Source organism: Mycobacterium gastri (assembly GCF_002102175.1).
Lineage (GTDB): Bacteria > Actinomycetota > Actinomycetes > Mycobacteriales > Mycobacteriaceae > Mycobacterium > Mycobacterium gastri.
Genome location: NZ_LQOX01000096.1, coordinates 57,121 through 101,339 on the forward strand (window position 1 = coordinate 57,121; position 44,219 = coordinate 101,339).

Sequence of the window (44,219 nt, forward strand, 5' to 3'; positions counted from 1 at the left end):
ATTTTCCACCGTGGACGAACACCCACCCGTGACGGCAACCGGAGCAGCCGTGACACGAGCACACTGGTGTGACCCGTTGTGTTAAGGAACAGCAAAATTCTCAGAACCAACGACGAGTTCTTAGACGATCGTTATCTCGACCATGACGAAAACTTGATGTGTCAGCGATTCAGCTTGCCGTCCCGCACACCGGTCAATGCCTCGTCCAGCGTCGGGTACAGCGGGAAGGTCTTGTCCAGACCGGTCAGGTGAATCGGCCGTCTGGTCGCCGGGCCACGCGCGACCACCCCGAACTCGGCCGCGCCGCCGAGTTTCTCGTAGGTCGCCGCGAGGATCTTGAGCCCCACCGAGCCGAGGAACTCCACCCCGGAAAGATCGATGATCAAAGCCGTGGGGTTGTCGGCGACCACGCCGCCGATGGCTTCTTCGAGGGCCGGAGCGGTGACCAGGTCGATTTCGCCACCGATACTGAGCACGGCGACCCCGTCGTGGTCGGTGACCTCGGCGGTGATCGAATCAGGAGCTGACAATGGCGGTCCTTTGTCCAAAGCCGTGGGGGTACTGCAAGCCTAACCCGCCTCCCGAACTTGCGAGAAGAATAAGACCTCGACGCGTTGCGCGGCGCGCCCCAGGCTAGTCTCCCCATATGAGCTGCGCCCTTCGGGGCGCGACAAGGGCACTTGGGGGCACTTGGGGAGGCCAGATGTCAGACTTGCCGATCGAGTTCGCCACTACTTCGAATACTGCGAATACTTCGAATACTTCGAACACCACCGCCGTCCCGCAGACGGTCTCCAGCGATGGTTTGCTGCCGCAGCTGGTCCAGCATCTGCGGCAGAACCGGACCGGGTTGCGCGAGGAGTGGGCGCGCCGGATCACCGCGGCCGAGCTGCTCACCGCGATGACGCCCGAGGAGATCTTCTCCGAGGCCACCGCCGTCTACGACAACTACGTCGAGGTGCTCGAGACCGGCAGCGTGGAAGCGCTGCAGGATTATGCTCGCGACCTGTCGGAACGCATCATTCCCCGGGGCGTGGAGACCGACGAGGTCGTCGGCATCGTGCTGCTGCTGCGCGACGTGCTGGCCCGGTCGCTGTTCGAGAAGTACCAGACCGACTTCGAGATGCTCAACCAAGTGCTCGACGCCTACGAGCCGGCGGCCAACCGGATCGCCAACACCGTGGCGGTCAGCTTCGTGCAGGAACGCGAGCGCATCATCCGCCAGCAGCAGGAGGCCATCCGGGAGCTGTCGACGCCGGTGCTGCAGGTGCGCGAGCAGCTGCTGATTCTGCCGATCATCGGCGTGCTCGACAGCCAGCGCGCCCGCCAGGTCACCGAGCAGCTGCTGCGCGCCATCCGGGCCAACCGCGCCAAGGTCGTGGTCATCGACATCACCGGTGTGCCGACCATCGATTCGACGGTGGCCAACCACCTGGTGCAAACGGTGGACGCCTCCGGCTTGATGGGCGCCAGCGTGATCATCACCGGCCTGTCCTCCGAAATCGCTTTGACCCTGGTCACAATCGGGCTGGACCTGTCGAAAATGAACGCCGTCGGCGACCTGCAGGGCGGCATCGAGGAAGCCGAGCGGTTGCTGGGCTACGAAGTCACCCGTACTGGCGACTAGACCGGGTAGGCACTCATCAACAGGCAGCCCGTGCCAGTACCGATTCTCAAACTGGGGCCGATTCTCATCGCGACGGTGCGCTCCGCGCTCACCGACTCCGAGACCGATCTCTTCCGGCAGCGTCTGATGGACCGCGTCACCGAATTCCGCGCCCAGGGCATCATCGTCGACGTCACCGCCGTGGAGGTGCTGGATTCGTTTGCCGCGCGGTCCCTGCAGACGATCGCACGGATGATCCGGCTGCGGGGCGCCGAGACGGTGATCGTGGGCCTGCGGCCGGAGGTGGCCTTCGCGATGGTGCAGCTGGGGCTGGCCTTCGACGATATGCACACCGCCCTCGACTTAGAGGAAGGCCTGGCGCTGCTGAACCGCAAGCTGGGCCTGGAAAAGCCGATGATCGGGCCCGACGGTGAGGGATGACGGCGGTGACGGATGACATCGTCGTCGAGGTGGACCACCCCGACGACATCGTCGCTGCCCGCCACGCCGGGCACCAGCTCGCCAGCGAGCTGGGCTTCTCGCTGACCGACGTCACCATGATCGCCACCGCGATCTCCGAAATCGCCCGCAACATCACCAGCTACGCCGGCCGGGGCGAGGTCCGGGTCGCGGTGGCCGACCGCGAGGGCCGCAAGGCGCTGGTGGTGCGCGCCGAAGACGACGGGCCGGGCATCGCCGATGTCGATCGCGCGATGGAGGACGGCTACTCCACCGGCCGCGGGCTGGGCATGGGCTTGCCGGGCGCGCGGCGCATGATGGACCGGCTGATCGTGGAGTCGGCGGTGGGCCGCGGAACGACCGTCGAAATGTGGAAATGGGTTCCGCCCCGTGCGCGATAACGGCCGGTTCGGGCCGATCGAGTGGGCGGTCGCGGGCCGGCCGCGGCCGGGCGAGCACACGTGCGGCGACCTGCCGATCGCGGTCCAGATCGGCGGCGACGCCGCGCTCTTCGGTGTCCTGGACGGACTCGGACACGGCCCGGAGGCCGCCCGTGCCGCACACATCGCGGTCGACGTGCTCAACGACGCCCGCGACGAGCGTCTCGAGGTGCTGATCCAGCTCTGCCACCGCATGCTGTCCGGCACCCGGGGGGTCGCGATGACCCTGGCCAGGATCGACTTCCCCACCGGCGGGCTGTGCTGGACGGGAGTGGGAAACGTGGCCGCCAACCTGGTCACCAAGGCGATCAGCGGTGTCCGGATGAGTTGCGGCGTGCGGCTGACCGCCGGCATCGTCGGCTACCGGGTACCGGAGGTCACTCCGGCCAAGGTGGTGCCGATCCGCGCCGGTGACCTACTGGTCATCGCCAGCGACGGCATCGCCGACGATCACCTGGACCACATCGACTTCGCCGCTTCCGCCACTGCCATCGCCGAGCAGATACTGATCAAGCACGCCAAGGACACTGACGACGCGATGGTGCTCGCCGCGCGTCATCGGGGCATCTCGACATGACCTACACCGACGACTTCCGCGCCCGCTATTTCGCCGCGCTGCGCACCTACCTGGACAAGCGCGACGAGGACAGCCTGGCTGTCGGCCATGAGCTGGGACGCCGGGCCCTGCTGGAACGCGTCAGCATGCTCGACATCATCGAGAACCACTTCCGGTTCCTCGACGAGCTCTCCGGAGACGCTGCGTCGGGCCGGCCGATCGCGCTGGAGTTCCTGCTGCAGACCCTGGCCGCCCTCGACATCGCCACCCGCGGATTCCTGGACGGCACCAGGCGTTACGAGCAACAGCGGGCCCGGGCCGAGGATCTCGCCCACCGCGACACCTTCCGCAACGCGCTGGTGAACTCGTTGCAGGAAGGATTCTTCGTCGCCGACCACGACGGCGCCGTGATCGAGATGAACAGCGCGTTCGCCGAGATCACCGGCTATCCCCCGGAAGGCTTGCCGTACCGCTGGCCGCATCCGTGGCTGCTCGACAAGAAAAGCGCGGCCCAGCAACAGCAGCGGGTTCGGCGGGACGGGTTTGCCGAGTACGAGACGCCGATCCGGCACCGCGACGGCCATCTGGTCTGGGTGACGGTGAGTATCAACGCCGTTCGCGGCGCGGTCGCGGACCGGGACGTGTACGTGGGCACGGTTCGCGACATCACCGCCGAACGAGCTTTTGCCGCCAGGGAAAGCGCGGTGCTGCGGCTGGCCACATCGGTCGGTGTGGCCAAGAGCATGGCCGAGGTGCTGTCCATCACGCTCGACGAATGCCGGACAGCGGTCGACGTGCAACGCGTGGTTGCGGTCATGTGGCCGCCCGGCGACGGTGAGCCGACCGTCCAGGTCGCCGGGGAACCGTCCGAAAAGTCTTGGCGCAGGATGGATCCGCTGCTGCGCCAGACGTTTGAGGAGGCACGTCACCAACTGCCGCTGACGGCCAGGACGATCGAGTGGCCGGACTCTCCGGGCAAGGCAAGGGGACTGGTCGCGGTGCTGTCGGGCGCCGCCGACGTCGCGTTGTGGCTGGAGCTGCGGGTGCCGCGCTGGGTGACCGCCGAGGATCGGCTGCTGGTCACGGTGCTCATCGGTCACCTGAGCCTGGCCATCGGCCATGTCCGGCAATTCGAGAGCGCGCGTGAGACATCGCTGACCCTGCAGCGTGCCATGTTGCCACCGATAACGCCGCCGCCGGGCTTCGCCGTCCGCTATGAACCCGCGGTGCCGCCCTTGGAGATCGGCGGCGACTGGTACGACGTGCTGGCCCTCGACGACCACCGCATCGGCATTGTCGTCGGCGACTGCGTGGGCCGCGGGTTGCCGGCCGCCGCGATCATGGGGCAGCTGCGCAGCTCGGCACGCGCACTGTTACTCACCGGCGCGCAACCCGCGCTGTTGCTCGAACAGCTCGACGCGGCCGCGTCGCTCATTCCGGATGCCTACTGCACCACGGTGTTTCTGGCGATCCTGGACACCAAATCCGGGATCCTCGACTACAGCAACGCCGGGCACATGCCCGCGGTGCTTGCCGAGCCCGGCCGCGGGACCACGTTGCTGACCGATGCCCGGTCGGTGCCGCTGGCCGTCCGGCGAACGCAGCCGCGCCCGGAGGCCTCCCAGGATTTGCTGCCCGGCTCGACGCTGATGCTGTTCACCGACGGCCTGGTCGAGCGCAAGTACGAGTCGATCGACGAAGGACTGGGACGTGTCGCCGACGTTTTGGCGGCGTCGATGATGTTGCCGATCGATGCCGTTGCCGATGCCGTACTGGGCGGGTTGGCGCCGGCGGCGGGATACGACGACGATGTCGCGATGGTGGCCTACCGGCACCCACACGGGCCGCTTCGCATCGAAACCAGCGCCACCCCAGATCAATTGGCCGGCATCCGGCACCAGCTGGCGTGGTGGCTGCGCGCCGCCGACGTCTCCGACCAACGAGCCGGCGACATCGTGCTCGTGATCAGCGAGGCGTGTACCAATTGCATCGAGCACGCATACCGCGGGCATCCCGTCGGGACCATGCTGGTCGACGTGAGAGCCGTCGACGAAGCAGTCCATGCGCGGGTCGTGGACTCCGGGTCGTGGAAGACGCCGGCGGCCGATCCGGGCAACGGCGGGCGCGGCCTGACGCTGATCAAGGCCATCAGCGACGCCGTGGAGATCGACAACAGCCCGGGCGGGACCGCCATCGAGTTGACTTTTCGGCTGTCTCGTTAGCCGGTAGCCGTTAGCCGTTAGCCGAAGAAGACGTTGCGGCGGCGGATCAATTGGCTGTACAGCATCTGCTGGATCGTCTCCCGCACGTGGTCGGTCAATTCGAACGTGATGGTGGGATCGTCGGCGTCGGCGCGATCGTAGTCGGCGGTGCCGATCGGCCGGCCGAACGCGATGTGCCACTTCGACGGCAGCGGTATCAGCCCGGCCGGGCCGGCCCAGGGGAACAGCGGGGTGACCGGGAAATACGGCAGGCCCAGCAGCCTCGCCAGCGGCTTGACGTCGCCGAGCATCGGATAGATCTCCTCCGAACCCACCACCGCGCACGGGATGATCGGCGCTTTGGCGAGCACCGCGGCCGACACAAAGCCGCCGCGACCGAACCGCCGCAGTTTGTAGCGGTCCTTGAAGCACTTGCCCAAGCCCTTGTATCCCTCGGGAAACACCGCCGTGAGCTCGCCGGCCGCCAGCAAGCGATGGGCATCGGGCTGGCAGGCCAGGGTGTGACCGGCCTTGCGGGCCACCTCGCTGATGATCGGCAGGTCGAAACACAAATCGGCGGCCAAGGCCCGCAGGTTGCGGTGCGCGGGATGGTGGTCGTGCACCGCTGTCGAGATCATCAGCGCATCGATCGGTAGCACGCCGCCGTGGTTGGAAACCACCAGGGCGGCTCCCTTGTCGGGCAGGTTTTCGATCCCGCTGACCTCGACGCGGAACCAGGACCGCGACAAGAACCGCAGCAACGGCCGTACCAGTGCGTCGGTGAAATGCGGGTCGAAGCCGAACTCGTCGACGCGGTAGTCCCCGGTCAGTCGCTTCCGCAGGAATCCGGCAACCGCGGCCACCCGTTCGGCAAGCTCGTTGGCCGGCGCCTGGGCCGCCGGAACCCTGGCGCCGAAAGCGCGCCTCTGATCGAGATCTCGGATGACGGCGGCGGAGCGCCGCTCGGTGGCCTTGGAATTGAACGGCGCCGACGTGGGCCGCAGTGCCGGTTGTGGATTGGTTTGTCGGCCGGCGTGGTTCCGTGCCGCTAAACGTTGTCGATTCGGTTGCAATGCAATGACATTCGTCCTCGCAGGCATAGGCAAACCCCCCAGCACTCTGAGTGTCTGGAATGGATTGAAATGGGCCTTGTGTTAGACCCCGGCCGCGCCGCCCCCGCAGCGCATGCAAGGAGTTTAGTCCTCGGATATGGCCAATAAAAGATCCATTCGCCACGAATACCGTCCGCTATGGTGACGTTTGTCTGAACGCGTCGACCAACGGCTCCCATCGGCCGGGCGGTTGAGCCGCGGGATTCGGGGTATTCACGGGCGTGACTCGCACAACTGTCCCCTGGAGCTGGGACACCCGGCTGCCATCTCGCTGCCGGGCTGGCCGGCTGGGTACGGACCACTGTCGATCGCGGTACGCCGCGCCTTGACCGGACCGGCACCGCGCGAGCTGTTCACCCGTATCGGCGGCTCGGTGGGCGACGTCGATCCCTACGGCCTCGATCTTCAGCTGGCTTTGTACATGTGTTACGAACTGCGTTACCGCGGTTTTTCCGGGGTGGATTCGACTTGGGAGTGGAATCCCGCGCTACTGCACCTACGCGCCGAACTCGAGCGGGCTTTCCTGACGGGTGTGCGCCGTGATGTCGGCCCTATCGAGCCGCACGACACGTCGGTAGATCGCTATATCACCTCAAAGAGGGTGATCCGCATGTCTGGGCAATTCCGCGCCTGACCGGTCAGGCCAAGGCGGCATTCGTCGTTCTACCGCGAACACGTGGAAGCGGACGCGGTACACGAACAAGTGGTCCGCATCGACGTGGTCGGCGATCTCATCGCGCGAGAACCGCACCTCGACCATGACATCGTGTTCGGGATGCGAGCCCACGCGTTCCTCGAAAACCGTTTGGCGGACTGCCTTATGCAGGCATGGCAGGCCGGCCAGACGTCGCTGCTACGGCCGTTGGGTGAGTAATCGACCATCGCGACGCTGGAAGAGTGCGGTTTCGTCGTCGGCGGGGGTGGCGCGGGCCCGAATGAAGGCCCGTTCCACGCGATCCCGGCGATACGATCCCGACGACGAGCACGACATCCCGGGGCGCCGCTTCTTGAAGCGAGAACCAGGAGGAAATCGCCGTCAGGCATCCTCCAACTGGCTCGCGTGCGGGATGGCCTGCGCGCGCACCAGGGCGCCGTTTCCGGGGACAAATACGGCGGCTTTGCGTTTGACTTTTTCATCGCGAGGATCGACGGCGCTGAGCTCTACGGTCCGCAGGATGGTCTTCAGTATGAGGGTGGACTCAAAGACCGCGAGCCGGTCCCCCAGACACCGATGCGACCCGCCGCCGAACGGAATGAGGCTGTATACGCCCGGTGGGGTGTCGAGGAAGCGTTCCGGCATGAACCTGTCCGGATCGTCGTAGAGCTCGGGTTTGCGGTGAATGGATCGGATCAAGGGTGCGATCAGCACATTGGCGGGGAAGTCGTACCCGCCCAGTGTTATCGGCTGGCGCGTAACCCGTCCCAGCCCCGTTATCGGGGGTCGCAGACGCAGAGTTTCGTGGACCACGGCCTCCATGTAGGTGGTTGCGTCTGTGCTGCGAGCCTCCGCGGTAGCTTTCTTCATGGCCGACGGACTCCGCAGCAGCCGTTCGATCGCCCAGCCCACCGTGATCGCCGTTGTCTCTTGGCCGGCAAGCATGATCGTAAAGATCTGATCACGAATTTCGTTGTCGCTCAGTGGAACACCGTCGGCGCGTAGCATCAGATCCAACAAATCTGCCGTCCCGCAGTTCGGCGTCGCGCGGCGCCGAGCGATCTCCGCGAAAACCAACTCGTTGCATCGGGCCAGGGCGCGTCGAAATCGCCGCCAGCGCCGCACGCCGCCCAGCCGACGCAGGGCGTACCGTATCGCCATTTCCTCCGATCCCCAGGTTTCACCCAGTTCGTGCCACGCCGCCTTCCAGGTCGGTAGCGTCTCGTCGCTGATCCCGAGGGTGATCGCGAGAATCGCCTCCAGCGACACATTGAGCATCCGGTGATGCACCCGCACGGACTCCTCTGCAAGCCAGCTGCGCGCCTCGCGTTCGGCGCTGCGTACGATCACATCGGCCCACTGCTGCAGTGCCTCTCCGCGGAGGCGAGATAACAGCAGCCTGCGCAGCCGGCGATGCTCGGAACCCTCCATCAGTAACAACGATCGGTCGCCGTGGAGTATCCCGAGGACCCGGTTCGGCGTCGCCGAGTCGATCACCTCGTCGGGGGCAGTAAAGAGCGGTTTGATCAGTGCGGGATCACGCACGAAGGCGACCTCCGAGACGCCGGGAAAGATCTCGAAGAATTTCGGCACCCGCAACCACAGGACATCGCCATAGCGATCGAACATCCGGTCAAAGGCCGCGTCGCCATTGCGCAAGATGTCCCCGAGGTGCATCACGAAACCGCGCAGCCCAGGCTCGCGGGAGCGGCGGACTTTCGCGCTGTCTGCCGTGGGGTTGAATCCGATCATGTCCGGCTGTGAGTCCATAAACCACATGCGCCTCTCCTCCCCGATGGGGCCAGAGTGGAAACCTCCTTGTGGACGACCGCATCGCTGACAGGGGCCCATCGACGTCGCGCGAACCCTGGCACAGCCCGCGGCGAAGGGGCCGCAACTGGACGTGATTCACGATCTGTCATGCCGGGACCTCAGCGCTTGAGCCGAATCCGGCGCCACACGACCCCGGAATAGACCGCCGACAACACGCCGAGCATGGCCATATCGAGTAACCATGCGCCCGTCGTGTGGCGCCAGTGGCTGTCCCTAGGAGTGAATGGACTGGGTTGCACGCCGTTCAGGTCGACGGTCGACGCCGACGCCGCGAAACCCCACCGCGCCGGTGTCGTCCAGGACAGCTGGTCGAGTACCGCCCGGTTCGTCACTATGACCAGGCCGCCAGAGAACACCAGCTGTGCCATGATAGCCACCACCAGCAGCGGCAGGATCTGCTCGGTGGAGCGGACCAGCCCCGACAGCGCCAGGCCGAGGATTGCCGAGACGACGCAGGTCGCGGCGACAGTAACGAACAGTTCGAGGGCGGGATTGCCCAACAGCACGGCGCCACGGGTCGGCGCGCCCTTGCCGACCACCGTGATGGTCGTGGCGATCGCCGACTGCACGATCGCGAACAGGCAGAACACGGCGAGCTTGGCCAGCAGGTAGGCCCGGGTGGACAGGCCGAACGCCTGTTCCCGCAGGAAGATGGGGCGCTCGCCGATCAGGTCACGGATTGTCAACGCGGTGCCCATGAACACGGCGCCGACATTGAGCAGGACCAGTATCTGCGCGGGTTCGGCCGGTGTCTTACCCGCCGGGTCGGCAAAGCCGAATCCCGTCTTACCCGGAACGGTCAATGCGAGCAGGGCCAGAATGAACGGCAACGCCGCCAGGAAGACCGTGTACCACTGGTCGGAGACCACCAGCCGAACTTGGCGGCGCGCGATCGTGGAGAACTGACGCCACATATCGATGCGCACCGGCTCGCCCAAGTCCCTCGGCTTTGCGGCCGCCGGCAGCTTTGGCTCCGGCCGTTGCTGAGCCAGGAAGCGTCGCTTGGCTTCGTCGGGGTCGGCGCCCACCTTGATGAAGATCTGGGCCCAGTTGGTGGTTCCCATCACCGAGCCGATCTGGTCGGGCCGGCCGCAGAAAGCCGTCTTGCCGCCGGGTGCTATCAACAGCAGCTGATCGCAGAGGTCGAGATAGGACACCGAGTGCGTCACGACCAATACCGTGCGGCCGGCGTCGGCCAGTTGCCGCAACATCATCATGACTTGAGAGTCCAGCGCCGGGTCCAGACCGGTGGTCGGCTCATCGAGGATCAGCAGCGACGTGCCGGTGAGCAGTTCTAGCGCCACCGAGGCGCGTTTGCGCTGCCCACCCGACAGCCTGTCCACCCGGACGTCGGCCTGCTCGGTCAGATCAAGCTCCGTGAGCACCCGGGCAACCACTTGGGCGCGGTCTTCTGCGCTGGTGTCGGGCGGTAGCCGCAGCTCGGCCGCATAACCTAGAGCCTGGTTGACCGTGAGCTGGCGGTGCACGATGTCGTCCTGCGGCACTATCCCGATCCTGCTGCGCATGGTCGCGTACTCGCGGTGGATGTCATGGCCCTCGAAGGTGACCGAGCCGGAACTGGGACGGGTGTAGCCGGCGATCAGCCTGGCCAGCGTGGTCTTGCCCGCGCCCGATCCCCCGATGATCGCAGTGAGTGTGCCGGGTCGCGCGGTCAGGGAGATGTTGTCGAGCAGTTCTTTCCCGTCGACCTTGAAGCGGACCGAGTTGACCTCCAGACCGTCGTTGCGCGTCTCGGCTTGCGTGCGCGGGACCAGGGTGCCGGCGGTAAAGACAAGGTCTCCGTTGCCAATGGTGACCACGTCGCCCTCACTGAGGACCGCGGACCCGATCCGGACTCCGTTGACGAACGTGCCATTGACGCTGTGAGCGTCGCGGATCTCGGTGCCGAGCGGCGTCTGAACCAGGAACGCGTGATGCCGCGACGCCAAGACATCCGGAAGGATGATGTCGTTGTCGGTGGCGCGACCGATCGTCGCGCAACCGGCGGGCGTCGCGGGTACCCCGCTGCCAGCCCGGAAAGCCTTGATCACTCTCGTCGCCAGGTTCGACGTGTCCGGCGGCTTGGCGGCAACAGGGTCCATCCGGGCGGATCCTCGGAACGCGGCCGGCGGCGGCGAATTTCGCCCGTGTGCCTGGGTGTGCGGCTGCCAGTTCGGCAGCGGTGTCGACCGCATGGCGCTGGGCGGGTAGCCGGGCGGTGCCTGGCCGAGGGACCGGTGCATTGGCTGGAGTGGCGCCGGCACGGCATGCGCGCGAGCGGCGCTACTCGGCGACCGGCACGCCCCGCCCGTCTGGGCTGCTGGCTGTGGATCCCTCGGCGCTGCGGCTCCTGGGGGTTGAACGGCGCAAATCGGTGTTGTTCGCGGTGACCCGCCCGCCGGCACCTCGGGCTGTTCGACCTCGAAAGTCAAGCACGGCCCGTCACGGTCGCCGAGGTTGATGCGCTGGCCGTCGTGGATGTCTACCATTTCTACCCGTCGAGCGTTGACAAATGTGCCGTTGTGAGAGTGGTTGTCGATCGCAACCCAGCGGCCCTGATCGAAGCGCAGCAACAGATGGACACGCGACGCCACCGGGTTCGCGATGCGTATATCAGCATGCAGGTCATGTCCGACGACCACGTCGCGTCCTGCCGCGAACCTACGTTGCGACCCGTTGTAGCGAACGCTCAGCACCGGTGGCGCCACGGTGTTCATAAGAGAAATCTGTAGCCCGTAGCGACGGTTTCGAAACCCCGTCAGGGCTAAGTCGCCTGAAGTGGTGGGCTTCGGGACTGAGGCGGACGGCCGGGTTCTGCGCCCGGGCGTGTCTTGCCGGTGGTGGGGTGGGGCATCGCGTAGTGGTCAGTGAGTTACCGACAAAAGTGACTCACGAAAGGACCATCCGCGCGGACCCAGAACCATTCCGCCTTGCTCGGCCAGCTGGACTGGCTGAAGTCCGCTGATGCCGGTGCGGTGTTCGCCGAGCTGATCCGGGGCCGGGCTACAAGCGCTGATCGAGGCCGAAGCCACCGAAGCGATCGGTGCGGGCCGGTACCAACGCACGGACGGTCGCGGAACATCGAAGGTGGCCTTTTTACGAATCGGAGCACGGCCGGCCCCGCGACCACCATGGTGGCGCCCGATGGTAGCTCCCACCGATCCGTTGCGCCGAGGCACCGAGGAGGTCCGAGGCGGGCACTTCATGCATCGGGAGCATCCAGAGATGTTCGCCGGGCGGCTGTTGACTCATCTGCGATAGAGGCGGGCAGCCGCGGCTGCACAGTGGTCAGCCAGGGTTGCCGGAAGTGCCGTCGGTCCCGTCGAAGTCGGGGGTGCTGACGCCGCCGCTGCCGGCGAGGCCGTTACGGGACCCGGTAGACCCCAGACCCAAGCCGGCGTCACCCCCGCTACCCGCGCCGCCCCGGGCGCCGCCCTCACCGCCGCCGCCGCCGTCGCCGCCGCCGCCGACCGCGCCCTGCTTGCCGAGCAATCCGCCGCGTCCGCCGGCGCCGCCTTGTCCGCCGTCACCCCCGTTGCCGCCATCGCCACCGTGGCCGGCGTTGCCACCGTTGCCGCCGTTACCGCCGATAGCCTGACCAGAAGGGGCACCGGCATTGCCGCCTGCGGCGCCGTCACCGGCGTTGCCGCCGTGCCCACCGCCGCCACCGGCACCGCCAGCGCCGCCGTGGCCTCCCATGCCACCATTGCCGGCCAGCAATCCGCCGGCACCGCCATTGCCGCCGGCGCCGCCCGCAGCGCCGAGACCACCGTTCCCGCCGGTGCCGCCATTACCGCCCGATCCACCGGAACCGCCCTGGGCGTTGGAGCTTGAGCTGTAGGCGCTGTTCGTGGTGGTCGGGATGGGGCCGAGACCACCGCCGTCACCGCCGGTGCCGCCGCTGGAACCGGTGCCGCCAAGGCCACCGTCACCGCCGTAGCCGCCATTACCGCCGTTGCCGACCAGCAGCCCGCCGCGACCCCCGTTGCCGCCAGCACCACCGGCGCTGCCATCCTGACCGTTCAGGCCGGCGCCCCCGGCACCGCCTTGACCGCCCGAACCCCCGGTAGCCACGTTGGCCTGCGAGCGGGCGTAGCCGCCCTGACCTCCGTCGCCGCCGCTGGCGCCGCCGGCACCGCCGGTGCCGCCGTCGCCGCCGCTACCGGCGGTGGCGCTGGATCCGGCATTACCCGCGACAGTGGTATCGGCGTTGCCGCCATTACCGCCGGTGCCGCCATCGACGCCGGCGGGGCCGGGTTGGCCGTCAAAGCCGTTCCCGCCGGTGACATTGCCGGATTTGCCGACTTGATTGCTGGAGCCCGGTCCACCATTGAGGCTCGGGTCGGTGCTGGATGTTGGGTTGACGCCGTCCGCCCCGGGCATGCCGGCGCCGCCGTTGCCGCCGTGACCGCCGGCGCCCCACAGCCCGGCGTTGCCGCCGGTGCCCCCGCTGCCGCCGGCCATGCTCGTCGCCGTCGCGTTCCCGCCGTTCCCGCCGTTCCCGCCGTTACCGTACAGCCAGCCGCCGCGTCCACCGGCCCCGCCGCTCGCGCCCGCGCCGCCGAGCCCGCCGCCGCCACCATTGCCGATGAGCCCAGCCTCGCCGCCGGCACCGCCCGCCTGGCCGGCCGGGCCCGACCCGCCGTTGCCGCCGTTACCTAACAAGATCCCGCCGGCGCCGCCGTTCTGGCCGGTTCCCGGCGTCCCGTCGGCGCCGTTGCCGATCAGCGGGCGACCCAGCAACGCTTCGGTGGGTGCGTTGATCACGTTGAGCACCTGCTGAAGCGGTGAAGCGTTGGCCGCCTCGGCGGCCGTATACGCGCTCGCACCCGAGGTGAGGGTCTGCACGAACTGGTCGTGAAACGCCGCCATCTGAGCGCTCAGGCCTTGATAGGCCCGGGCGTGCGCGGAAAACAGTGATGCCACCGCCGCCGACACCTCGTCGGCACCCGCAGCCAAAAGCGCCGTCGTCGGCGCAGCGGCCGCCGTATTTGCCTCGCTCAGCGCCGAACCGATACCCGCCACATCAGCCGCTGCCGCCGCCAGCGCTTCCGGGGTAGCCAATACGAACGACATCGCCATCGATACCCTTTGTTCGAGTGGATTTCATCACCGAGCGGATTTTCGGCTCACCAACCACTGTCGCCTCATTATGGCAACTGGGCCCTCGGGCAAATGGTGGATTCAGGGGATGAAGTTTTCTCCCCCTACTGGGGGAGGATGTTTATTGGGGGTTTCTCGGCTCCCCGCCGCGCAGACTTTTGCGCAATAGAAAAGTCTCCGGGAAACCGGGGGAGGTCCAACCCCGCTGTACGGGCTGATCGTCGGCACGCAATCCATGGAAGGCGCGAAGATATTCATTGACGACAGCCAGACCGTTAGCCACCGTTCGCAGCGATATCACTGAACTCCTTTGCCAGTAGCGAGTTTTCGTACCTACGGCCGAGCAATCCGCACGCATCACACGCGCCTGCGACCATCCAGCCCCGCCGGCGTCGGCAGAACGCTCCAACCTGCTTTCCCAACGCGTTCTAGCCCTTCCCGCGTACCACAATCGTGTGCTCTTCGCGGGGCACCAGCTCGCCGATGACGGGTGCACCCGGGATCTCGCCGGCGATCAGCAGTCCGCCGGAGGTCTGCGCGTCGGCCAGCAGGAGCGCCTCCTGCTCGCTCACCGCCGCCAGGTCGACGTGCGGGGCCACCCACTCGAGGTTGCGCCGGGTGCCGCCGCTGACATAGCCGGCGGCCAGCGCTTCGCGTGCGCCGTCCAGATACGGCACCGCGGCCGAGTCGATCACCGCCGTCACACCGCTGGCCCTGGCCAGCTTGTGCAAGTGCCCCAGCAACCCGAAACCGGTTATGTCCGTGGCACATTCGATTCCGGCCGCCAGCGTTGCCGCCGCCGCTTCGGCGTTGAGCGTGGTCATCACCTCGACGGCGTCCGCGAACCGCTCGCCGGTGGCCTTGTGCCGGCTGTTCAGCACCCCGATGCCCAGCGGCTTGGTCAGCGACAGCGGGGTGCCCGGCTTACCCGAATCGTTGCGCAGCAACCGGTTTGGGTCGGCGATTCCGGTGACCGCGAGCCCGTATTTGGGTTCGGGGTCGTCGACGCTGTGCCCACCGCCCAGATGACAGCCCGCGAGCGAGCACACGTCCAGCCCGCCGCGCAACGTCTCGGCGGCAAGTTCCAACGGCAGCACATCGCGCGGCCACCCCAGCAGATTGACCGCGACCACCGGCCGCCCGCCCATTGCGTATACGTCGGACAGCGCGTTGGCGGCGGCGATTCGGCCCCAGTCGTAGGGGTCGTCGACCACCGGGGTGAAAAAGTCGGTTGTCGCGATCAGTGCCATGCCGCCCTCGATCAGCACCGCGGCGCCGTCGTCACCGTTGTCCAGCCCGACCAGCAGCTCACCGGCAGGATGAGCCGGGACGCCGGCGCGCAATCCGCGCACCACATCCTCCAGCTCGCCCGGCGGAATCTTGCACGCACAGCCGCCGCCGTGCGCGTACTGAGTCAGTCGGTAGGCCATGGCGTCCATAATTGTCGCCATGGCCCAGGGAGGCGTCTCCGGTCTGGTGACCGGCGCGGTCCTCAAAACCGTCGAGCGACAGATGCTGCCGCTGGCGGGTTCGATTCCCGTCCGCCTCCGCCACCTCCCTGGGTCCGGACATGACTGACCCCAGACGACGGGTTCCGCGCACCGACGCGCTGCTCGCCGATCCCCGCCTCGCCGAGGCGCAACAGCTGCTGGGCCGCGCCCTGGTGAAATACGTGATAACGCAGGCCCAGCAGCGGGCCCGGGCCGGCGAGATCGAGCCGGAGCAGGTGGCCGAGCATGCCGTCGCGTCGCTGCCGGCCGGCGCGGCGAGCCTGCGGCCCGTCATCAACGCCACCGGCGTCGTCGTGCACACCAACCTGGGCCGGGCGCCGTTGTCGCAGGCCGCGGTGGACGCGGTGGTCACCGCCAGCGGCGCCACCGACGTCGAATTCGACCTGGCAACCGGCCACCGCGCTCGCCGTGGCCGGGGAGCGCTGGCCGCGCTCGCTGCGGCGGTGCCCGGCGCCGGCGGGGTGCACGTGGTGAACAACAACGCCGCCGCGCTGCTGCTGACCGCGCTCACACTCGCTCCGAGTAAAGAGATCGTGCTCAGCCGCGGTGAGCTGGTCGAGATCGGCGACGGATTCCGCATTCCCGAGCTGCTGGCGTCCACGGGTGCGCGGCTACGCGAGGTCGGCACCACCAACCGCGCCCACCTGCGCGACTACGCCGACGCGATCGGGCCGGACACCGGGTTTGTGCTCAAGGTGCATCCGTCCAACTTCTGCGTCACCGGGTTCACCTCGGCGGTCAGCGTGGCGGAATTGGCGCAGCTCGACACGCCGCTCGTTGTCGACATCGGCTCCGGACTACTGGAGCCGCATCCGATGCTGCCCGACGAGCCGGATGCGACAACCGCCCTGCGCGACGGCGCCAATCTGGTCACCGCCAGCGGCGACAAACTGCTCGGCGGCCCGCAGGCCGGCCTGCTCTTCGGCGACGCCGGCCTGATCGAGCGGCTGCGCCGGCACCCCGCGGCCCGCGCGCTGCGGGTGGACAAGCTCACCCTCGCCGCGCTGGAAGCGACCGTGGTAGGGCCGCCGCCACCGGTCGCTCAGGCGCTGGCCGCCGACGTGACGCGGCTGCGCGTCCGCGCCGAAAGGCTCGCCGCGCAGCTGCCCGGCGGGCACGCGGTGGACTGTGTGGCGGCCGTCGGCGGCGGCGGGGCCCCGGGCGTGCAGCTGCCCAGTGCCGGGCTGAGCCTGCCCGAGTCCTACGCCGCCAAGCTGCGCGCCGGCAGCCCGCCGGTCGTCGGGCGGGTGGAGAGCGGCCGGTGCCTGCTGGATCTGCGCACGGTGGCACCGGAGGACGATGACCTGGTGCTGGCGGCGGTGCTGGCGTGTTCGTCATAGCCACCGCGGGCCACGTCGACCACGGCAAATCGACGCTGGTCCATCGGCTCACCGGCATGTGGCCGGACCGGCTGGCCGAGGAGCGGCGCCGGGGCCTGACCATCGACCTGGGCTTCGCCTGGACCGAGATCGACGGGCACCGGTTGGCGTTCGTCGACGTGCCGGGTCATGAACGGTTCGTTCCCACCATGCTGGCCGGCGTGGGCCCGGTTCCGGCCGTCATGTTCGTGGTCGCCGCCACCGAGGGCTGGATGCCGCAGTCCGACGAGCATCTCGCCGCCCTGGACGCGCTGCGGGTTAGGCATGTGCTGGTCGTCATCAGCAAGGCAGACCTTGCCGATCCGGCGCCGGCGATCGAGCAGGTGCGGGCGCGGTTGGCCCACGCGCCGGTCGCGCTGGGCACCGACCTGGACCAGGTGCGCGCGCAACTGCGGGCACTGACGAGGCGGCTGCCGCAGCCGGACCGCGACGGCGATGTGCGGTTGTGGGTCGACCGCTGCTTCACCGTGCGCGGTGCGGGCACCGTCGTCACCGGGACGCTGAGCGCCGGCACGATCCGGGTGGGCGACGAACTCGAACACGCCGGACGGCGCGTCACCGTCCGCGGCCTGCAGTCGCTGGGCCGTGACGTCGACGAGGCCGGTGCGGTGGCGCGGGTGGCGGTGAACCTGCGCGGCGTGGACCGCCGGCACATCGCTCGCGGCGACACCGTTCGCACGCCGGACGCCTGGCTGGATACCGCGGAGATCGACGTGGCCCTGCGGTCGGCGGACGCCCTGCACCGCCAGCTGGTGCTGCACCTCGGGTCCGCGGCGGTGCCGGTGCGGGTGCGCCCGCTGGGGACGGCCGGGGCGCGGCTGCGGCTGGCCAGGCCGTTGCCGTTGCGGGTCGGCGACGTCGGGTTGCTGCGCGATCCCGGGGAGCACCGGATCGCGGCCGGCATCGAGGTGCTCGACGTGCGACCTCCCGGGCTGCGCCGCCGCGGCGCGGCCCGGGCCCGGGGCGCGGAGCTGGCGACCGGCCGGGTGCGCCCGCCTGAGTGCGCACCCGCGACGCAATTGCGCGCGACGGGTCTGCCGGCCACCGGCCACCGGGTGGGCGAGTGGGTGGTAGATCCGCAGTGGTGGGCCGGGCGACGCGAGCTTGCGGTCACGACGGTGCAGCGCTGGGCGATCGAGCACGACATCGCGGCGGGCATGCCGCTGGAGGCGCTGCGGCAGCGGGTGGGCCTCCCGGCCGCGGAACTGGTGTCCGAACTGCTCGACGGCACCGGCCTGGAGGTGGCCGACGGCCTGGTGCGCCCGCCCGGGGCGGTCCTGCCGGCGCGCGTCGACAAGGCGGTGCGCACGGTGGCGGAGTGGCTGGCCGCCGAACCGTTCCGGGCACCGGAGGCCGACGAACTGGCCGAACTGAAGCTGGGCAGCCGCGAGTTGGCCGCCGCGGTGCGGGCCGGACGGCTGACCCGCGTTGCCGACGGCGTCGTGCTGGGGCCCGATGCGTTCACGCGGGCGGCCGCCATCCTGGCGACGCTGCCGCAGCCGTTCACGGTGAGCGACGCCCGGCGCGCCCTGGGCACCACGCGCCGGGTCGCGGTGCCGTTGCTCGAACGGCTTGACGCACTGAGGATTACCCGCCGCGATGCGGACGGCGCCAGGATGACGCTTTGAGGCTGCCGGTTGCTCCCCAGGTACGCCGCAGGGTTTGATCAAGCAATGCACCCGGAAAGCAAGTTTGCGAAGTTGATCCAATCGTGGCCGCTCTACCGCCAGCTCACCGGGGCCGACCCGCTGGGCCGCGGCAAAGCCGCACAGTCGGCTCGCTCGGCAACGCTGACGCCGCGCACCGCCGAGGCCGACCACGTCGCGCACTCGGTGTGTCCGTTCTGTGCGGTGGGCTGCGCGCAGAAGGTGTACGTCAAAGACGAGAAGGTCATCCAGATCGAGGGCAACCCGGACAGCCCCATTTCCCGAGGACGCTTGTGCCCCAAGGGATCTGCCAGCACCCAGCTGGTCACCGGGCCGCAGCGGGAAACCGTCGTGCGCTACCGCGCCCCCTACGCCACCGAGTGGCAGGAACTCGACCTGGACACCGCGATGGACATGGTCGCCGACCGGGTGCTCGACGCCCGTCGCAAGGGCTGGCAGGACTTCGACGCCGACCGCAACACGCTGCGCCGCACCATGGGCATCGCCAGCCTCGGCGGCGCCACCCTGGACAACGAAGAGAACTACCTGATCAAGAAGCTGTTCACCGCCCTGGGCGCGTTGCAGATCGAGAACCAAGCCCGTATTTGACACAGCGCCACGGTTCCCGGTCTGGGAGCCTCCTTCGGTCGCGGCGGAGCGACGGACTACCAGCAAGACCTGGTCAACTCCGACTTCATCGTCATCATGGGTTCGAACATGGCCGAGGCCCATCCGGTCGGGTTCCAGTGGGTGATCGAGGCCAAGGCGCGCGGCACCGAGGTCGTCCACATCGACCCGCGGTTCACCCGCACCAGCGCGCTGGCCGACCGGCACGTGGCGCTGCGCGCCGGCAGCGACATCGCGTTCCTCGGCGGGGTGATCAACTACATCCTGTCCAACGAGCTGGACTTCCGCGAGTACGTCACCGCCTACACCAACGCCGCGTTCCTGGTCGACGAAAATTACCGGGACGCCGAGGATCTCGACGGCCTGTTCAGCGGCTACGACCCCGACACCGCCTCCTATGACCCGGCGACCTGGCATTACGAGTCGACGGGTGCTGCCGGCCAGATCCCGGCCGACCCGACGCTGCGGCACCCGCGCTGCGTCTACCAGATCCTCAAGCGGCACTACGCCCGCTATACCCCGGAGATGGTGGAGCGGGTGTGCGGCGTGCCGGCCGAAACCTTCCTGCGGGTCGCGCGGGCGTGGACGGAAAATTCCGGCCGCGAGCGCACCACGGCGCTGGTATACAGCGTGGGCTGGACCCAGCACACGATGGGCGCGCAGTTCATCCGTGCCGGCTCGATCATCCAGCTGCTGCTGGGCAATGTCGGCCGGCCCGGCGGCGGGGTGTTCGCACTGCGCGGGCATGCCAGCATCCAGGGCTCCACGGACGTGCCGACGCTGTTCAACCTGCTGCCCGGTTACCTGGCCATGCCGCACGCCGGCCAGGCCACCCTGGCCGACTACCTGGACCGGATCAAGAGCCAGAACCAGAAGGGTTTCTGGCACAACGCCGACGCCTATATGGTGTCGCTGCTCAAGGAGTACTGGGGCGAGCACGCCACCGCCGACAACGACTATTGCTTCGACTACCTGCCACGGATCAACGGCGACCACGGAACGTACCGCACCGTCATGGACATGGTCGACGGCAAGGTGTTCGGCTACTTCCTGCTCGGCCAGAACCCGGCCGTCGGGTCGGCCCACGGACGGCTGCAGCGGCTCGGCATGGCCAACCTGGACTGGCTGGTGGTCCGCGACCTGGTGATGATCGAAAGCGCCACCTTCTGGAAAGACGCCCCCGAGGTCGAGACCGGCGAGATCACCCCGCAGACCTGCCGCACCGAGGTGTTCTTCTTCCCGGCGGCCTCGCACGTGGAGAAGGCCGGCACGTTCACCCAGACCCAGCGGATGCTGCAGTGGCGGGAGAAAGCCGTCGACCCGCCCGGTGACGCCCGCTCGGAGTTGTGGTTCTTCTACCACCTGGGCCGGCGGCTGCGGGACAAGCTGGCCGGCTCGACCGACGAGCGCGACCGGCCGCTGCTGGAGCTGTTCTGGGACTACGCGATGGAGGGTAACGAGCCCTCGGGCGAGGACGTGTTGCGCCGCATCAACGGCATCGACCTGAGCACCGGTCGGGCGGTTAACGGCTACACCGAGTTGAAGGCCGACGGCAGCACCGCTTGCGGCTGCTGGATCTACAGCGGCGTGTATGCCGACGACGTGAACCAGGCGGACCGGCGGGACGCCTCGCAGTGGGGCTGGACCTGGCCGCTGAACCGGCGGGTGCTCTACAACCGGGCGTCGGCCGACCCGGCGGGCCGGCCGTGGAGCGAGCGCAAGAAGCTCATCTGGTGGGATCCGGACCGGGGCGAGTGGACCGGCCACGACATTCCCGACTTCGAGAAGCACAAACCGCCGGACTACCGCCCGCCCGAAGGCGCGGTGGGTGTCGAGGCGTTGCGCGGCGACGACGCGTTCGTCATGCAGGCCGACGGCAAGGCCTGGCTGTTCGCACCCAGCGGTTTGGCCGACGGTCCGCTGCCCACCCATTACGAGCCGCACGAGTCCCCGGTGCGCAACGCCCTCTACAAGCAGCAGGGCAACCCGGCTCGAATCGTCTACGGCCGCAACGACAATCCGTCGAACCCGGCGCCGCCGGAGGCCCACGGTGAGGTGTTCCCGTTCGTCTTCACCGCGGCGCGGCTGACCGAGCACCACACGGCGGGCGGGATGAGCCGGCAGCTGCCCTACCTGTCGGAGCTGCAGCCCGCGTTGTTCGTCGAGGTATCACCGGAATTGGCGCGCATCCGGGGTCTGACACACATGGACTGGGCGCACGTGATCACCAGCCGCACCGCGGTGGACGCGCGGGTGCTGGTGACCGAGCGGATGAAGCCGCTTCGCATCGAAGACCGTGTGGTGCAACAACTTTGGATGCCCTACCACTGGGGCTATGCCGGCCTGGTCGACGGCGACGTGGTCAACGACCTGCTCGGGGTGGTGCTGGATCCCAACGTCTTCATCCAGGAGAGCAAGGTCTGCACCTGTGACGTGCAACCGGGACGACGGCCCCGCGGACCGGCGCTGCTGGCCTACATCGCCGAATACCGCCGCCGGGCCGGCGTCACCGCGGCGACCGGCACCCGCCTGGACACCCATAGCGAGGAAACACCTTGAACCGCAACAGTTTATATGGCCCGCTGAGCGATCCGGCCGGTGATGCCGGGCATGTGGAGCACCCACCGCGAGTCGGGTTCTTCACCGACACCTCGGTGTGCATCGGCTGCAAGGCCTGCGAGGTGGCCTGCAAGGAATGGAACCGGGTACCCGACGACGGCTTCAACCTGCTGGGGATGTCGTTCGACAACACCGGCATGCTCAGCGCCAACACCTGGCGGCACGTGGCGTTCATCGAGCAGCCGGCTACCGACCTCGGCATCCCGAAATTCGAGCGCCCCGGCGCGTCGGCCGGCCCGGAGTCCCGCACCGACTTTCGCTGGCTGATGAGCTCCGACGTATGCAAGCACTGCACGCATGCCGGGTGTCTGGACGTGTGCCCGACGGGCGCGCTGTTCCGCACCGAGTTCGGCACTGTCGTTGTGCAGCAAGACATTTGCAACGGCTGCGGGTACTGCGTGTCCGGTTGTCCGTACGGGGTGATCGACCGCCGCGAAGGTGACGGCCGGGCGTGGAAGTGCACCCTGTGCTACGACCGGCTGCATGACGGGCTGGAACCGGCGTGCGCCAAGGCCTGCCCCACCGACTCCATCCAGTTCGGGCCGCTCGACGAACTGCGGGAGCGCGCCGCCCGCCGGGTCGAGCAGCTGCATGAGCGCGGCGTGCCCGAGGCGCGGTTGTACGGTCACGATCCCGACGACGGCGTGGGCGGTGACGGCGCGTTCTTCCTGCTCCTGGACGAGCCCGAGGTCTACGGATTGCCGCCGGATCCGGTGGTGCCCACCCGGGACCTGCCGGCCATGTGGCGCTACGCCGGGATGGCCGCGTCGGCGCTGGTGGCCGCCGCGGTGTCGGCATTCGTCGGGAGCCGGCAATGACCGCCGGCGGCCGGGAACAGCTTGCCGTGCCCCGAGCGGAGTTCCGGTCCTATTACGGGCGTCCGGTGCTCAAACCACCGGTGTGGGATTGGAAGATCGCGGCGTACCTGTTCTCCGGTGGCCTGTCGGCGGGGTCTGCGCTACTGGCCGCCGGCGCCGATCTGACCGGGCGCCCGGCGCTGCGCCGGGTGAGCCGCGTCGGGGCTCTGGCCAGCATCGTGGCCAGCATGTACTTCCTCGTCGCCGACCTGGGCCGCCCCGAGCGGTTCCACCACATGCTGCGGGTGGCCAAGCCGAGTTCGCCGATGAGCGTGGGCACCTGGATTCTGACCGCTTACGGGCCGGGCGCCGGGCTGGCCGGGGCCGCCGAGCTCATGCCGGGGTGGCTGCGACGGTCGTGGGCCGGGAGGCTGCTGGGCTGGCTGGCACGTCCGGCGGGGTTGTCGGCGGCGGCCGTCGCACCCGGGGTCGCCTCCTACACCGCGGTGCTGCTGTCGCAGACCGCCGTCCCCGCCTGGCACGAGGCGCACCCGTATCTGCCCTTCGTCTTCACCGGCTCGGCCGCAGCCAGCGGCGGCGGCTGGGGCATGGTGCTGGCGCCCGTGGCCGAGGCCGGTCCGGCGCGGCGACTGGCGGTCGTGGGCGCCGGGCTGGAGGTCGCGGCGTCGCGGCTGCTGGAGCAACGGCTGGGGCTGGCCGCCGAGGCGTACACCACCGGCAAAGCTCACCGGCTGCGCAAGTGGGCGGAGTACCTGACGGTCAGTGGGGCGCTGGGCACGGCGGCGGCAGGCCGGAGCCGGTTCGCGGCGGCGCTGTGCGGGCTGGCGCTGCTCACCGGCAGTGCGCTGCAGCGGTTCGGGGTGTTCGAGGCCGGTGTGGAATCCACCCGGGATCCGAAATACGTGGTGGTGCCGCAGCGCCAGCGGCTTGATGCCGGCACCTGAGCATGGCCGCGATGAGCGCGCTCAGGGCTGGGGTGTTCCCGGATGCTAGACCCGACTGGGCTCACGATCCCCGAGTTCGGGCGGTGGCACATCGCTGAACTGCGCGTTTGCGGCGGGGCCGGTCGAAAAGTGGTACTAAGACTAAACCCAAGGCCAAGGCCAAGGCCAAGGCCAAGAGCGCACTATCGACGGTCGCGCGCGTTGATCGCCGTCACCGGGATTTCGCCGAACGTGTTCTGAGGGCGAGAATTTGGCCGTTTTTTCGTCGCCATGTCACGCTCGGCGCAGCAAGCCGTCGATAAACCGCTTCCTCCGTGACTACAGCCGTTCTTTGACCGCCGCCGACAAGCGGGCCCCGTCGGCTTTGCCCTCGGCGATCTCGGTGGCGAACTTCATAACCAGGCCCATCTGCTTCATGGTGGGCCGATGCCCGAGCTGTTCGGCCACTTGGGCGATGGCAGTGTCAGCGACGTCGGCCACTTCTGCCTCGGTGAGCGGCGTGGGCAGATACTCGTCGATGATCCGGGCTTCTGCGTGCTCGTTGGCGGCCAGCTCACCACGCCCGTTCTGGGTATAGATCTCCGCCGCCTCGCCACGCTTGCGGGATTCCCTGGCCAGTACCTTGAGCACCTCGTCGTCGGAGAGCTCTTTGGCCTGCTTGCCGGATACTTCCTCGGTCTGGATTGCGGCCAGCACCATGCGTAGGGTCGCGGTTCGCAACTTATCCTGCGTTTTCATCGCTTTGGTCAGGTCGGCCCGAAGCCGCGATTTGAGTTCCGCCATGGCAGAGACGCTACGCGCGTTCTTTTCGGAGGCTGCCGAACCCGAACACCAAGACCGGAAGTCATACCTACATTGAGAAATGCGCCGACCGCCGACAGGATGGAGCCCATGACCAACGACGACAGCCGCCACATCCGGTGAGTACGCTGCCGCCGAGTTATCCGGTTGACCCGCCGGCCGAGACCCCCGGGTACGTACCGGCCTGGTACCCACCATTGGGGGCCGGCTATCCCCCGCCGCCATCGCCGACGCCGGGCTATGGCGCCCCACCGCCCGGATACGGCCCGCCGCCCGGTTACGGTGTGCCACCTGGCTACGGCATGCCACCGGGGTACGGTGCCCCGCCGCCGGGTTACGGTGCGCCGCCTGGTTACGGTGCCCCGCCGGGCTACGGTGCGCCACCACCCGGGTACGGTTCGCCGCTGGTTCCCGGGGCGGTCAAGCCCGGCATCATCCCACTGCGACCGTTGACCTTGAGCGACATCTACAACGGCGCGGTCGGCTACATCCGCACCAACCCGAAGGCGACGCTGGGCCTGACCGCCATCGTCGTGGTCATCATGCAGGTCATCACGCTGATCGCCACGATCGGGCCGTTGACGGCCCTCAATCAGCTGAAAACCCAGCCGTCGACCGAGCTGAGCGTGGGCGTCTTCGGTGCGTGGATGGGTTCGGTGGCGGCCAGTGGTCTGGTTACCTGGCTGGGCGGCATGCTGCTGAGCGGAATCCTCACCGTCGTCGTCGGGCGCGCGGTATTCGGGTCTCCCATCACCATCGGCGAAGCCTGGGCCAGGGTCCGCGGGCGCGTGCTGGCGCTGATCGGGCTGGCACTGCTGGAAGCCGCCGGGATGGTGGCGCTCGCCGGGTTGGTGGTGGTGATTCTGGTCGGGGTCGCGGCCGTGGCCAACGGCGCGGTGGCGGTCCTGCTCGGCATCCCGCTCCTGCTGCTGGTCGGGTTGCTGCTGGGTTATCTGTACACCATGCTGATGTTCGCGCCGGTGCTGATCGTGCTGGAGCGACTGCCGCTGGTGGACGCGGTCACCAGGTCGTTCCGGCTGGTCCGCGGCGGTTTCTGGCGAGTCCTGGGTATCCGGTTGCTGACGGCCCTGGTGGTGGGCCTGGTCGGCGGTGCGGTCGCGGCGCCCTTCAGCATCGCGAGCCAGATCTTGTTGGGCGTTACCGCGTCGGGCGGATCCATCACTATGCTGCTCGTCGGCACGACGCTGTCGGCCGTCGGCTCAGCGATCAGCCAGATCATCACCGCACCGTTCACCGCCGGAGTTGTCGTGCTGCTCTACACCGATCGCCGCATGCGCGCCGAAGCCTTCGATCTGGTCCTGCAGACCGGTGCCGCCGGTGGGCCCGCCGCGGTGGAGTCCACCGACAACCTGTGGCTCACGCGGCCTTACTAAGCGACTGGTAAGGACTGACTGACGATGCCTTCCATCGACATCGACCGCGACGCCGCCCACCAGGCGGCGCAGCATGAGCTCGACAAACCGATCTACCCCAAGCCGTCCCTGTCGACGGCTTTCAGCGACTGGCTCAACGAGCAATTGTACCGGCTGCTGGAGAAGGGCGCTTCGGTATCCGGTGGCTGGTTCACCCTGACGGTGCTGTTCATCCTGGCGGTGATCGCGGTGATCGTCGCCGTCCACATCGCCCGCCGCACCATGCGCACCAACCGCGGCGGTGATCACCAGCTGTTCGAAGCCGGCCAACTCACCGCCGCCCAGCATAGAGCCACGGCTGAAGCGTTTGCGGCCCAAGGCAATTGGGCCGCAGCCATCCGGCATCGGCTGCGCGCGGTCGCGCGCGAGCTGGAAGAGACCGGCGTGCTGAACCCGGCTCCCGGGCGCACCGCCAACGAGCTGGCCACCGACGCGGGCGGGGCCCTGCCGCACCTGGCAGGCGAATTGGCCAGGGCCGCAACGGCTTTCAACGACGTCACCTATGGCGAGCGGCCCGGAACTCAAGATGCCTACCGGCTGGTCGCGGACCTCGACGACCACTTGCGCTCACGTGCTCATGCCTCGCCGGCGATGGAACGCCCCGCCGCACCCGATTCCTGGGCGCAGGTCCGGTGAAGCCGGCACCGGGTATCACCCGACGACGGCGCCCGTGGCGCGCCATGGTGCTCGCGCTGGCCGCGATCATCCTCGTCGCCGCCGTCGGCACCTACCTGACCGCGCCGCGGCCCGGCGGCACAATGGATCCCGCGGCCACCAGCCCTTCCGGCGCCCATGCGCTGGTGACGTTGCTGCGCGACGGCGGCGTCGAGGTCGTCGTCGCCAACACCGTCGCCGACGTCGAACGCTCGGCCCGCGCCGACTCGTTGCTGCTGGTGGCGCAGACCCACTACCTGACCGACAGCTCATTGCTGCAGCGGCTGGCCCAAGCCCCCGGTGACCTGCTCTTGGTCGAACCCACGGCGCGAGCCCGCAGAGCGCTCACCCCGAAGCTGCGCATCACCGCCGCCGAGCAATTCGCGTCCCAACCGAAATGCCCGCTGCGCGAAGCTAATCGGGCCGGGAAAGTACATTTTGGGCCCAGCGATGCCTACCAGCCCAGAGACGATCTGGAGGTGGTCAGCTGTTACGGCGGGGCATTGGTCCGCTATCGCGATGCCGGGCGAACCGTCACGGTGGTCGGCAGTAGCGACTTCATGACCAACGGTGGCCTGCTCAAAGAGGGCAACGCCGCGCTGGCGATGAACCTCGCGGGTGATCGGCCACGGGTGGTCTGGTATGCGCCGCACCGGGTCGAGGGACAGACGTCGGAGCCCGGTTCGCTGTCCGACCTGATCCCGACGAACGTGACGTGGATCGTCTGGCAGCTGTGGCTGGTGGTACTGCTGGTGGCGCTCTGGAAGGGCCGCCGGCTGGGCCCGCTGGTGGCCGAAGAGATACCCGTGGTGGTCCGCGCCTCGGAGACGGTCGAGGGCCGCGGCCGGCTGTACCGGTCCCGGCGAGCCCGCGATCGCGCCGCCGAGGCGCTGCGCACCGCCACGCTGCAGCGGCTGCTGCCGCGGTTGGGTATCGGCCCCGGCACCGACCCGCCGGCGGTGGTGACGACGGTGGCCCGGCGCAGCGGGGCCGACCCGGAGTTCGTTCGATACCACCTGTACGGTCCGCCACCGGCCACCGACCAGGATCTACTACACCTCGCCCGCGCGCTCGACGACATCGAAAGGCAGGTCACCCACTCGTGACACAACCCGCTCCCACCCAATCCGCGCCCGCGGACTCGGCACGCGAAGCGTTGCTGGGGCTACGTGCCGAGATCGGCAAGGCCGTCGTCGGACAGGACGGTGTGATCAGCGGCCTGGTGATCGCGCTGCTGTGCCGCGGCCACGTGCTGCTGGAAGGCGTTCCGGGAGTGGCGAAGACGCTGATGGTCCGGGCCATGGCCGCCGCGCTGCAGCTGGAGTTCAAGCGGGTGCAGTTCACCCCCGACCTGATGCCCGGCGATGTCACCGGTTCGCTGGTCTACGACTCGCACAGCGCCGAGTTCACCTTCCGCCGGGGCCCGGTGTTCACCAACCTGCTGCTCGCCGACGAGATCAACCGCACGCCGCCCAAAACGCAGGCCGCGCTGCTGGAGGCCATGGAAGAGCGTCAGGTCAGCGTGGAAGGCCGGGCCAAACTGCTGCCGGACCCGTTCATCGTCGCGGCCACGCAGAACCCGATCGAATACGAGGGCACCTATCAGCTGCCCGAGGCCCAGCTCGACCGTTTCCTGATGAAACTCAACGTCACGCTGCCGGCCCGCGACTCCGAGATCGCGATCCTGGGCCGGCACGCGCACGGTTTCGACCCGCGCGATCTGTCCGCGATCAGGCCGGTGGCCGGGGCGGCTGAGCTGGCCGCCGGACGCGAGGCGGTTCGTCAGGTGCTGATCGCCGACGAGGTCCTGGGCTACATCGTCGACATCGCGGGGGCCACCCGCTCCTCCCCCGCACTGCAATTGGGGGTGTCGCCGCGCGGGGCGACGGCGCTGCTCGGCACCGCCCGGTCGTGGGCGTGGTTGTCGGGGCGCAACTATGTCACTCCCGACGACGTCAAGGCCATGGCCAGGCCTACGCTGCGGCACCGGATCATGTTGCGTCCGGAAGCCGAGCTGGAAGGGGCCACGCCCGACGGCGTGCTGGACGGGATACTGGCCTCGGTTCCGGTGCCCCGCTAGTGATCCTGACCGGACGTACCGGACTGCTGGCGCTGATCTGCGTCCTGCCGATCGCGTTGGCCCCTTGGCCGGCAAGGGCTTTCGTGATCCTGCTGGCACTGCTGTTGACGGCCGTGGTCGTCGACATCGTGGCGGCGGCCAGCACCCGCAAGTTGCGCTTCACCCGTTCCCCGGACAGCTCGATCCGGCTGGGCCAGCCCGCGGACGCGGGCCTGTCGATCCACAACCAGGGCCGACGCCGGTTCCGCGGCCAGATCCGCGACGCCTGGCCGCCCAGCGCCCGCGGCGAACCACGCAGCCACCGGGTCAACGTCGGCGGCAGTGAGCGCCAGCAGCTAACGACCCAGCTGCGGCCGGTTCGCCGCGGCGACCAGCGCGCGGCCGCTGTCACCGCGAGATCGCTCGGGCCGCTGGGCTTGGCGGGTAGACAGAGTTCGCAGCCGGTGCCCGGCAAGGTCCGGGTGCTGCCGCCGTTTCTGTCGCGTAAGCACCTGCCGTCGCGGCTGGCCAAACTGCGTGAGATCGACGGCTTGTTGCCGACGCTGATCCGCGGGCAAGGCACTGAATTCGATTCGCTGCGCGAATACGTCGTCGGCGACGACGTCCGCTCGATCGACTGGCGCGCGACGGCACGTCGCTCCGACGTTATGGTGCGCACCTGGCGGCCCGAGCGGGACCGGCGGGTGGTGGTGGTGCTCGACACCGGGCGGATGGCGGCAGGGCGGGTCGGGGTCGACCCGACGGCCGCCGATCCCGCCGGATGGCCCCGGCTGGACTGGTCGATGGATGCCGCGCTGCTGTTGGCGGCGCTGGCGTCGCGGGCCGGCGACCATGTCGACTTCCTGGCCCACGACCGGGTCAGCCGGGCGGCCGTGTTCGGGGCGTCGCGCACCGAACTGCTGGCCCAACTGGTCGACGCGATGGCCCCGCTGCAACCGGCCCTTATCGAGTCAGATTGGCGGGCAATGATTTCCACCATTCTACGGCGGACCCGGCGCCGGTCGCTGGTGGTGCTGCTGACCGACCTCAACGCCACCGCCCTGGACGAGGGCCTGCTGCCGGTATTGCCGCAGCTGTCGGCCAAACACCATGTGGTGGTGGCCGCCGTCGCCGACCCGCGCGTCGACCAACTGGCCATCGGGCGTTCCGACGCCGCCGCGGTGTACGACGCGGCGGCCGCCGAACGCGCCCGCAACGACCGGCGGGCGATCGCGTCGCGACTGCGCCACGGCGGAGTGGACGTTGTCGACGCGCCGCCCACCGAGATTGCGCCGGCCCTGGCGGATCGTTATCTGGCGATGAAAGCGACCGGCCGGCTTTAGTTTTCGGCGGCCCGCGCTCAGCCGGTGGGCACCACGTCGGGAGCGTCCTCGATGTCGCCGGTTTCCCCGGCCTCGGCGGCGCGACGGCCGAAGTAGACGATGTAGAACACGAACGCGGCCTCGGCGAGGAGGCCGATGGCGATCCGGACGAAGGTCGGCAACGGTGACGGCGTCACCATCGCTTCGATCAGCCCGGACACCAGCAGCACCCCCACCAGACCCACGGCCACCGACACCACGCCGCGGCCCTGCTCGGCCAGCACTTGTCCGCGCGGCCGGTCACCGGGCGCGATCACCGACCACCCCAGCCGCATCCCGGTTGCCGCGGCCAGGAACACCGCCGTCAGCTCGAGCAGCCCGTGCGGAATCAGCAGGCCCAGCAGCAGGCCACCCCGGCCGGCCTGGAACATCAAGCCGGCGATCACTCCGACGTTGGCCGCGTTCTGGAAAAGCACCAGCGGTATCGGCAGGCCCAGCACGACCGACATCGCGATGCACTTGGCCGCCACCCAGGAATTGTTCACCCAGACCTGCAGCGCGAACGACGTTGCCGGGTGCTCGCTGTAATACGACTCGACATCGTGGTTGACCAATTCGTTGATCTCGGTGGGAGTTCCGATGACCGACTGCACTTCCGGACTGCCGGCCACCCAGAACGCGATGAGCACCGCGACGGCGAAGAACGCCACCGCCGTCGCCAACCACCAGCGCCCGGCGCGGTAGGCGACGACCGGGAAGGACACCGTCCAGAACCGGACGAAGGTACTAGTCAGCGGCGCGTGCGCGCCGGTGACCGCGGCCCGCGCGCGGGCGACCAGACTCGATAACCGGCCGATCAGCAGCGAATCCGACGACACCGACCGCAGCATCGACAGGTGCGTGGATACGCGCTGGTAGAGCTCGACGAGCTCGTCGACCTCGGCACCGGTCAGTGAGCGACGCTTTTTGACCAACTGGTCGAGGCGATCCCAGGTGCCGCGGTGGGTCAGCAAGAACGCGTCGACGTCCACCTGCGCAGCGTACCCAACCGAGTGCGGCAGGCAGCCGTCCGCAAACCTGTAGCGTTCCGGGGTATGTCGGAGGTGGTGACCGGGGACGCCGTGGTGCTCGATGTGCAGATCGCCCAGCTGCCGGTGCGTGCGGTGAGCGCGATCATCGACATGACGGTGATCTTCATCGGCTACCTACTCGGGCTGATGCTGTGGGCGGCCGCGTTGAGTCAGTTGGACGAGGCGCTGACCATTGCGTTCCTGATCATGTTCACGGTGCTGGCGTTCGTCGGCTACCCGGTGGCCATCGAGACCGCGACGCGGGGCCGGTCGGTGGGCAAGATCGTGATGGGCCTGCGGGTGGTATCCGACGACGGTGGCCCGGAGCGCTTCCGCCAGGCGCTGTTTCGGGCGCTGGCCTCGGTGGTAGAGATCTGGATGCTGATGGGCAGCCCGGCAGTGATCTGCAGCATGGTGTCGCCGAAAGGCAAGCGCGTGGGCGACATGTTCGCCGGCACCATCGTCGTCAGCGAGCGCGCGCCGCGCCTGGGGCCGCCGCCGGCCATGCCGCCGTCGCTGGCCTGGTGGGCGTCGTCGCTGCAGCTGTCCGGGCTCACCGCCGGCCAGGCCGAAGTCGCGCGCCAATTCCTTTCCCGGGCAACGCAATTGGATCCGCGGTTGCGTGAGCAGATGGCGTACCGGATTGCCGCCGAGGTGTTCTCCCGGGTCGCCCCGCCGCCCCCGCCGGGCGTTCCGCCGCGGCTGGCGCTGGCCGCGGTGCTTGCCGAGCGGCACCGCCGCGAGTTGGCACGGCTGCGTCCGGCTATGGGCCCGGCTATGGGACCGCAGGGTGGTCCGTACGCTGCGGCGCCGTGGCCCGCCCAGCCACCGATGTACCCGCCGCCGCAGGCGATTCCGTGGCCGGAGCCCGACGTGCCGCCGCAAACCCCGCCGCCCGGCGGCTTCTCGCCGCCGAGCTAGCTACTGCGCGACCGTCGCAGCCAGGATGGCGACGTCGGCAACCAATAGCGCCACGCCGAGCAGCGGAACCGCGATGCCGAACCGGAGCTTGGCGGTGAACACCGAGACGACGATGACCAACAGGGCCACCACCGGCGCGCCGTAGAACAAGACACCGAAGTCGATCCCGGCGCCCAGGTTGGGGCAGCGGCTTTCACTACAGGCATCGGTGCTCATCACCGCGCCCAGAGCGAACAACATCACGATCGCGGCACCCGGCACCGTCAGCAGCGCGAGCACCCAGGTGACCCATAAGCGGGCCTGGCCGCTGCCCTGCATCGCATCGGCTACGCCACTGGGACGCGTCTCCGTCAGGCGATTTCTGCCGTTCATGACCTCAGTGGCTACCCAGGCAATGCCAACCGCAAACCCGAAGTTCATCGTTGCATCGCGTTCTGTCACGATATATCGTTATTGTATCAGCGCAGCTTTCAGCGCCGCTTTCGACAGACAGATAGGCAACAGACATGGACAACCTCTTCACTGCGCCCGGCGGGCCATTCGGCGCTCGGCCCGGATTCGGCTTCGGCCCCGGCCCCGCTCTGGGGCTGCCGCCCGCACAACGGCGCGCGCTGCACAGCGCCAGGCGGCAGGCCCGACGGGAATTCTTCGCAAACCTGCGCGACCACGCCGGCGAACACGACGGACCGCTGGGCTTCGGCCCCGGTTTCGGCCCCGGGTTCGGTTTCGGCTTCGGCCCCGGCGGCTGGCGTAGCGGCGGACGCGGCCGCGGCCGTGGCCGCCGCGGTGACATCCGGGCGGCCATCCTGGTGCTGCTGAGCGAGCGGCCGATGCACGGCTACGAGATGATCCAGCAGATCGCCGAGCGCAGCAATGACCTGTGGCGTCCCAGCCCCGGCTCGGTGTACCCGACGCTGCAGCTACTCGACGACGAGGGCCTGATCACCGCCGGCGCGTCCGACGGCAGCAAGAAGCTCTTCGAGCTGACCGACGAGGGCCGGGCGGCCGCCGAGAAGATCGACACCCCGCCGTGGGAGGAGATCGCCGACGGCGTCGCACCCGGACACCTCGAATTACGCCGGGCCATGGGCCAGCTGCTCGGCGCGGTCATGCAAGCAGCGCATGCCGCCGGCGCCGAGCAGCAGCAACGCATCGTCGACATCCTCAACAACGCACGCCGCGAGATCTACGGAATTCTCGGCGAGGACTGACCGGTCTTGGTGGTTGGCGAGTCGGCGTCGGCGCCATCGCCGAGGCTGGTTTCGTCCTACCGACGTGGTCCCCAACCGTTGAGCCGCCGTGTCGCCCGGTCCGCCATGGTGCTGTTCCAAATCCGATAGCACATGCGCTAGCGCAATCGGAGACCACATATGACCAACGCCGTGGTGCTGGTGCGGCTGGGGTGGCGCGAGAAGTGTGCGAAGTCCGGCCGAAAGCTAACGCCGAATCGCCGGACACACCACAACGACCACCACCACCGGACAGAGTTACGACACGTCGACCCAATCCAGGGTCCGCTGCACCGCCTTGCGCCAGCCCGCATATCCGGCGGCGCGCTGCTCGTCGGTCCACTGCGGCGTCCAGCGCTTGTCCTCCTGCCAATTGGCCCGCAGGTCCGACGGGTCCGCCCAGAACCCCACCGCCAAACCCGCCGCATAGGCCGCGCCCAACGCGGTGGTTTCGGCGACGACCGGACGCACCACGTCCACGCCGAGCACGTCGGCCTGGATCTGCATGCACAAGTCGTTGCTGGTGATGCCGCCGTCGACCTTCAAAACCTCAAGGCGCACACCGGAATCGGCTTCCATGGCGTCGACCACGTCACGGCTCTGGTAGCAGATGGCCTCCAGCGTCGCGCGGGCCAGATGCGCGTTGGTGTTGAATCGCGACAGCCCCACGATCGCGCCGCGGGCATCGGATCGCCAATACGGAGCGAACAATCCGGAGAAGGCCGGCACGAAATACACCCCGCCATTGTCGGGAACCTGACGAGCCAGCGACTCGCTTTGTGCCGCACCGCTGATGATGCCGAGCTGATCGCGCAGCCACTGCACCGCCGAACCGGTGACCGCGATCGAACCCTCAAGCGCGTAAACGGGTTTGGCGTCGCCGAACTGGTAGCACACCGTGGTCAGCAGGCCGTTCTGCGATCGCACGATAGTCTCGCCGGTGTTGAGCAGCAGGAAATTGCCGGTGCCGTAGGTGTTTTTGGCCTCTCCCACGTCCAGGCACACCTGACCGACCATGGCCGCATGCTGGTCGCCGAGCACACCGGTGATCGGCACCTCACCGCCCACCGGCCCGGTGTCCAGCGTGACGCCGTACGGCTGCAGCGGTGACGACGGCTCGATGGCCGGCAGCATCGCGCGCGGGATGTTGAAGAACGACAGCAGTTCGTCGTCCCAGTCCAGCGTCTCCAAGTTCATCAGCATGGTCCGGCTGGCGTTGGTCACGTCGGTGACGTGCACCCCGCCGCGCGGACCGCCGGTCAGATTCCACAACACCCAGCTGTCCGGGGTGCCGAACAACGCGTCGCCGCGTTCGGCGGCGTCGCGCACCCCGTCGACGTTGTCCAGGATCCACTGCAGCTTCCCGCCGGAGAAGTAGGTCGCCGGCGGCAACCCCGCCTTGCGGCGGATCACCTCACCGCGGCCGTCGCGCTCCAGTGCCGCCGCGATGCGGTCGGTGCGGGTGTCCTGCCAGACGATCGCGTTGTAGTAGGGCCGGCCGGTGTGCTTGTTCCACACCAGAGTGGTCTCTCGTTGATTGGTAATACCCAGTGCCGCAATGTCTTTGGACGACAGATCAGCCGCGTTGAGCACCGACATCAGCACCGAGGCGGTGCGCTCCCAGATCTCCACCGGATTGTGCTCGACCCACCCGGCGCGGGGCAGGATCTGCTCGTGCTCGAGCTGGTGCCGGGCCACCTCGGCGCCCCGATGATCGAAGATCATGCAGCGGGTGCTGGTGGTGCCCTGATCGATGGCAGCTACGAACTCTGAGGACTCGGCCAACTGCACTCCTAAACGTGACGTCGCACACTGGGGTTAATCGTCCATGATGGGTACCGATCCGCGGCTACCCGGGTCGCACTTGCGCGGCGGGCGCTAAACCGGTTGCATCGGCGTTGTGGGCGAAGAGGTCAAGCGCACCACGTATGACCGCACACACCGGCGGGAATACCGGCGCAAGGTGCAAATCTGTCTGGACGTCTTCGAGACGATGCTTTCCCAGTACAGCTTCGATTCCGACCTGCCGCTCACCGGGATGGAAATCGAATGCAACCTTGTCGACGGCGACTACCAGCCCGCCATGACGAATCGTTCGGTGCTGGACGCGATCGGCGATCCGGCCTACCAGACCGAATTGGGCGCCTACAACATCGAATTCAATGTGCCGCCGCGACTGCTGTCCGGGCGTACCGGCCTGGACCTGGAACGGGACGTGCGGGCCAGCCTCAATGACGCCGAGCGGAAGGCCGGTTCCGACGGCGCCCACATCGTGATGATCGGCATCCTGCCCACGCTGATGCCCGAGCATCTGACCGAGGGCTGGATGAGCGAATCCACCCGCTACGTCGCGCTGAACGAATCGATCTTCGACGCCCGCGGTGAGGACATCCCCATCAATATCTCCGGCCCGGAGCCGTTGAGCTGGCAGGCCGCCTCGATCGCCCCCGAATCAGCTTGCACCAGTGTGCAATTGCATCTGCAGCTGGCTCCTGCCGATTTCGCCGCCCACTGGAACGCGGCCCAGGTGCTGGCCGGCCCACAGCTTGCGCTGGGCGCGAACTCCCCCTACTTCTTCGGCCACCGGCTGTGGGCCGAAACCCGCATCGAACTGTTCGCCCAATCCACCGACACCCGGCCGGAGGAACTGAAGACCCAGGGCGTGCGACCGCGGGTGTGGTTCGGCGAGCGGTGGATCGGCTCCATCCTGGACCTGTTCAAGGAGAACGTCCGCTACTTCCCGTCGCTGCTGCCGGAGGTGTCCGACGAGGATCCGGTCGCCGAGCTCGCGGCCGGACGGGTCCCGCAGCTCGCCGAATTGCGCTTGCACAACGGCACGGTGTACCGGTGGAACCGGCCGGTGTATGACGTGGTGGACGGACGGCCGCATCTGCGGCTGGAGAATCGGGTGTTACCGGCCGGGCCGACCGTCCTGGACATGCTGGCCAATTCGGCGTTCTATTACGGCGCGCTGCGCAGCCTGGCCGAAGCCGAGCAGCCGCCCTGGACCCAGATGAGTTTCGCTGACGCACAAGCGAATTTCTTCGCGGCAGCCCGCCACGGCATCGATGCCCGGATGCATTGGCCGGGCCTGGGCGAGGTGACGACGCGGGAGTTGGTGTTGACCACGTTGCTGCCGATGGCTCACGAGGGACTGCGGCGCTGGGGTGTCGACGCCGAGGTGCGTGACCGGTTCCTGGGGGTCATCGAGGGCCGGGCCGGCGTCGGCCGCAACGGCGCCACCTGGCAGGTTTCCACCGTGCGCGCTCTGCAGGAGGACGGCCTGGACCGGCGCGCGGCATTGGCGCAGATGCTGCGCCGCTACTGCGAGCACATGCACGCCAACGAGCCGGTCCACACCTGGGGTGAGTAGGTTGGAAGCCATGACTTCTGAGGTAATGGACTGGGATGGCGCATACCGGGAGCAGGGCGTATTCGAGGGCCCGCCGCCGTGGAATATCGGTGAACCGCAGCCGGAATTCGCGGCGTTGATCGCCGCCGGGAAAGTCCGCAGCGATGTGCTCGACGCCGGATGCGGGTTCGCCGAATTGTCGCTGGCATTGGCCGCCGAGGGCTACACCGCGGTGGGCATCGACATCACCCCGACCGCCGTCGCGGCAGCCACCCAGGCCGCCCAAGAGCGGGGGCTGAGCACGGCCAGCTTCGTGCAGGCCGACATCACCGACTTCGCCGGCTATCCGGCCGGCTCCGAGGGCCGGTTTGCCACGGTGCTGGACTCCACGCTGTTTCATTCGCTGCCGGTGGAGGGTCGCGACGGCTACCTGCGCTCGGTGCATCGCGCGGCGGCGCCGGGCGCCGGTTACTACGTGCTGGTGTTCGCCAAGGGGGCGTTTCCGGCCGAATTCGAAGCCAGACCCAACGAGGTCGACGAGGACGAGTTGCGGGACGCGGTGAGCAAGTACTGGGAGATCGACGAGATCCGGCCCGCGTTTATCCATGTCAATGTGCCGCAGGTTCCCGGAGCGCCGTTTGAAATGCCGCCGCACCCGCGCGACGAGAAGGGCCGGATGATGCTGCCGGCCTATTTGCTGAGTGCGCGCAAGGCCGGCTGATCCGGCACGCCTTACACCGAAGTTGCCGCGGTGGCGGCGATCAGCGCCTCGGCAAAGGCCTCCAGGTCGTCGGCGGTGGTGTCCACATGCGGTGAGATCCGCAGCACCGGCGCCGTCAGCTCCTGCGGCGCTCGCCCCACATCGGCGCAGGTCGTCACGATTCCCCGCTCCGTGAGCAGCCAGGCTCGCACCGCCGCCGGATCGGGGCCGTCGACCGCGGCCAGCGTGGTGATGGCGCTGGGTTCGTCGACCGGTTCGACCACCACCCAGCCGTCCAGGTCTGCCAGCAGGGTCCGGGCGATGCCGCCGAGTTCGGCCAGGCGCGCCCTGATCAATTCCGGCCCGTAGCTCAGGTGCTCGCCGACCGCCACCGAAAAACCCACGCGCGCGGCAACATTGGCCTCACCAAGCTGCAGGCGCTGCGCCACCGACAGTGCCGGCGCCCACTCCGGAAGCGGCAGCCGCGGAGTCAGCCGTTCCATCAATTCCGGGCGCACCGCCAGCACACCGACACCCCGCGGCCCGGCGAACCATTTACGTGACGACGAATAAGTGACGTCGGCGCCCACCGCGCAGTCCATCTGACCCAGCGCCTGAGCGGCGTCGACGACCACGGGCAGCCCCAATTCGCGGCAGAGCCTGACCATCATCGCCAGCGGTTGCACGGTGCCGCGATGGCTGCCCACCGGGGTCAGATGCACCAGATCGGGCGGATCCTCCTCCAGGTCGAACGCCGCATCGTCCAGCGCCAGCCGGCCGTCCTCGAGTGTCGGCAGGAACCGGACGTCAAACCCGTGGGCGGCCATCAGAGCCAGGTTGGGGCCGTATTCTCCGGGCAGGCAGGCCAGCGTCCCGCCTGGTGCGGGCCAGCTGCCCAGCAACAGGTCCAGCGCGTGCAGCGAGCCGGTGGTGAACACCACCTCCGCGTCCGGCACGCCGCACAGCGTCGCCACGGCGGCCCGCCCCGCGTCGAGCACGGCCGTGGCGGCATCGGCGGCGACATACCCGCCGACCTCCGCCTCGTGCAGCGCATGCCGGGCGGTGGCGTTCAACACCGCAAAACTTTGCCGCGAGCAGGCGGCGCTGTCCAGGTGCAGGCCCGCGACCGGCGGGCGAGCCGCCCGCCAGCGCTTGGCCAGGGTGCTCACTTCACGGCCAGCGACAAGCCGAAATCGCCGGCGTCGTCGGTCCACCACCGGGTGCCACGCAGCCCCGCCGCGACCAGCTCGGCCGCGACGCCGTCCGGCCGGAACTTGCACGACACCTCGGTCAGCATCTCCTCACCGGGCGCGAAGTCGACGGTCAGCTCGAGTGCGCCCACCCGCACCCGTTGCCGGCGATCGGTCCGAAGCCACATCTCGATCCGCTCCTCGGCGGTGTTCCAGCGGGCCACGTGCCGGTAGGCGTCGAGGTCGAAATCGGCGTCCAGTTCGCGGTTGATCACCGCCAGGACGTTGCGGTTGAACCGGGCGGTCAGGCCGGCCGCGTCGTCGTAGGCCCGGACCAGCCGCTCGGTGTCCTTGACCAGGTCGGTGCCCAGCAGCAGGCTGTCGCCGGGCCGCATCACGCCGGCCAAGGTCGCCAGGAATTCCGCCCGCGGGCCTGGTGTCAGGTTGCCGATCGTCGAGCCAAGGAACACGAACAACCGTCGGCCGCCGTCGGGAATCTCGGCCAGGTGCTCCTCGAAATCGCCACACACCGCCCGTATTTCGATGCCCTGGTACTCGCTCTTGATAGCGTTCGCGGCCGCGGACAGCACGCCGGCATCGACGTCGAACGGCACGAATCTGCGCAGCGAACGGCGATCACGCAACGCGTTCAACAACATCCGGGTTTTCTCCGAGGTGCCGCTGCCGAGTTCGACCAGGGTGTCGGCCCCGCTGGCGGCGGCGATGTCGGCGGAGTGGGCTCGCAGGATCGCAGCCTCGGCGCGGGTCGGATAGTACTCCGGCAACCGGGTGATCTGGTCGAACAGATCGCTGCCCACCGAATCATAGAACCACTTGGGCGGCAACGACTTCGGTGTCATCTGCAGCCCGTCGAACACGTCGCGGCACAAGGCGAGGTAGGCCGAGTCCTCGGACAGGTGGTTGGACAGCGACAGCGTCATCAAGGTCCTTTCGTGGCGTCCAAGGCGGTCAACGTGACCCCGTCCGCGGTGACCTCCACCAGGTGGCGGTCCGGCACGTCGGCCCACTCGGCGTCGTCGTCGTAGGGTTCGCTGGCCAGCACCACCCCGTCGGGGCGGCGCAGCATGGACAGCGTCTCGTTCCAGGTGGTGGCCAGCAACCGAGATCCATTGGCGGCCACTATGTTCAGCCGGGCGAGCGGGTCGGCGGCACCGATCTCAGCGATGGTTCCGGCCAGTGCGTCCAGGCCGCGCTCGAAGATCAGGTCCGCCAATATCGCGCTGTCACAGACGGATTCGGCCGCCGAGATCGGCGGCAGCACAGCCCGGTCGACGACGCCGTTGTGCGACAGCAGCCACTCTCCGTCGGTAAACGGCGCGGTGGCGCTGATCTCGATCGGCATCCCGACGGTCGCCGAGCGGACCGCGGCCACCACGCAGTGACTGCGCAACGCCGGCGCGACCGACGCGAACGAGGTGTCGCCCCACAACGGCGAAGCGCTGCGCCACCGCCGCGGCACCCCGCCGTCGAAAAAGCCGACGCCCCAACCGTCGGCGTTCATCAGGCCATGCTTTTGCCGGCGCGGCGCATAGGACTGCACCAGCAGGCTCTGCGGCGGCTCCAGCACCAGTGCGGACAGGGTCACCTCGGTGCCCAGCCACCCCAGATGACGGCACATCAGGCCGGGTCCTCGACATCCCAGGCCAGCCGGACGCCGGAGAAGATCTGCCGGCGGTACGGGTGATCCCAGTTGCGGAAGCTGGGCCGCAGGATGGCCGGCTCGACGGCCCAGGATCCGCCGCGCAGCACCCGGTAGTCGCCGTCGAAGAACGGTTGGGAGTACCGGTCGTAGATCATCGGGACGAATCCGGGCCACGGTCGCAGCGGCGAGCTAGTCCACTCCCACACATCACCGAGCAGCTGCTCGGCCCCGTACGCCGAGGCCCCGGCCGGGTAGGCGCCGACGGGCGCCGGGCGCAGCGCCGCGGCACCGAGGTTGGCATGGCTGGCCGACGGCTCCTGCGTGCCCCACGGGTAGCGGCGCCGCGATTCGGTCACCGGATCCCAGGCACACGCCTTTTCCCACTCCACCTCGGTGGGCAGCCGGGCGCCGGCCCAGGCCGCGTAGGCCTGCGCTTCGAAATAGGTGACATGCTGCACCGGCTCGTCGGCGGGAAGGTCTTCGTGGTAGCCGAACCGGGTGCGGGCTCGCCCGTCGGAGCTCCAGAACTGCGGGACAGTCAGGCCAGCGCCCAGGCGGTATTGCCAGCCGCGATCGGACCACCACCGCGATTGGCTGTAGCCGCCGTCGTCGACAAACTGTCGCCATTCGCCGTTGGTGACCGGAACCCGCCCAATCCGGAAGGCCGGCACGTCGACGACGTGGGCGGGACGTTCGTTGTCCAGCGAGTACGGCTCAGTCTCGGCGTCCACGCCCAGCACGAACGGCCCGCCGGGCACCAGCACCGAGGTTCCGGCCACGCCCGGCCGGCCGGCGGGCAGCACGGAAGTCTCGCGCAGCAGCGGCGCGCCGGGGCGCAGATTCAGTGCCTGCAGCATGGTCTCGGTGTGCTGGTATTCGTGGCTGGCCACCATGCCGAAGGCGAACCCGGCTTCGTCGGGCCAGCCGTCTGGCGCGTCGGGCAGGGCGTCCAGCGCGTCCAGGGCCGCGGAGCGCACGCTGCGGCAGAAGGCTCGAGCCTGGTCCGGCGACAGCAACGGCAGCTCGACCCGGCTGGCGCGGGAGTGCTGGAATGCGTCGTAGAGGCCCTCGACCGCCGGCGGCAGCATCCCTGGGCGATCCGGGTTGCCGCCGCGCAGCAGCCACAACTCCTCCTGCTGACCGATGTGCGCCAAGTCCCACACCAGCGGGCTCATCAGCGGGTCGTATTGGCGGCACAGCTCCGCGTCGTCGAAATCGACAAGCCGCGACGTCAGCGTCCGGGCCCGCTCCAGATCCCGGGCCAGCCCGTCCCGCGTGGTCACGCTTCCCCTCGAGCCAGCCGCGCTACCGTCGGCGCGATCCCGGATTCGACGACCCGGTCGGCGAAGTCGTCACCGCAGCAGCGGCCCCGCTCGACGTTGGCGATCAACACCTGCATGGCGTCGGTGAGCTGCGTCGGCGCGCGCTCCGCGGCGACGGCCACGCACCGGTTGGCCGCCGCGTAGAGCCGCCGGTCTTCCAGGCCGACGCGGGCAGCGGTGTCCCAGGCGGTGGCGACCGGTTCGACGGCTTCGGCGGCCAGCCCGGCCGCGGCCGGGTCGTCGAGCAGAGTCACGACCGTGAAGGCCAGGGCGGGCCAAAACGCGTCGGGCACGCTGTCCAGGTAGCGGATCTCCAGCCATTGCCGGGGACGCACCGGCGGGAACAGCGTGGTCAGGTGATAGTCCAGGTCGGCGGTGGTCGGGCGGCGGTCACCCAGCAGCACTCGGCCGTCGGCCCAATCGGCGAAGGGCACGTAGTGGGTCACCGCGACGGCATCCGGGTTGTGCACCAGCATCACCGGCGCCTTCAGGGCGTAACACGCCCAGTCGGTGGCGGGGTCGTCCCCGCTAGCGCCCAGGATCGGCCCGCACCGCGCCGCGTCCATCTGGCCCCACACCCGCTGCCGGGTCGACCGCCAACCCGAGAACTCGCCACCCAGCATCGGGGAATTGGCGGCGATCGCGATCATCGTCGGCCCCAGGGCGTGGGCCAGCCGCACCCGCGCTGCCCAGTCGGCTTGCGGCCCGGCATCGACATTGACCTGGATGGAGGCGGTCGCCGTCATCATCGCCGCGCCGGCCGCCCCGGAGTCGCTGACGGCGAAGAACTGTTCCATGGCCCGATAGCGCGGGCCCGGGTTGATCCGCTTCGTCGGCCGCAGCGGGTCGGCACCGAGGAATACCAGGCCCAGACCGGCCTCGCCGAAGGCTGGGCGCAGCACGGCCTGGTCGCGATTCATCGCGTCGATGGCCGCCAGCACGCCGTCACAAGGCGGACCCGACAGCTCCACCGCGCCGCCGGGTTCGACGCTGACCGCGCTGCCGCCGGGCAGCGGGCTCACCCAGTCCAGAACGTCGCTGATCTCGTCCCAGCCTGGCCGGCGAAACGGATCCGCGGGGTCATAGCAGTGCGCTTCCAGCTCCAGCCCCACCCGCCCGAGCGGGCCGTCGACCAGGCAGCTGTCAGCGACGTACTCCCCCGCGGCTTCCAACGAGGCGATCTCACCGGCGCTGTCACCGGCGCTGTCATCGGCGCTGTCCAGCTGCGCTGCCGCGGCAGTGCTGGGGGCAAACGTCATATCACGGTTCCTCCGGGGCCTGCGCAGCTATCGAGAACGATAGCCGCCACCATCTCATCTTCCAGAGCGCCCCGACATATTCCCGCCCGCTTTTCGAGGCACGGGTCAGACGTATACCCGTTTGCCCGGCTGGTTACTGACCGAGCAGGTTCTGCATTGCCCCGGCCAGGACGTTGACCGCCGGCCCGCCGTTGCCCGACTGGCAGACCTTGGCCTGCAGCAACACATTTTCGCGCAGCCTGGTTTGATCGAAGCACCGCCGGTCGGTGCCGGCTTCCTGTTTGGTCCACGCCGCGTCGGTGGCGGTCGTAGGACCGCCGTCGAACGCCCAGACCTGCGTGGTGCCGTTGTCCAGGTGCATCGCGGTGGTCTGCCCCGAGCAGCCCACGGTTCGGTCGACCACCCGGTGAAACGCCCGGCCGGCGGCGTCGTAGGTGGCGAACACCCCGACTGCCTGCTTGACGTAGTGGGTTTGGTCGGTGGCAGAGGTCTGGGTGATCGCCCCATTGAACGACGCGAGGTCGGGGTCGTCGTACACCTCGGGCAGCCCGATGTCGGCCCAGTTGTTGCATACCGGGAGATCGACCGCATAGGCCTGGAACGGCTGGGTGAACACCGACTCCCAGCCCATCGGCGCGCCGACGACATTGCCGACCGATCCCCTGCCCAGGACCGCGTAGTTCACCACCCCCGGCTCTGACGGGTGAGCCAGCGCAATCGGAGCCATGGGAGCTGCTACCCAGCCCGCTGCCCAGCCCGCGAGGATGAGGCCCAGCACCGCGACTCGCATCCGCTCAGGCCTCGCCATGAAGCCGTGCCCGCACGCCTTCCCGGCCGCCGGCCACCTGTGTCTCGGTTTTGGCGCCGGGCTGGAACACCGCGGCCCTGGTGTGCCCGCTGACGTCGCTGGTCACCTCGAAGTGGCCGAACGCGCCGCCGCCCTTGGCGTGCGGCTGACGTTCCGGGATGCGTTCCCGGTTGAACATGGCCATCTGCTCGATCAGATAGTGGTCCTGCAGCAGGATGGGACCGTCGGGGCCGACGGTCAGCGACTGGTCGTCGCTGGGAGCTGGACTGCCCGCGTCGGTGGTGGTGTAGCGCTCCGTCATTTCGGTGTCTCCTCGTCGACTGGGCAGGTTCAACGAAACTTATTGGGCTGCGCGGTAATACGTCTTGGCGACGCCACCCAGTCGGATCATGCTGGGCGCGAAGGACTTTCGACTTGCTACAGCACGGCCCGGCATCCCGCGACGGGACGCCGGGCCGGTTGCCGCTCCACGTTGGCAACCTGACCCGGTTTGCGCCTCTTCGCTGAACCAGTTATGGCCGCGACGGCGCCGTGGTGGGAGTGGGGCTGCTGGGCGTCTGCGGAGCCCCGGGACCCATCTGGCCGGCACCCGGACCACCCGGGAACCCGGGACCCATACCGGGACCCATGCCGGGGGGCATGCCGGGACCCATGCCGGGACCCATGCCGGGGGGCGGGGGTCCCGGGAATCCGAACTGCCATCCCGGCCCGGGACCCGGACCGGCCGGCATGAACATGCCGTGATGGTGGTGGCGGTAGTGATAACACTTGCCGGATCCGAAAACCAGGGCGCCGGCGAGGAATAGCGACCATGCGATGAAGATGGCGCCGGCAACGATCACCACCCACGCCGCGGCCTGGTAGAGCCTCGGCGGCTTTTCCCTCGGCGGGGGCGGCGGTGCAGCGGCGGCCACGGCAGGCGGGATG

At 68.7% G+C, this 44,219-nt stretch carries 35 protein-coding genes, 1 tRNA gene and 4 pseudogenes; 22 read left to right on the top strand and 18 right to left on the bottom strand.

From position 1 onward, the window contains the following. Positions 1 to 161 precede the first annotated feature (161 nt). Entirely contained in the window at positions 162 to 530 is a 369-nt protein-coding gene (locus tag AWC07_RS09945) for an STAS domain-containing protein (RefSeq protein ID WP_036405928.1), read from the bottom strand. 173 nt (positions 531 to 703) lie between these two features. Here AWC07_RS09945 and AWC07_RS09950 point away from each other — a divergent pair, with 173 nt between their 5' ends. From AWC07_RS09950 to AWC07_RS09970, 5 genes are read left to right on the top strand one after another with little or no spacing between them, the layout of a single operon-like run. Next, positions 704 to 1,627 (top strand): STAS domain-containing protein, encoded by a 924-nt coding sequence (locus AWC07_RS09950; RefSeq protein ID WP_036410833.1) that lies wholly within the window; start codon positions 704 to 706, stop codon positions 1,625 to 1,627. Positions 1,628 to 1,657: 30 nt separating this feature from the next. Then, positions 1,658 to 2,047, top strand: a complete 390-nt coding sequence (locus AWC07_RS09955) for an STAS domain-containing protein (protein WP_036412591.1) — start codon at positions 1,658 to 1,660, stop codon at positions 2,045 to 2,047. Between the two features lie 5 nt (positions 2,048 to 2,052). Then, positions 2,053 to 2,466 carry an anti-sigma regulatory factor gene (locus AWC07_RS09960; RefSeq protein ID WP_139829628.1) on the top strand — a complete coding sequence of 138 codons (414 nt, stop codon included), beginning with the start codon at positions 2,053 to 2,055 and terminating at the stop codon, positions 2,464 to 2,466. Further along, positions 2,456 to 3,082 carry a SpoIIE family protein phosphatase gene (locus AWC07_RS09965; protein ID WP_036412594.1) on the top strand — a complete coding sequence of 209 codons (627 nt, stop codon included), beginning with the start codon at positions 2,456 to 2,458 and terminating at the stop codon, positions 3,080 to 3,082. The genes AWC07_RS09960 and AWC07_RS09965 overlap by 11 nt, the downstream gene beginning before the upstream one ends. Beyond that, on the top strand, positions 3,079 to 5,283 hold the full coding sequence (locus tag AWC07_RS09970; RefSeq protein ID WP_036412595.1) for a SpoIIE family protein phosphatase: 2,205 nt from the start codon (positions 3,079 to 3,081) through the stop codon (positions 5,281 to 5,283). Before AWC07_RS09965 ends, AWC07_RS09970 begins: the two co-directional genes overlap by 4 nt. Before the next feature lie 17 nt (positions 5,284 to 5,300). Here the strand turns inward: AWC07_RS09970 and AWC07_RS09975 are convergent, their stop codons facing one another. Further along, a complete protein-coding gene (locus AWC07_RS09975) occupies positions 5,301 to 6,362 on the bottom strand; it encodes a lysophospholipid acyltransferase family protein (RefSeq protein ID WP_084293486.1) in 1,062 nt (353 codons plus the stop codon). A gap of 259 nt (positions 6,363 to 6,621) precedes the next feature. Here AWC07_RS09975 and AWC07_RS09980 point away from each other — a divergent pair. After that, a pseudogene (locus AWC07_RS09980) lies at positions 6,622 to 7,248 on the top strand (iron-containing redox enzyme family protein). A gap of 162 nt (positions 7,249 to 7,410) precedes the next feature. Here the strand turns inward: AWC07_RS09980 and AWC07_RS09985 are convergent. Together AWC07_RS09985 and AWC07_RS09990 are read right to left on the bottom strand one after the other, a co-directional pair. Further along, positions 7,411 to 8,808 (bottom strand): cytochrome P450, encoded by a 1,398-nt coding sequence (locus tag AWC07_RS09985; protein WP_167380052.1) that lies wholly within the window; start codon positions 8,806 to 8,808, stop codon positions 7,411 to 7,413. Positions 8,809 to 8,960: 152 nt separating this feature from the next. Beyond that, the gene (locus AWC07_RS09990) at positions 8,961 to 11,579 is read right to left on the bottom strand and encodes an ATP-binding cassette domain-containing protein (protein ID WP_036412596.1); all 2,619 of its coding nucleotides are present in this window, start codon (positions 11,577 to 11,579) and stop codon (positions 8,961 to 8,963) included. Between the two features lie 213 nt (positions 11,580 to 11,792). Between AWC07_RS09990 and AWC07_RS26815 the strand changes: the two are divergent. Beyond that, positions 11,793 to 11,943 (top strand): annotated as a pseudogene (locus AWC07_RS26815) (IS256 family transposase); the annotation flags it as partial. Positions 11,944 to 12,150: 207 nt separating this feature from the next. On the opposite strand, the gene AWC07_RS09995 reads toward AWC07_RS26815, so the two are convergent. Both AWC07_RS09995 and selD read right to left on the bottom strand, forming a co-directional pair. Then, positions 12,151 to 13,938 (bottom strand): PE family protein, encoded by a 1,788-nt coding sequence (locus tag AWC07_RS09995; protein WP_036419303.1) that lies wholly within the window; start codon positions 13,936 to 13,938, stop codon positions 12,151 to 12,153. 455 nt (positions 13,939 to 14,393) lie between these two features. Beyond that, positions 14,394 to 15,395: a selenide, water dikinase SelD gene (gene selD, locus AWC07_RS10000; RefSeq protein WP_085105056.1), complete on the bottom strand. Its 1,002-nt coding sequence runs from the start codon at positions 15,393 to 15,395 to the stop codon at positions 14,394 to 14,396. A 28-nt stretch (positions 15,396 to 15,423) separates the two neighbouring features. On the opposite strand from selD, the gene AWC07_RS10005 reads away from it, so the two are divergent. The 6 genes from AWC07_RS10005 (at position 15,424) to nrfD (ending at position 23,509) form a co-directional block, all read left to right on the top strand. Continuing rightward, positions 15,424 to 15,518 (top strand) — tRNA-Sec (locus AWC07_RS10005). 17 nt (positions 15,519 to 15,535) lie between these two features. After that, on the top strand, positions 15,536 to 16,816 hold the full coding sequence (gene selA / locus AWC07_RS10010) for an L-seryl-tRNA(Sec) selenium transferase (RefSeq protein WP_036420220.1): 1,281 nt from the start codon (positions 15,536 to 15,538) through the stop codon (positions 16,814 to 16,816). After that, a complete protein-coding gene (locus AWC07_RS10015) occupies positions 16,804 to 18,483 on the top strand; it encodes a selenocysteine-specific translation elongation factor (protein WP_085105050.1) in 1,680 nt (559 codons plus the stop codon). Before selA ends, AWC07_RS10015 begins: the two co-directional genes overlap by 13 nt. Positions 18,484 to 18,528: 45 nt before the next feature. Continuing rightward, complete coding sequence (gene fdnG, locus AWC07_RS10025; RefSeq protein WP_244187548.1) at positions 18,529 to 21,687, top strand: formate dehydrogenase-N subunit alpha; 3,159 nt, start codon at positions 18,529 to 18,531, stop codon at positions 21,685 to 21,687. Then, positions 21,684 to 22,565: a 4Fe-4S dicluster domain-containing protein gene (locus tag AWC07_RS10030; RefSeq protein WP_036417706.1), complete on the top strand. Its 882-nt coding sequence runs from the start codon at positions 21,684 to 21,686 to the stop codon at positions 22,563 to 22,565. The genes fdnG and AWC07_RS10030 overlap by 4 nt, the downstream gene beginning before the upstream one ends. Continuing rightward, complete coding sequence (gene nrfD, locus AWC07_RS10035; RefSeq protein ID WP_036417708.1) at positions 22,562 to 23,509, top strand: NrfD/PsrC family molybdoenzyme membrane anchor subunit; 948 nt, start codon at positions 22,562 to 22,564, stop codon at positions 23,507 to 23,509. The genes AWC07_RS10030 and nrfD overlap by 4 nt, the downstream gene beginning before the upstream one ends. Positions 23,510 to 23,827: 318 nt before the next feature. Here nrfD and AWC07_RS10040 read toward each other — a convergent pair whose 3' ends face one another. Then, positions 23,828 to 24,292, bottom strand: coding sequence for a GatB/YqeY domain-containing protein (locus tag AWC07_RS10040; protein ID WP_036417710.1), 465 nt, complete (start codon positions 24,290 to 24,292; stop codon positions 23,828 to 23,830). A gap of 137 nt (positions 24,293 to 24,429) precedes the next feature. On the opposite strand from AWC07_RS10040, the gene AWC07_RS10045 reads away from it, so the two are divergent. The 5 genes and pseudogenes from AWC07_RS10045 to AWC07_RS10065 all read left to right on the top strand — a co-directional run bounded on the left by AWC07_RS10045 (position 24,430) and on the right by AWC07_RS10065 (position 29,799). After that, a complete protein-coding gene (locus tag AWC07_RS10045; RefSeq protein ID WP_036417712.1) occupies positions 24,430 to 25,704 on the top strand; it encodes a membrane protein in 1,275 nt (424 codons plus the stop codon). Between the two features lie 24 nt (positions 25,705 to 25,728). Continuing rightward, positions 25,729 to 26,379: a DUF4129 domain-containing protein gene (locus tag AWC07_RS10050; protein WP_036413630.1), complete on the top strand. Its 651-nt coding sequence runs from the start codon at positions 25,729 to 25,731 to the stop codon at positions 26,377 to 26,379. Continuing rightward, positions 26,361 to 27,503 carry a DUF4350 domain-containing protein gene (locus tag AWC07_RS10055; protein WP_051508004.1) on the top strand — a complete coding sequence of 381 codons (1,143 nt, stop codon included), beginning with the start codon at positions 26,361 to 26,363 and terminating at the stop codon, positions 27,501 to 27,503. Before AWC07_RS10050 ends, AWC07_RS10055 begins: the two co-directional genes overlap by 19 nt. A 19-nt stretch (positions 27,504 to 27,522) precedes the next feature. Beyond that, positions 27,523 to 28,477 (top strand): annotated as a pseudogene (locus AWC07_RS10060) (AAA family ATPase). Further along, on the top strand, positions 28,477 to 29,799 hold the full coding sequence (locus tag AWC07_RS10065; RefSeq protein WP_036413622.1) for a DUF58 domain-containing protein: 1,323 nt from the start codon (positions 28,477 to 28,479) through the stop codon (positions 29,797 to 29,799). Before AWC07_RS10060 ends, AWC07_RS10065 begins: the two are co-directional and overlap by 1 nt. Before the next feature lie 17 nt (positions 29,800 to 29,816). Here AWC07_RS10065 and AWC07_RS10070 read toward each other — a convergent pair whose 3' ends face one another. After that, on the bottom strand, positions 29,817 to 30,809 hold the full coding sequence (locus tag AWC07_RS10070) for a stage II sporulation protein M (protein WP_036413620.1): 993 nt from the start codon (positions 30,807 to 30,809) through the stop codon (positions 29,817 to 29,819). Positions 30,810 to 30,872: 63 nt separating this feature from the next. Between AWC07_RS10070 and AWC07_RS10075 the strand changes: the two genes are divergently transcribed. Then, positions 30,873 to 31,769 carry an RDD family protein gene (locus AWC07_RS10075; protein WP_085105053.1) on the top strand — a complete coding sequence of 299 codons (897 nt, stop codon included), beginning with the start codon at positions 30,873 to 30,875 and terminating at the stop codon, positions 31,767 to 31,769. On the opposite strand, the gene AWC07_RS10080 is transcribed toward AWC07_RS10075, so the two are convergent. After that, the gene (locus AWC07_RS10080) at positions 31,770 to 32,087 is read right to left on the bottom strand and encodes a hypothetical protein (protein ID WP_139829630.1); all 318 of its coding nucleotides are present in this window, start codon (positions 32,085 to 32,087) and stop codon (positions 31,770 to 31,772) included. A 188-nt stretch (positions 32,088 to 32,275) separates the two neighbouring features. Between AWC07_RS10080 and AWC07_RS10085 the strand changes: the two genes are divergently transcribed. Further along, entirely contained in the window at positions 32,276 to 32,980 is a 705-nt protein-coding gene (locus AWC07_RS10085) for a PadR family transcriptional regulator (protein ID WP_036413614.1), read from the top strand. Positions 32,981 to 33,256: 276 nt separating this feature from the next. Here the strand turns inward: AWC07_RS10085 and glpK are convergent, their stop codons facing one another. After that, positions 33,257 to 34,783: a glycerol kinase GlpK gene (gene glpK / locus AWC07_RS10090; protein ID WP_085105057.1), complete on the bottom strand. Its 1,527-nt coding sequence runs from the start codon at positions 34,781 to 34,783 to the stop codon at positions 33,257 to 33,259. A gap of 115 nt (positions 34,784 to 34,898) precedes the next feature. On the opposite strand from glpK, the gene AWC07_RS10095 reads away from it, so the two are divergent. Next, complete coding sequence (locus tag AWC07_RS10095; RefSeq protein WP_036416520.1) at positions 34,899 to 36,371, top strand: glutamate-cysteine ligase family protein; 1,473 nt, start codon at positions 34,899 to 34,901, stop codon at positions 36,369 to 36,371. 10 nt (positions 36,372 to 36,381) lie between these two features. Continuing rightward, positions 36,382 to 37,071, top strand: a complete 690-nt coding sequence (locus AWC07_RS10100; RefSeq protein ID WP_036416522.1) for a class I SAM-dependent methyltransferase — start codon at positions 36,382 to 36,384, stop codon at positions 37,069 to 37,071. An 11-nt stretch (positions 37,072 to 37,082) separates the two neighbouring features. On the opposite strand, the gene egtE is transcribed toward AWC07_RS10100, so the two are convergent. The 8 genes and pseudogenes from egtE to AWC07_RS10140 all read right to left on the bottom strand — a co-directional run bounded on the left by egtE (position 37,083) and on the right by AWC07_RS10140 (position 44,218). Then, a complete protein-coding gene (egtE, locus tag AWC07_RS10105) occupies positions 37,083 to 38,219 on the bottom strand; it encodes an ergothioneine biosynthesis PLP-dependent enzyme EgtE (RefSeq protein WP_036416519.1) in 1,137 nt (378 codons plus the stop codon). After that, positions 38,216 to 39,181, bottom strand: a complete 966-nt coding sequence (gene egtD / locus AWC07_RS10110) for an L-histidine N(alpha)-methyltransferase (RefSeq protein ID WP_036416518.1) — start codon at positions 39,179 to 39,181, stop codon at positions 38,216 to 38,218. The genes egtE and egtD overlap by 4 nt, the downstream gene beginning before the upstream one ends. Then, positions 39,181 to 39,879 carry an ergothioneine biosynthesis protein EgtC gene (egtC, locus tag AWC07_RS10115; RefSeq protein ID WP_036416517.1) on the bottom strand — a complete coding sequence of 233 codons (699 nt, stop codon included), beginning with the start codon at positions 39,877 to 39,879 and terminating at the stop codon, positions 39,181 to 39,183. The genes egtD and egtC overlap by 1 nt, the downstream gene beginning before the upstream one ends. After that, positions 39,879 to 41,186, bottom strand: a complete 1,308-nt coding sequence (gene egtB / locus AWC07_RS10120; RefSeq protein ID WP_036416516.1) for an ergothioneine biosynthesis protein EgtB — start codon at positions 41,184 to 41,186, stop codon at positions 39,879 to 39,881. The genes egtC and egtB overlap by 1 nt, the downstream gene beginning before the upstream one ends. Beyond that, a complete protein-coding gene (egtA, locus tag AWC07_RS10125; protein ID WP_036416514.1) occupies positions 41,183 to 42,484 on the bottom strand; it encodes an ergothioneine biosynthesis glutamate--cysteine ligase EgtA in 1,302 nt (433 codons plus the stop codon). Before egtA ends, egtB begins: the two co-directional genes overlap by 4 nt. A 133-nt stretch (positions 42,485 to 42,617) precedes the next feature. Next, positions 42,618 to 43,274 carry a sensor domain-containing protein gene (locus AWC07_RS10130; RefSeq protein ID WP_139829624.1) on the bottom strand — a complete coding sequence of 219 codons (657 nt, stop codon included), beginning with the start codon at positions 43,272 to 43,274 and terminating at the stop codon, positions 42,618 to 42,620. A 52-nt stretch (positions 43,275 to 43,326) separates the two neighbouring features. After that, a pseudogene (locus AWC07_RS10135) lies at positions 43,327 to 43,593 on the bottom strand (catalase); the annotation flags it as partial. 211 nt (positions 43,594 to 43,804) lie between these two features. Continuing rightward, positions 43,805 to 44,218: a hypothetical protein gene (locus AWC07_RS10140; protein ID WP_085105054.1), complete on the bottom strand. Its 414-nt coding sequence runs from the start codon at positions 44,216 to 44,218 to the stop codon at positions 43,805 to 43,807. Between the last annotated feature and the right edge of the window lies 1 nt (position 44,219).

Bases quoted from the DNA above. Each gene is read 5' to 3' on its own strand.
- AWC07_RS09950 (WP_036410833.1), top strand. From the start codon at position 704: ATGTCAGACTTGCCGATCGAGTTCGCCACTACTTCGAATACTGCGAAT.
- AWC07_RS09970 (WP_036412595.1), top strand. From the start codon at position 3,079: ATGACCTACACCGACGACTTCCGCGCCCGCTATTTCGCCGCGCTGCGC.
- AWC07_RS09975 (WP_084293486.1), bottom strand. From the start codon at position 6,362: ATGCCTGCGAGGACGAATGTCATTGCATTGCAACCGAATCGACAACGT.
- AWC07_RS09985 (WP_167380052.1), bottom strand. From the start codon at position 8,808: ATGTGGTTTATGGACTCACAGCCGGACATGATCGGATTCAACCCCACG.
- AWC07_RS09990 (WP_036412596.1), bottom strand. From the start codon at position 11,579: ATGAACACCGTGGCGCCACCGGTGCTGAGCGTTCGCTACAACGGGTCG.
- AWC07_RS09995 (WP_036419303.1), bottom strand. From the start codon at position 13,938: ATGTCGTTCGTATTGGCTACCCCGGAAGCGCTGGCGGCGGCAGCGGCT.
- selD (WP_085105056.1), bottom strand. From the start codon at position 15,395: ATGGCCTACCGACTGACTCAGTACGCGCACGGCGGCGGCTGTGCGTGC.
- selA (WP_036420220.1), top strand. From the start codon at position 15,536: ATGACTGACCCCAGACGACGGGTTCCGCGCACCGACGCGCTGCTCGCC.
- nrfD (WP_036417708.1), top strand. From the start codon at position 22,562: ATGACCGCCGGCGGCCGGGAACAGCTTGCCGTGCCCCGAGCGGAGTTC.
- AWC07_RS10040 (WP_036417710.1), bottom strand. From the start codon at position 24,292: ATGGCGGAACTCAAATCGCGGCTTCGGGCCGACCTGACCAAAGCGATG.
- AWC07_RS10050 (WP_036413630.1), top strand. From the start codon at position 25,729: ATGCCTTCCATCGACATCGACCGCGACGCCGCCCACCAGGCGGCGCAG.
- AWC07_RS10075 (WP_085105053.1), top strand. From the start codon at position 30,873: ATGTCGGAGGTGGTGACCGGGGACGCCGTGGTGCTCGATGTGCAGATC.
- AWC07_RS10080 (WP_139829630.1), bottom strand. From the start codon at position 32,087: ATGCAGGGCAGCGGCCAGGCCCGCTTATGGGTCACCTGGGTGCTCGCG.
- AWC07_RS10085 (WP_036413614.1), top strand. From the start codon at position 32,276: ATGGACAACCTCTTCACTGCGCCCGGCGGGCCATTCGGCGCTCGGCCC.
- AWC07_RS10100 (WP_036416522.1), top strand. From the start codon at position 36,382: ATGACTTCTGAGGTAATGGACTGGGATGGCGCATACCGGGAGCAGGGC.
- egtD (WP_036416518.1), bottom strand. From the start codon at position 39,181: ATGACGCTGTCGCTGTCCAACCACCTGTCCGAGGACTCGGCCTACCTC.
- egtC (WP_036416517.1), bottom strand. From the start codon at position 39,879: ATGTGCCGTCATCTGGGGTGGCTGGGCACCGAGGTGACCCTGTCCGCA.
- egtA (WP_036416514.1), bottom strand. From the start codon at position 42,484: ATGACGTTTGCCCCCAGCACTGCCGCGGCAGCGCAGCTGGACAGCGCC.
- AWC07_RS10130 (WP_139829624.1), bottom strand. From the start codon at position 43,274: ATGCGAGTCGCGGTGCTGGGCCTCATCCTCGCGGGCTGGGCAGCGGGC.